The 57,523-nt window shown below is 70.2% G+C and carries 49 protein-coding genes (1 of these 49 cut by a window edge); 12 read left to right on the forward strand and 37 right to left on the reverse strand.

Features of this window, described 5'->3' with window-relative positions; genetic code table 11:
• The first annotated feature begins 204 nt into the window (after positions 1–204).
• Entirely contained in the window at positions 205–633 is a 429-nt protein-coding gene (locus PKF00_RS09585) for a DUF3592 domain-containing protein (RefSeq protein WP_271217053.1), read from the forward strand.
• Between the two features lie 516 nt (positions 634–1,149).
• Here the strand turns inward: PKF00_RS09585 and PKF00_RS09590 are convergent.
• Positions 1,150–2,775: an AMP-binding protein gene (locus PKF00_RS09590; protein WP_271217054.1), complete on the reverse strand. Its 1,626-nt coding sequence runs from the start codon at positions 2,773–2,775 to the stop codon at positions 1,150–1,152.
• A 162-nt stretch (positions 2,776–2,937) separates the two neighbouring features.
• Here PKF00_RS09590 and PKF00_RS09595 point away from each other — a divergent pair, with 162 nt between their 5' ends.
• On the forward strand, positions 2,938–3,705 hold the full coding sequence (locus PKF00_RS09595) for an SDR family oxidoreductase (protein ID WP_271217055.1): 768 nt from the start codon (positions 2,938–2,940) through the stop codon (positions 3,703–3,705).
• Positions 3,706–3,829: 124 nt separating this feature from the next.
• On the opposite strand, the gene PKF00_RS09600 is transcribed toward PKF00_RS09595, so the two are convergent.
• The 14 genes from PKF00_RS09600 to PKF00_RS09665 all read right to left on the reverse strand — a co-directional run bounded on the left by PKF00_RS09600 (position 3,830) and on the right by PKF00_RS09665 (position 19,222).
• Positions 3,830–4,666, reverse strand: coding sequence for a MaoC/PaaZ C-terminal domain-containing protein (locus PKF00_RS09600; protein WP_271217056.1), 837 nt, complete (start codon positions 4,664–4,666; stop codon positions 3,830–3,832).
• Positions 4,663–5,853 carry a lipid-transfer protein gene (locus PKF00_RS09605; RefSeq protein WP_271217057.1) on the reverse strand — a complete coding sequence of 397 codons (1,191 nt, stop codon included), beginning with the start codon at positions 5,851–5,853 and terminating at the stop codon, positions 4,663–4,665. Before PKF00_RS09605 ends, PKF00_RS09600 begins: the two co-directional genes overlap by 4 nt.
• Positions 5,850–6,365, reverse strand: a complete 516-nt coding sequence (locus tag PKF00_RS09610; RefSeq protein ID WP_271217058.1) for a MaoC family dehydratase — start codon at positions 6,363–6,365, stop codon at positions 5,850–5,852. The genes PKF00_RS09605 and PKF00_RS09610 overlap by 4 nt, the downstream gene beginning before the upstream one ends.
• Entirely contained in the window at positions 6,362–7,468 is a 1,107-nt protein-coding gene (locus PKF00_RS09615) for an acyl-CoA dehydrogenase family protein (RefSeq protein WP_271217059.1), read from the reverse strand. Before PKF00_RS09615 ends, PKF00_RS09610 begins: the two co-directional genes overlap by 4 nt.
• Positions 7,468–8,442 (reverse strand): bifunctional MaoC family dehydratase N-terminal/OB-fold nucleic acid binding domain-containing protein, encoded by a 975-nt coding sequence (locus PKF00_RS09620; protein WP_271217060.1) that lies wholly within the window; start codon positions 8,440–8,442, stop codon positions 7,468–7,470. Before PKF00_RS09620 ends, PKF00_RS09615 begins: the two co-directional genes overlap by 1 nt.
• Positions 8,439–9,605, reverse strand: a complete 1,167-nt coding sequence (locus PKF00_RS09625) for an acyl-CoA dehydrogenase family protein (RefSeq protein WP_271217061.1) — start codon at positions 9,603–9,605, stop codon at positions 8,439–8,441. Before PKF00_RS09625 ends, PKF00_RS09620 begins: the two co-directional genes overlap by 4 nt.
• Positions 9,606–9,641: 36 nt before the next feature.
• On the reverse strand, positions 9,642–11,297 hold the full coding sequence (gene casI, locus PKF00_RS09630) for a steroid-22-oyl-CoA synthetase (RefSeq protein WP_271217062.1): 1,656 nt from the start codon (positions 11,295–11,297) through the stop codon (positions 9,642–9,644).
• A 10-nt stretch (positions 11,298–11,307) separates the two neighbouring features.
• Positions 11,308–12,543 carry an NADH:flavin oxidoreductase gene (locus PKF00_RS09635; protein WP_271217063.1) on the reverse strand — a complete coding sequence of 412 codons (1,236 nt, stop codon included), beginning with the start codon at positions 12,541–12,543 and terminating at the stop codon, positions 11,308–11,310.
• Positions 12,544–12,643: 100 nt separating this feature from the next.
• On the reverse strand, positions 12,644–13,000 hold the full coding sequence (locus PKF00_RS09640; protein WP_271217064.1) for a hypothetical protein: 357 nt from the start codon (positions 12,998–13,000) through the stop codon (positions 12,644–12,646).
• 3 nt (positions 13,001–13,003) lie between these two features.
• A complete protein-coding gene (locus tag PKF00_RS09645) occupies positions 13,004–13,780 on the reverse strand; it encodes an ABC transporter ATP-binding protein (protein ID WP_271217065.1) in 777 nt (258 codons plus the stop codon).
• The gene (locus PKF00_RS09650; protein WP_271217066.1) at positions 13,777–14,508 is read right to left on the reverse strand and encodes an ABC transporter ATP-binding protein; all 732 of its coding nucleotides are present in this window, start codon (positions 14,506–14,508) and stop codon (positions 13,777–13,779) included. The genes PKF00_RS09645 and PKF00_RS09650 overlap by 4 nt, the downstream gene beginning before the upstream one ends.
• A complete protein-coding gene (locus PKF00_RS09655) occupies positions 14,495–16,789 on the reverse strand; it encodes a branched-chain amino acid ABC transporter permease (RefSeq protein WP_271217067.1) in 2,295 nt (764 codons plus the stop codon). The genes PKF00_RS09650 and PKF00_RS09655 overlap by 14 nt, the downstream gene beginning before the upstream one ends.
• A gap of 81 nt (positions 16,790–16,870) precedes the next feature.
• A complete protein-coding gene (locus tag PKF00_RS09660; RefSeq protein WP_271217068.1) occupies positions 16,871–18,301 on the reverse strand; it encodes an ABC transporter substrate-binding protein in 1,431 nt (476 codons plus the stop codon).
• 159 nt (positions 18,302–18,460) lie between these two features.
• On the reverse strand, positions 18,461–19,222 hold the full coding sequence (locus PKF00_RS09665) for an SDR family NAD(P)-dependent oxidoreductase (RefSeq protein ID WP_271217069.1): 762 nt from the start codon (positions 19,220–19,222) through the stop codon (positions 18,461–18,463).
• A 251-nt stretch (positions 19,223–19,473) separates the two neighbouring features.
• Here PKF00_RS09665 and casG point away from each other — a divergent pair, with 251 nt between their 5' ends.
• The gene (gene casG / locus PKF00_RS09670) at positions 19,474–21,150 is read left to right on the forward strand and encodes a steroid-24-oyl-CoA synthetase (protein ID WP_486389270.1); all 1,677 of its coding nucleotides are present in this window, start codon (positions 19,474–19,476) and stop codon (positions 21,148–21,150) included.
• 76 nt (positions 21,151–21,226) lie between these two features.
• Here the strand turns inward: casG and PKF00_RS09675 are convergent, their stop codons facing one another.
• From PKF00_RS09675 to PKF00_RS09705, 7 genes are all read right to left on the reverse strand, one after another.
• On the reverse strand, positions 21,227–21,886 hold the full coding sequence (locus PKF00_RS09675; RefSeq protein ID WP_271217071.1) for a PaaI family thioesterase: 660 nt from the start codon (positions 21,884–21,886) through the stop codon (positions 21,227–21,229).
• Between the two features lie 86 nt (positions 21,887–21,972).
• Positions 21,973–22,839, reverse strand: coding sequence for a MaoC/PaaZ C-terminal domain-containing protein (locus PKF00_RS09680; RefSeq protein WP_271217072.1), 867 nt, complete (start codon positions 22,837–22,839; stop codon positions 21,973–21,975).
• A gap of 4 nt (positions 22,840–22,843) precedes the next feature.
• Positions 22,844–24,055, reverse strand: coding sequence for a lipid-transfer protein (locus PKF00_RS09685; protein WP_271217073.1), 1,212 nt, complete (start codon positions 24,053–24,055; stop codon positions 22,844–22,846).
• A 33-nt stretch (positions 24,056–24,088) separates the two neighbouring features.
• A complete protein-coding gene (locus tag PKF00_RS09690) occupies positions 24,089–26,299 on the reverse strand; it encodes an acyl-CoA dehydrogenase family protein (protein ID WP_271217074.1) in 2,211 nt (736 codons plus the stop codon).
• A 7-nt stretch (positions 26,300–26,306) separates the two neighbouring features.
• Complete coding sequence (locus PKF00_RS09695; protein WP_271217075.1) at positions 26,307–27,467, reverse strand: steroid 3-ketoacyl-CoA thiolase; 1,161 nt, start codon at positions 27,465–27,467, stop codon at positions 26,307–26,309.
• A gap of 22 nt (positions 27,468–27,489) precedes the next feature.
• A complete protein-coding gene (locus PKF00_RS09700; RefSeq protein ID WP_271217076.1) occupies positions 27,490–29,157 on the reverse strand; it encodes an acyl-CoA synthetase in 1,668 nt (555 codons plus the stop codon).
• A gap of 39 nt (positions 29,158–29,196) precedes the next feature.
• Positions 29,197–30,354, reverse strand: coding sequence for a CaiB/BaiF CoA transferase family protein (locus PKF00_RS09705; protein ID WP_271217077.1), 1,158 nt, complete (start codon positions 30,352–30,354; stop codon positions 29,197–29,199).
• Between the two features lie 101 nt (positions 30,355–30,455).
• Here PKF00_RS09705 and PKF00_RS09710 point away from each other — a divergent pair, with 101 nt between their 5' ends.
• Positions 30,456–31,388: a 3-oxoacyl-ACP reductase gene (locus tag PKF00_RS09710; RefSeq protein WP_271217078.1), complete on the forward strand. Its 933-nt coding sequence runs from the start codon at positions 30,456–30,458 to the stop codon at positions 31,386–31,388.
• 269 nt (positions 31,389–31,657) lie between these two features.
• Here the strand turns inward: PKF00_RS09710 and PKF00_RS09715 are convergent, their stop codons facing one another.
• From PKF00_RS09715 to PKF00_RS09725, 3 genes are all read right to left on the reverse strand, one after another.
• Positions 31,658–32,431 carry an SDR family oxidoreductase gene (locus PKF00_RS09715; RefSeq protein WP_271217079.1) on the reverse strand — a complete coding sequence of 258 codons (774 nt, stop codon included), beginning with the start codon at positions 32,429–32,431 and terminating at the stop codon, positions 31,658–31,660.
• Positions 32,432–32,453: 22 nt separating this feature from the next.
• Complete coding sequence (locus PKF00_RS09720; RefSeq protein WP_271217080.1) at positions 32,454–33,209, reverse strand: SDR family NAD(P)-dependent oxidoreductase; 756 nt, start codon at positions 33,207–33,209, stop codon at positions 32,454–32,456.
• Between the two features lie 136 nt (positions 33,210–33,345).
• On the reverse strand, positions 33,346–33,963 hold the full coding sequence (locus tag PKF00_RS09725) for a TetR/AcrR family transcriptional regulator (protein ID WP_271217081.1): 618 nt from the start codon (positions 33,961–33,963) through the stop codon (positions 33,346–33,348).
• A gap of 158 nt (positions 33,964–34,121) precedes the next feature.
• On the opposite strand from PKF00_RS09725, the gene PKF00_RS09730 reads away from it, so the two are divergent.
• The gene (locus tag PKF00_RS09730; protein WP_271217082.1) at positions 34,122–35,660 is read left to right on the forward strand and encodes an FAD-dependent oxidoreductase; all 1,539 of its coding nucleotides are present in this window, start codon (positions 34,122–34,124) and stop codon (positions 35,658–35,660) included.
• A gap of 253 nt (positions 35,661–35,913) precedes the next feature.
• On the opposite strand, the gene hsaA is transcribed toward PKF00_RS09730, so the two are convergent.
• Positions 35,914–37,080 carry a 3-hydroxy-9,10-secoandrosta-1,3,5(10)-triene-9,17-dione monooxygenase oxygenase subunit gene (gene hsaA, locus PKF00_RS09735; RefSeq protein ID WP_271217083.1) on the reverse strand — a complete coding sequence of 389 codons (1,167 nt, stop codon included), beginning with the start codon at positions 37,078–37,080 and terminating at the stop codon, positions 35,914–35,916.
• Positions 37,081–37,254: 174 nt separating this feature from the next.
• Here hsaA and PKF00_RS09740 point away from each other — a divergent pair, with 174 nt between their 5' ends.
• The 4 genes from PKF00_RS09740 (at position 37,255) to PKF00_RS09755 (ending at position 40,087) form a co-directional block, all read left to right on the forward strand.
• The gene (locus PKF00_RS09740) at positions 37,255–38,430 is read left to right on the forward strand and encodes a 3-ketosteroid-9-alpha-monooxygenase, oxygenase component (protein ID WP_271217084.1); all 1,176 of its coding nucleotides are present in this window, start codon (positions 37,255–37,257) and stop codon (positions 38,428–38,430) included.
• Positions 38,427–38,837 (forward strand): nuclear transport factor 2 family protein, encoded by a 411-nt coding sequence (locus tag PKF00_RS09745; protein ID WP_271217085.1) that lies wholly within the window; start codon positions 38,427–38,429, stop codon positions 38,835–38,837. Before PKF00_RS09740 ends, PKF00_RS09745 begins: the two co-directional genes overlap by 4 nt.
• A 112-nt stretch (positions 38,838–38,949) precedes the next feature.
• Positions 38,950–39,222, forward strand: coding sequence for a ferredoxin (locus PKF00_RS09750; protein ID WP_271217086.1), 273 nt, complete (start codon positions 38,950–38,952; stop codon positions 39,220–39,222).
• Between the two features lie 73 nt (positions 39,223–39,295).
• Complete coding sequence (locus PKF00_RS09755; protein WP_271217087.1) at positions 39,296–40,087, forward strand: SDR family NAD(P)-dependent oxidoreductase; 792 nt, start codon at positions 39,296–39,298, stop codon at positions 40,085–40,087.
• 374 nt (positions 40,088–40,461) lie between these two features.
• Here PKF00_RS09755 and PKF00_RS09760 read toward each other — a convergent pair whose 3' ends face one another.
• Positions 40,462–43,047 (reverse strand): helix-turn-helix transcriptional regulator, encoded by a 2,586-nt coding sequence (locus tag PKF00_RS09760; RefSeq protein WP_271217088.1) that lies wholly within the window; start codon positions 43,045–43,047, stop codon positions 40,462–40,464.
• Between the two features lie 103 nt (positions 43,048–43,150).
• Positions 43,151–44,116 (reverse strand): ParB/RepB/Spo0J family partition protein, encoded by a 966-nt coding sequence (locus tag PKF00_RS09765; RefSeq protein WP_271217089.1) that lies wholly within the window; start codon positions 44,114–44,116, stop codon positions 43,151–43,153.
• A gap of 946 nt (positions 44,117–45,062) precedes the next feature.
• On the opposite strand from PKF00_RS09765, the gene PKF00_RS09770 reads away from it, so the two are divergent.
• The 3 genes from PKF00_RS09770 (at position 45,063) to vanY-N (ending at position 47,658) form a co-directional block, all read left to right on the forward strand.
• Complete coding sequence (locus tag PKF00_RS09770) at positions 45,063–46,154, forward strand: prephenate dehydrogenase (RefSeq protein ID WP_271217090.1); 1,092 nt, start codon at positions 45,063–45,065, stop codon at positions 46,152–46,154.
• 45 nt (positions 46,155–46,199) lie between these two features.
• Positions 46,200–46,853, forward strand: a complete 654-nt coding sequence (locus PKF00_RS09775; protein WP_271217091.1) for a response regulator transcription factor — start codon at positions 46,200–46,202, stop codon at positions 46,851–46,853.
• Positions 46,854–46,947: 94 nt separating this feature from the next.
• Positions 46,948–47,658 (forward strand): D,D-peptidase/D,D-carboxypeptidase VanY-N, encoded by a 711-nt coding sequence (vanY-N, locus tag PKF00_RS09780; protein WP_271217092.1) that lies wholly within the window; start codon positions 46,948–46,950, stop codon positions 47,656–47,658.
• A 15-nt stretch (positions 47,659–47,673) separates the two neighbouring features.
• Here the strand turns inward: vanY-N and PKF00_RS09785 are convergent, their stop codons facing one another.
• The 9 genes from PKF00_RS09785 to PKF00_RS09825 all read right to left on the reverse strand — a co-directional run.
• On the reverse strand, positions 47,674–48,633 hold the full coding sequence (locus PKF00_RS09785; protein ID WP_271217093.1) for an acyltransferase domain-containing protein: 960 nt from the start codon (positions 48,631–48,633) through the stop codon (positions 47,674–47,676).
• Positions 48,634–48,635: 2 nt separating this feature from the next.
• Complete coding sequence (locus tag PKF00_RS09790; RefSeq protein WP_271217094.1) at positions 48,636–49,862, reverse strand: glycosyltransferase; 1,227 nt, start codon at positions 49,860–49,862, stop codon at positions 48,636–48,638.
• A 118-nt stretch (positions 49,863–49,980) separates the two neighbouring features.
• Positions 49,981–51,453, reverse strand: coding sequence for a tryptophan 7-halogenase (locus PKF00_RS09795; protein WP_271217095.1), 1,473 nt, complete (start codon positions 51,451–51,453; stop codon positions 49,981–49,983).
• A 24-nt stretch (positions 51,454–51,477) separates the two neighbouring features.
• Positions 51,478–52,704, reverse strand: a complete 1,227-nt coding sequence (locus tag PKF00_RS09800) for a cytochrome P450 (RefSeq protein WP_271217096.1) — start codon at positions 52,702–52,704, stop codon at positions 51,478–51,480.
• 184 nt (positions 52,705–52,888) lie between these two features.
• Positions 52,889–54,085, reverse strand: a complete 1,197-nt coding sequence (locus tag PKF00_RS09805; protein ID WP_271217097.1) for a cytochrome P450 — start codon at positions 54,083–54,085, stop codon at positions 52,889–52,891.
• Positions 54,075–55,229: a cytochrome P450 gene (locus PKF00_RS09810; RefSeq protein ID WP_271217098.1), complete on the reverse strand. Its 1,155-nt coding sequence runs from the start codon at positions 55,227–55,229 to the stop codon at positions 54,075–54,077. The genes PKF00_RS09805 and PKF00_RS09810 overlap by 11 nt, the downstream gene beginning before the upstream one ends.
• 21 nt (positions 55,230–55,250) lie before the next feature.
• Positions 55,251–56,432 carry a cytochrome P450 gene (locus PKF00_RS09815; RefSeq protein WP_271217099.1) on the reverse strand — a complete coding sequence of 394 codons (1,182 nt, stop codon included), beginning with the start codon at positions 56,430–56,432 and terminating at the stop codon, positions 55,251–55,253.
• Between the two features lie 95 nt (positions 56,433–56,527).
• Positions 56,528–56,737, reverse strand: a complete 210-nt coding sequence (locus PKF00_RS09820; RefSeq protein WP_271217100.1) for an MbtH family protein — start codon at positions 56,735–56,737, stop codon at positions 56,528–56,530.
• Positions 56,737–57,523: the end of a non-ribosomal peptide synthetase gene (locus PKF00_RS09825; RefSeq protein ID WP_271217101.1), read on the reverse strand. It continues 4,826 nt past the right edge of the window; the window shows 787 of its 5,613 coding nt (coding positions 4,827–5,613); its start codon lies beyond the right edge, outside the window — the gene reads right to left on this strand; the stop codon is at positions 56,737–56,739. Before PKF00_RS09825 ends, PKF00_RS09820 begins: the two co-directional genes overlap by 1 nt.

Raw genomic sequence — 57,523 nt, forward strand, 5'->3', positions numbered from 1 at the left:
CGGAGAAGCGTGATGCGCGGGGACAGGAGAGCGCCGGTGCGGTTCGTGTCGGGGAATCGCAAGGACCGCAAGGCGTCCGGCAAGCTGCCGCGCTCCCGTTGCTCCTTCTGATGACTTCCGATGACGCGGTCACCGGCAGGTGATCGACCGGGTCGGGCTTCGGCGGTGCAGGCCCTCGAACGAGACGAGAAGGAGACAGCGGACATGAGCACTGCGCCATTGTTCGGAGTCATGTTCGGAGCGGTGTTCGGAGCGGTGTTCATCGGGGTCGGCATCCGTGCCATCACCGTCGGGCAGCGGCTGCGGCGGCACGGGGTGCGGGTGCCGGGCGTCGTCGTGGGACTGCGCTGGTCCGGGTCCGGCGTCGACACCGGCGTGTACTGCCCCACACTGCGGTTCCAGACGGTGCAGGGCTCCGTGGTGGAGACCGAGTCGGATCTGGGCTCGAACCCGTCGCCGGTCCGTCCGGGCCAGCAGGTCATGGTGGTCTACGACCCTGAGCGACCCCAGCGCGCCCGTCTGGACGGGGCGAGCGGCAGGGGTGTGCTTCTCGGCGTGCTGTTCATGACCGTCGGGGCGATCGTCCTGGTGCTCTCCCTGCTCTTCGTCTTCGCGATCAGCTCCTGGTTGTGAGGACGGAAGCGGACACCGCCGGCATCCGTTCGGGCCGATGAGTTTCGCGGCATGGCGCCTCCATATCTGTAGACGGCCTGGAACGACGCGGGTCGCGCAGGTCGCATCCACGGAGATCAGGAGGTGTCGTTCAGATGGGCGAGATGCGTGTAGTCCGGTACTGACCGTGTGCGACCGTCAGGGACTCGCTCACCCGGAAAAGGCGCTGACGTCGTTGTCGGGGTAGACGTCCACGGCGGTCCCCCCTTTGCGTTCGACCAGAGCTCGGCAGTCGACTTCCTGGCGGGCGACACCTAACCCTGCGCCCTCGCGGTCCTGGCTGATCCGGCAGTAGGTCGCTGCTCGTCGTATGGGTCACGTGGATGCACGTTGGCAGGACCCGGCGCGCAGTGCCCCTTTCAAGGGAAACGTGGGTGTTTCAGGGCTGGATGGCGCGGTGCGGGGGGTGGCGGTCGAACCGGGAGAAGGGCGTGGGAATCCGCGCGCTCCGGGGCCGGACCGCGCGGGAGCAGCCCGTCAGGTCTTGGGGAGCTGGGTTTTCTGGATTTTGCCGCTGGCGTTGCGCGGGAAGTCGTCCAGGATGACGACCTCGCGCGGCACCTTGAAGTTCGCCAGCCTGCCCCGGCAGTACTCGACGAGCGTCTGCGCCGTGAGAGCGGCTCCGGGGCGTGCGACCACGTAGGCCCGGCCGACCTCGCCGAGCCGCTCGTCGGGGATGCCGACGACGGCCGCCTCGGAGACGCCCTCGTGCTGGGCCAGCACCTGCTCGATCTCCGCCGGGTAGACGTTGAACCCGCCGACCACGAACATGTCCTTCGAGCGCCCCGTGATGGTCAGGTTGCCCCGGTCGTCGAGACGGCCGAGGTCCCCGGTCAGCAGCCACCCGTCCCTGACCGCCTCGGCCGTCGCCCGCTCGTCGTCGAGGTAGCCCAGCATCACGTTGTAGCCCCGGACGAGGATCTCGCCGATCTCTCCCGCGGGCACCGGTTCGCCGTGGCCGTCGGCCACCTTCACCTCGACTCCTTCGATGGGCCGCCCCGAGGTGGCCGCCACGGTCACGTCGTCGTCCTCGACGGAGCACGCGGTCACCGTGCCGCACGACTCGGTGAGCCCGTACGCCGTGACCACCTGTGGGAACAGTTCGGCGCGCATCCGCCGTACCAGGGCGATCGGCACGATCGAGGAGCCCGTCACAGCCAGGCGGAGCGACGACAGGTCGAACCTCGGACTCCGGGGCGCGTCGAGCATCGAGGTGTAGACGGTCGGCGCGCCCGGCAGGACGGTGATCCGCTCGGCCTCGACCAGCCGCATCGTCTCCTCCACCTCGAACACCGGCTGGAGCACCATCGTGGCCCCCCGCATCAGGCAGGCCAGGACCCCGGCCTTGTAGCCGAAACAGTGGAAGAGCGGGTTGACGATGAGGTAGCGGTCCCCCGCGGCGACCCCGGTCCGGCCGCACCACGCCTCGTAGGTCCGGACGTTCTGCTCGTGCGTGCACATGGCCCCCTTGGGCCTGCCCGTCGTACCGGAGGTGAACAGGATGTCCGCCACGTCCTGCGGGGTCACGGATGCCGTGCGCGCGAGCGCCTCCTCCTCGGAGACGAGGGCCCCCCGGCTCAGGAACTCCGCCCAGCCCGTCGCCCCCGGCCTGTCTCCGGCGTCGAACGTGACCACGGTCTCGAGATCGGGCAGGCCCGGCACGCTCCCCGCGTCGGCGGCCGCCCCGCCCTCCTCACCGTCGCCGCCACTGTCACCAGGGCTGTCGCCGACGCCGAGCATGGCCAGGTAGCCGTTGCCGAGAAAACCGTCCTCGACGAAGAGCATCCGGGCTCCGCTCCGGGCGAGCAGCCACCGCGCCTCGTCACCCTTGTAGCGGGTGTTGACCGGCACCAGCACCGCCCCGGCGCAGAGCGCGCCCAGCGCGGTCACCATCCAGCGCAGGCTGTTGGGCGCCCAGACGGCGATCCGCTCTCCCCTGCCGACACCCGACGCGACGAAGGCCCTCGCCGCCGCGCGCACCCGCTCCTCAAGCTCGGAGTAGGTCAACCGGACCTGACCGTCCACGACGGCCTCGACGTGCGGAAAGTCACGGGCGGCGCGTTCCAGGACACCGGGAATCGTCAACGCGTGGTTCTTGCTCATGAACTCTCCTGCTTCGGTACGGACCGGTTCCGGTGCCGCCCATGGTGCCGCCGGAGCCGAGGGCTCGTGGGGGACGGTCCCGGTGGCTGGTACCTGCGGCACAGTCCGCGCCGAGCGGCCGTATTCTCCGTGCACCGAATTGGGCGTCTATGGAGGAACGCGATGAAAGTGACGACGGACTTCGGCGGCCGGGCGGTGCTGGTCACCGGAGGGACCAAGGGCATCGGGTTCGTGATCGCCCAGACGTTCCTGGCCGCGGGCGCCGAGGTGGTCGTCGGCGGACGCGCCGAGCCCGCCGTCCTGCCGACCGCGGGCGGCAGGAGCGCCTACTTCATCCCCGCCGACATCCGGGACGCCACAGCGGCCGCGGGCCTGGTGAGCAGCGCGGTCGAACGCATGGGAAGGCTTGACGTCCTCGTCAACAACGCGGGCGGCTCGCCGGACGCGGACGCGGCGACGGTCTCCCCCCGGTTCGTCGAGAAGATCGTGGACCTGAACCTGCTCGCGCCGTTCTACGTGGCGCAACCGGCCAACAAGGTCATGCAGGGACAGGAGACCGGAGGCTCGATCATCAACATCGGCAGCGTCTCCGCCCACGACCCGCAGCCGGGCACCGCGGCCTACTCCGCGGCCAAGGCCGGGCTGCTGACGCTCACCCGGGCGCTGGCCCTCGAGTGGTCCCCCAGGGTGCGGGTCAACCACATCACGACCGGCCTCATCAGGACCGAGGCCGCGGCCTCGGTGTACGGCGAGGACGAGGGCGCCGCGGTCGCGAAGGTGATCCCGATGGGACGGATGGCGGTGCCCGCCGACGTCGCGAACACCTGCCTCTATCTGGCGAGCGACCTGTCGTCCTATGTCACCGGTGCGGACATCGCCGTCCACGGCGGAGGCGAGTTCCCCGCCCGCTACCTGGCCACGCGGGGCTGACCCGGACCGTCACCCGCGCCTACGCCGTCGGGCAGTCCGGTCACGGCATCAGCCCGACCGGCTCGGCCGGGACCGGATTCCAGGGCCACAGCCCTGTAAGCCGGTCCCGGCCTCGCCACAGCGGCTACGGCGCGGCGGCGAACCTGACCCGGCCGCCGGAGATCACCGTGCCACCCGCCGGGGCACCCGGGTCACCGTCCGAGCCGCCCTCGGAGGCCACCTCGAACAGCGTCGCGTCCCCTTCGGTCCAGCCTCGCACGCCGAGCCGGTCCCCGGGGAAGACCGGGGAGGCGAACCTGCCCTCCAGCTCGGCCAGGTCCGCCGGGTGCGCACCGGCGGTGGCCGCCAGCGGCAGGGTCACCGCGGCCAGCGTGCACAGGCCGTGCATGAACGGCCGGGGCATCCCCGCCGCCTTGGCCGCCTCCGGGTCGATGTGCATGTGGTGCCGGTCGCCGAGCAGGCGGTAGAGCGCGGCCTGGTCAGGCGAGGTGTCCAGCCGCAACTCGCGGTCCGCAGGGGTCTCGGGACGCTTCGGGCTCGACGGTCCCCTCTCCCCTCCGAAGCCGCCGCGGCCGGGCGCGAACAGCGACCAGGTCGCCACGAAGTAGTCACTCTCCACCTCGACCTCGAAGATCGCGGCGGCGCCCTTGTCCCACACCTGCGCCACCCGGGCGGCCATCGTGAGTTCCCCGGCCCTCGGCAGCGGCCTGAGCACCCGCAGCCGCTGGGAGCCGTGCACCGCCGTCCTGGTGTCGAAGGCGCCCAGCGAGCCGAGGGCGTCGGGAGCCCACTGCGCCTGGGTCAGCGCGAACGTCGGCAGCACCCGCAGGCGCTCCTCGAAGACCAGGTCCAGGTCCGTGGCCGCCGCGCCGACCGCGAGCGCGTAGAGGATCGCGTCGCGCTCGTCGTAGGCCACGGTCCGTTCGCCGAGGCGGTGTCCCCGCCAGTCTCCGGTGTTCACCGGTCGGCTCCGAGCACCAGGCCGCTGGTCGGCACGCCCGTGCCCGCGGTGACGATCACGTTGTCGACCCCTTCCGGTTGGTTGACCGAGGTGCCGCGGACCAGGCGCACGGCCTCGGCGACACCGTTCATGCCGTGCAGGTAGGCCTCGCCGAGCTGGCCGCCGTGGGTGTTGCAGGGCAGTCGCCCGCCGACCTCGAGGTTTCCGTCCGCGACGAAGTCCTTGGCCTCTCCCCTGGCGCAGAAACCGAGCTCCTCCAGTTGCGGGAGCACCAGCGGGGTGAAGTGGTCGTAGAGGATCGCCGCGTCGACGTCGTCGGGGCTCAGGCCGCTCTGCGCGTACAGCTGGCGACCGACCAGTCCCATCTCCGGAATGCCGGAGATCTGGGGCCGGTAGTAGCTGGTCATCATGTGCTGGTCCTTGCCCGACCCCTGAGCCGCGGCCCTGATGACGGCGGGCGCGTGCGGCAGGTCGCGGGCCCGCTCAGCCGAGACGACGACGATCGCCTGACCGCCGTCGGTCTCCTGGCAGCAGTCCAGCAGGTGCAGCGGCTCGGCGATCCAGCGGGAGGCCTGGTGCTCCGCCAGGTCGATGGGCCGCCCGTAGAACCAGGCGGCCGGGTTGACGGCGGCGTGCTTGCGGTCGACGACGGCGACCCGGCCGAAGTCCTCGCTGGTCGCGCCGTACTCGTGCATGTAGCGGCGGGCGAACATCGCCACCCACTGGGCGGGGGTCGACAGGCCGAACGGGGTCATCCAGGAGTAGGCCGCGCGGTCGGCGGTGGTGTCCATCGCCCGGTCCGCCTGGCCGAGCCCGTAGCGCTCACCGGAGCGCTCGTTGAAGGCGCGGTAGCAGACGACGACGTCGGCGACCCCGGTGGCGACCGCCATCGCGGCCTGCTGGATCGTGCCGCAGGCGGCCCCGCCGCCGTAACCGATCCGCGAGAAGAACTTCAGCTCGCCGATGCCGGTGTTGCGGGCGACGTGGATCTCGGAGTTGGTCTCGGCGGTGAACGTCACCAGCCCGTCGACGTCGGACGGCTTCAGCCCGGCGTCGGCGACGGCGGCGAGCACCGCCTCGCAGGCCAGCTGGAGCTCGCTGCGCCCGGAGTTCTTGGAGAACTCGGTGGCGCCGATGCCCGCGATCGCGGCGGCGCCGGACAGCGGGCCGGGTGCGGTGCGGCTCATGCGTCGCCGCCCTTCGGCAGTCTCACGACGACGGTGCCGGTCACGTGGGGGCCGAGGCTGTTCGTGCCGCGTACGGAGATCTCGACCTGGTTGTCCTTGTCGTCCTTGGCGGAGACGGTCCCGGTCAGCACCATGGTGTCGCCGGGATGGTTGGGGGCGCCGAGCCGGATCCTGATCGCCTTGACGACGGCGGCGGGTCCCGCCCAGCCGGTGACGAACCGGTCGACCAGTCCGTTGCTGGTCAGGATGTTCATGAAGATGTCCTTGGACCCGCGCTGGAGGGCCAGCTCGGGGTCGTGGTGCACGTCCTGGTAGTCGCGGCTGGCGATCGCGGTCGCGACGATCATGGTCCGGGTCAGCGGGATCGACAGTTCGGGGAGCGTGTCGCCGACCGCGATCCCGGCGTAGTCCCTGGCGCCGTTCACAATGCCGTTCACAGTGCCGCCCGCGACGTCGCCCGCGGTGACCGGTGCGCCGTTCACTCCGTCGTCCCCTGCGCTCCGCGCGTTCATGAGGCCACCGGCGCGGCCGCCAGCACGTCACCGAGGCGGGCGAGGTCGGCGCTCGCGCCGCCCAGGGTCGTCGAGATCTGCCTACCCCACAGGAAGTGCCGGTGCACCGGGTAGTCGGTGTCGACGCCGATGCCGCCGTGCACGTGCACGGTCCGGTGGACGACGTTCAGCCCGGCCTCGCCCGCCCACCACTTGGCCACCAGCACGGCCGCGGCCGCCTCGCCCTCCTCGATCGCCGACACGGCCTGCCACAGGCAGACCCGCATGGCGTCGATCTCGATGTAGCAGTCGGCGAGCTGGTGCTGCACCGCCTGGAAGGTGGCGAGCGGACGGCCGAACTGCACGCGCTCGCCGAGATAGGTCGCGGCGTGCCGTACCGCCCCCTGGGCGACGCCGAGCTGGAGGGCGGCCAAGGCGACGGAGGCGAGCTCGACGGTCCGGCCGAGGGCGCCGTCTCCCGGCGTGCCGACCGCCCGCGCGGGCGCGCCCGCGAGGGTGAGGGTGCCGCTGAGGTCGTGGGTGGTGGTCTCCGCCCGCTGCCAGGTGAGACCCTCGGCGTCCGCGGCGACCAGGAACAGGCCTGCGCCGGCCTCGGCGCGGGCCGCGACCAGCACGTGATCCGCCCCGAACGGGGAGGGGACGACGGCCTTCACGCCCGTGAGACGCCAGCCGTCGCCGTCCGGCTCCGCGACGCACTCCGGCTCGCCCGGGTCGTGCGGGCCGAACTCCTCCAGGGCCACGGTCAGCCGCGACGAGCCGTCCACCGCGCCGGGAAGCAGGTCTCGACGCTGCTCGGGGGTGCCGTGCCCGGCGACGGCGAGCGCCGCGACGGTGGCCGCCCACACCGGGACCGGGGCCACGAAGCGGCCCTGCTCCTCCAGCAGGACGCACAGCGCGCCCAGCCCGAGCCCGGCGCCTCCCGCCTCCTCGGGCAGCACGATGCCGAGCAGGCCCGTCTTCGCGAGTTCGGTCCACAGCTCCTCGTCGACGCGCGTCTGCGAGGTCTCGACGGCGCGGAGCCGCTCGGCCGTGGCCCGGTCGGCGAAGATCTCGGCCGCCAGGCCGCGGACCGCTTCGAGCTCTTCGTCAAGGGTGAAATCCATCAGTGGTCCTCCTGCGCGACCGGCCGGAACACCGGAAGTGACAGGCCGGGGTCGGCGTCCACCCAGTCGAGCGTGACCGGCATGTCGATCTCGACCTCCTCCGGGGTGACGCCGACCAGGTTGGTGATGAGCCGGGTGCCCTCGGCGAGTTCGACGACCGCGACGATCAGCGGGAAGTCGAACGCCGGGTGGCGGGGGTGGTGGTTGACCACGAAGCTGTGGACGTGCCCGCGTCCCGACGCCTCGACGGTGTCCCAGTCGAAGGAGTTGCACTCGGGGCAGCAGGGCCCCGTCGGGTGCCTGAGCGCCTTGCACGAGACGCACCGCTGGATCACCAACCGGTGCTCGAGCGCGGCCTCGAACCAGAAGGCGTTGTCCCTGTTGATCGCGGGCCTGGGCCGCAGCGCCCTGGCCTGCTCCGCCTCTCCCGGTTCCGGCGCGGCTCCCTCGGCGGGCTTCGTCGCGGGCCGGAAGCGCAGGGTGCGCCAGCGCTGGGTGGCGACGATCTCGCCGTCCTGGTCCCGGTAGGTCTTCAGCGTGGTCACGAAGCGCCCGGCCCCCAGGCCGGTGTTCTTCTCCGGGGAGATCGACTCGACGACCTCCCGCATGCTGACGTGGTCGCCGGGCACGAGCTCCCGGTGGAACTCCAGCTCGGAGTCGGTGGCGACCACCGAGGTGTAGCCGCCCTCGGCGAGCAGGGAGACCAGCTCGCCGAAGCCGCCCGCGTCCGTCGGCGTCATCGTCGCGGCGTAGCCGCGCATCGTCCAGGCCTGGATCATCGAGGCGGGCGCCACGACCCCGGCCCTGCCCGTGGCGCGGGCCGCCTCGTCGTCGAGGTAGATCGGGTTGCCGTCCTCCATCGCCTCGACCCAGTGCCGGATCATCGGCCGGTTGACCGGGTCCTGGCCCGGCTTCGCCGGGACGAGCTCGCGCCCCACGAAGGACCGCAGCCGTTCCTCGTAGCTCTCGCTCATGCGCCGCGTCCCAGCCGGGGAAGGCCGAGTCCCTGGGTGGCGACCATGTCCCTGAGGATCTCGTTGACGCCGCCGCCGAAGGTGTTCACGATGCCCTGCCTGGACAGCTGCTCGATCTGCCCGGCGAGCGCGGCTCCCGGCGACTCGGGCCGGATGCGGCCCGCGGCCCCGAGGATGCCGGACAGGGTCCGCTGCACGTCGATGTGGGTCTCGGTGCCGTAGACCTTGGCCGCTCCCGCGTCCGCGCCCGACAGCGTCTCCCTGGCGACCGCGCTGGTCATCTTCCAGTTCATCAGGTGCATCGCCTCGAGCTTGGCGTAGGTGCGCGCGAAGTCCCTGCGGACCCACGGCAGTTCGAGGACGCCGTTGTCCCTGGCCCACTCCAGGACGTCCTCCCACAGCCGGATCATCCGGCCGCCGAGCGCGGCCAGGCCGATCCGCTCGTGGTTGAGCTGGGTGGTGATCAGGCTCCAGCCGCCGTCCACCTCGCCGACGACGTTGCCCGCGGGCACCCGCAGGCCGCTGTAGTAGGTGGCGGTCACGAGCAGGCCGCCGACGGTCTGGATGGGGCTCCAGGAGAAGCCGGGGTCGTCCGTGGGGACGATCACGATCGAGATGCCCCTGTGCTTGGGGGCCTCGGGGTTGGTGCGGCAGGCGAGCCAGACGTAGTCGGCGGTGTTCGCGCCGCTGGTGAAGATCTTGCTGCCGTCGACGACGAACTCGTCGCCGTCCCTGACCGCGCGGGTCTTCAGGGACGCCAGGTCGGTGCCCGCGTCGGGCTCGGTGTAGCCGATCGCGAAGACGATGTCGCCGGACAGGATGCCGGGCAGGAAACGCTGCTTCTGTTCCGGCGAGCCGTAGCGCATCAGCGTGGGGCCGACCGTGTTGACGGTGACGAAGGGGAACGGCAGACCGGCCCGCTGGACCTCGTCGAAGAACACGTACTGCTCCTCGATGGAGCGGCCCTGCCCGCCGTACTCGGTCGGCCAGCCGACGCCGAGCCAACCGTCGGCGCCCAGGCGCTTGACCACCTCGCGGAAGCGCTCTCCGCCGACGCCGGCCTCCCCGACGCGGCGGCGCTCGTCCTCGGGCAAGAGGTTCGCGAAGTAGTTCCGCAGCTCCTCGCGTAGCCGCCGTTGCGCGGCGGTCTCGCGCAGATCCATGTGCGCTGTCCTCCTCGGGTTGCTTGTCTGTGGTGACTACGGCAGGAAACGCAGGCGTCCGTTGGCGAGGAACTCCTCGCGGAGGGCGGCCTTGTCCTCGTCGGTCATCAGGGTGTAGTCGGGCTCGCCCCTGCCGACCCAGCGGTAGACCTGGTCGTCGGTCCGCCAGCCGTCGAGCTGCATCTCCTTCTTGCGCAGCTTGTTCGAGCCGGTCGTGGGCAGGGCGTGGGAGACCCGCACGTAGCGGGGCGCGCCCTTGGTGCCGAGGTCGCTCTGCCCGGACAGGAAGGCGGGCAGGGCGAGGTCCTCGAAGGTCGTGCCCTTGGGGATCTCGACGGCCGCCATCACCTGGTCTCCCGACCGGGCGTCCGGCACGCCGAACACGCCCGCGGCGAGGATGTCCGGGTGCCTGCGCAGGATGCGCTCGGTCAGGAGGGCGGAGGTGTTCTCCCCGTCGACCCTGATCCAGTCCCCCGACCTGCCCGCGAAGTAGATGTATCCGTCCTCGTCGACGTAGCCCAGGTCGCCGGTCCAGTACCAGCCGTGGCGGACCCGCTCGGCGTTGGCGGCCTCGTTGTTGTAGTAGCCCTCGAACTTCGCGGCGCCCTCGGTGTCGACGATCTCCCCGATGGACTCCTCCGCGTTGGTCACCCGGCCGTGCTCGTCGAGCACCGCGGCGGGGCGGAACCGGAGGGTCTCGGGGTTGACGATCCTGACGCCCTCGTGGGCGGGACGGCCGAGCGCGGACAGCGGCCCCTCGGGGGTCAGCTTGATCATGCCCGCGCCCTCGCTCGAACCGTAGCTCTCGATGAGCGTGCAGCCGAAGCGGCGCAGGAACTCGGAGCGGTCCTCGGGCGAGGCCTCGGTGCCGAAGGCGTGGGTGAGAAGGTTGTCCGCGTCGTCCGGCCGTTCGGGGGTCGCCAGGACGTAGGCGATGGCCTTGCCGACGTAGGTGAAGAACGTCGCCCCGAAGAAGCGCACGTCGGGCAGGAAGCCCGAGGCGGAGAACTTGGGCACGAGGGTGACGGTCGCGCCCGCCGCCAGCGAGGGGGCCCACAGGGCCATCAGCGCGTTGCCGTGGAAGAGCGGCATGCAGCAGTAGGTGACGTCGTCACGCTTGACGTCGTACTTCGCGCAGTTGGCGTAGCCCAGCCTGGTGAGCCTGCCCTGCGAGCAGCGCGCCGCCTTCGAGGCGCCGGTGGTGCCCGAGGTGAACAGCAGCAGCATCTGCGTGGCCGCGGTGATCGAGGGATCCCTGACCGGCTCGCAGGCGTGCGAGGCGACCCGCCCGGCGTAGCCCTCGTCGTCGACGAGCAGGAAGCGGTCGCGGTCCACGCCGATGTCCAGGCCGTCCAGCAGTTCCAGGCCCGCCTGGTCGGTGACGACCAGCTGGCAGTCGGTGTGCCTGACCTCCTGCTCCAGGTAGGCGCCGCGCCGCGTCGAGTTGATGCCGACGATCGACGCGCCGCTGAGCGCCGCCGCGCCGAGCCAGAAGACGTACTCGGGCGTGTTGTCGAGCAGGACCCCGATGTGGAAGGGGCCGTCGGTCCGCAGCGACCTGGCCAGGGACGCCCGCGCCGCGCTCTCCCGGACCACCTCGTCCCAGGTCCAGGTCCGTTCGCGGGTGCGCAGGCCCGCCCGATCGTCGCCGACCCGGTCGAGCAGCAGGTCGGCGATCGTCTCAAGTTCCACGTTCGCTCCTTCAGGAGGTGGCCGTGGCGTCCCGGCGCGTGTCGCGCGGGCTCGTGGGGGTGACGAGCACGCAACGGGTGCCGCCGTAGATCGCCGTCATGCACTTGTTGCAGTGGATGCACAGGGACCGGGCGTCCTCGCCCGCCGTGATCCGGTTGATGAGGTCGGGCTCGCGCAGCAGCGCGCGGGCCATCGCGACGAACTGGAAGCCCTCACGCATGGCCAGGTCCATGACGTGCTTGCCGGTGATCCCGCCCAGCAGGACGAGCGGCATGTTCACGGCGGCGCGGATCTGCCGGGCGTCGTCGAGCAGGTAGGCGTCCTTGTAGGGGTAGGCGCGCAGCTTGTACTTGCCGAACAGCTGGACGCCGAGCTTCACCGGCTGGGGCATGATCGCCGCGAACTCCCGCAGGGGCGCGTCGCCCTTGAACAGGTACATGGGGTTGAGCAGCGAGCTGCCCGCGGTGAGCTCCAGGGCGTCCAGGGAGCCGTCCTGCTCGATCCACTGGGCGACCTGGATCGCCTCGTCGAGCCAGAAGCCGCCGGGCACGCCGTCGTCCATGTTCAGCTTCGCGAGAATCGCGATCTCGCCGCCGACGGCGTCGCGGACCGCGCGGGCGATGTCCCTGGCGAGGCGCGCGCGGTTCTCCAGGCGGCCGCCGTACTCGTCGGTGCGGTGGTTGAGCTTCGGGCTCAGGAACGAGCTGGCGAGGTAGTTGTGGCCGAGGTGGATCTCGACGGCGTCGAAGCCGGTCTCGACGGCCATCCTGGCCGCGTCCGCGTGGCCTTTGACGACCCTGGCGAGGTCGTCGCGGGTCGCGGTCCTGGTGAGGCTCGTGGTCGTGAGGTGGAAGTGCCTGCCCGGGGCCAGCGCGGGGGCGCCGTTGCTCTTGGGGTTGGCGACCGGGCCCGCGTGGCCGATCTGCGCGGAGACCGCCGCGCCCTCCGCGTGGACGGCGTCGGTCAGCTTGCGCAGGCCCGGGACCGCCTCCGGACGCCACAGGATCTGCTTGCGGTCGGTGCGTCCCTCCGGGGCGACCGCGCAGTAGGCGACCGTCGTCATCCCGACTCCGCCCGCCGCGTGGCGGACGTGGAAGTCGATGAGTTCGTCGGTCACCAGGCTGTCTCTGCTCAGTCCCTCGTAGGTGGCCGCCTTGATGATGCGGTTGCGCAAGGTGACCGGGCCGAGCTTGGCCGGGGCGAGCACGTCCGGAACGTCATCGCCCCGGGGGGTTGTCTGAGTCAAGGGGATCCTCCGTCCGCACACCAGGTCAGGTGGCGAATGTGACGTTAGTGAGCGAAGGTTCCCGACATTTCGTCAATCCCGCTGACCGGGAGGCAGGCCGTCAGATCTGCCGGTTCTCCAGCGCCGCGGTGATCTGGTCCACCTGCGACTGGCCCTCCAGCAGCTGACGGAGCAGCCACAGCCGCAGCACCCTCGCCACCGCGCCCGCCAGGTAGAGGGCGGCGCCCAGCACCGTGAGGGCGACGAAGGCCGTCGCCAGGACCTGGAAGGAGCCGACGTTGCGGAGGTCGTCCTGGGACAGCGAGTTGACGTAGGAGACGAAGCCTCCCGCCACCCCGACGACCATCAGCACCACGCCCAGGATCCGGCTCCTGCCGTCGCCCGCCGACTGGTCGGTCTTCAGCTTCATCCCCGCCACGTCCGTCTTGAACTGTTCCCGTCGTTCCTCGGTGAGCATTCTTCAGCCTCCTAGATAGCTGCTTGACAGTTGTTCCTCGATCTCGTCGGGCCTGCCGACGGAGACGACGCGGCCGTGCAGCATCAGCGCGGCGGTGTCGGCGATGGGGAGCACCGCGCGCGCGAACTGCTCGGCGACCAGGATGGACAGGCCCTCGGCGACGAGCTGCGCGACGGTGTCGTACATCTGGGTCACGATCATGGGAGCCAGCCCCATGGACAGCTCGTCGAGCAGCAGGACCGCAGGGTTGGACCCCAGGGCGCGTGAGAGCGCCAGCATCTGCTGCTCGCCTCCCGACATCGAGCCCGCGAGCTGGTTGCGCCGCTTGCCGAGGATCGGGAAGCGGGAGTAGGCCGCCTCCTCCATCTCCTCCATGCGCGCCCCCGTGCCGGTGGCGACCCACAGGTTCTCCCGCACCGAGAGGTTGGCGAAGATGCCCCGTCCCTCGGGAATGGAGCACACTCCCAGGCGCGCCGCGTCCTGCGCCGAGATGCCGTTCACCCTGCGCCCGGCGAACCTGAGGTCGCCGCCGGTGAGGGGCAGCAGGCCCGCGCAGACCTTCATGGTGGTCGACTTCCCACCGCCGTTCGGGCCGAGGAGCGCGAGCACCGAGCCCGCCTCGACCTTCAGGTCCACGCCGTGCAGCACCTCGATCGGCCCGTACGCCGCGCGGGCGGCCACCAGCTCCAGCAGGGGCTCGGGTCCGCCGGCGTCCGCCGTCCCCGGGGAGAGCCCGGACGTCGCGTCCATCTCGTGGCCTCCTGCGGCCTGTCCGGTCATGCGGTGACCTCCGTACCGATGTAGGCGGCGATGACCTCCGGCGACTCCTGGATCTCCTTCGGGGTTCCCGAGGCGATGACCGCGCCGTAGTCGAGCACGTGGATCGTGGCGCAGAGCTTCATCACCAGCGGGAGGTCGTGCTCGACCAGGCAGATCGCCAGCCCCTCCTCCGCGAGGCCGGTCAGCATCCTGGCGAACGCCTCGGTCTCCTGCTCGGTCTGGCCCGAGGCGGGCTCGTCCAGCAGGAGCACGCGCGGCGAGGTCATCAGCGCCCTGGCGACCTCGACGACGCGGGCCCGGCCCGTCGGGATGTCGGAGACGTCGAGGTCGGCGATGTCGCCCAGGCCCGTCCGCTCGAGCACCCGGTCGGTCTCCTTGTCGACGTCGACGCGGCTGCCCGTGTTGGCCCGCAGGATGTCGCCGGCGACTCTGATGTTGTCCCGCACCGACAGCGACAGGAAGAGCTCCAGCCGCTGGAAGGTCCTGGCCATGCCCCTGCGCGCGCGTTTGGCCGGGGGCAGGCGGGTGACGTCGACGCCGTCGAGGAGGACTCTCCCCTCCGCGGGTCGCTGCAGGCCGGTGACGGTGTTGAACAGCGTCGTCTTGCCCGCGCCGTTCGGGCCGATGAGGCCGGTGATCCGTCCCTCGTCCACGCCGACGCTGACGTTGTCGACGGCGGTGTTGCCGCCGAAGCGGACGGTGATGCCCTGTGTCTCAAGCAACGACATGGACGTTTCCCTCCTCGGCCCCGCTCCGGACGGGGCGGCGCCCGCCTGGCGTGGGTCCCCGGTCGTGGCCGGACAGGCCGAGCTCGCGGTCGAGCTCGCGTCGCAGTTCCTCGGTGTACGGCTCGTCGACGCCGACCAGCTCGGGCGGCGTCCTGTGAGGAGCCGGGCGCCCCTCGTCCGGCGCGACCCGCGCCATGACCATCCGCCCGAAGACCGGCAGCATCATGACCAGGCACGCGGTGAGGATCGCGAACCACCAGTTGTCCATGATCCCGGCCAGCGTGAGGCCGTACAGCGCGGCCTCGAGCACGGCGCCGCCGACCAGCACGGGCCTGGCGTCGCGCAGGCTCCGGTAGCTCTCGACGACGTCGTGGACGGTGCCGCTGGGGCTCTTGCCGACCCCGATGCCGAGCAGGGCCGTGCTGACGACCGACAGGCTGCCGATGGCCTGGTAGACCGGGGCCAGGTCGGGGTTGGCCGCGGCGAGGTCGTTGAAGGTCGCGACGATGATCACGAATCCGACGCCGGACATCAGGCCGCCGAAGAGGGCGCCGCTGACGTAGCCGATCCCGGCCGCGACGGTGAGCATCAGCAGGGCGAGGCCGGCCATGACGTTGAAGTTCTCCGACGCGACCGAGCCGATGGCGCTCGACATCAGGACGCTGCCGAGACCGGCGATGGCGGCCGAGATCATGAAGACGCTGAGCTTCAGCTTGACCAGGTTCTGACCGAGCATCGCCGAGGCCGCGGGGCTGTCCTTCATCGCGGCCAGGCGCCTGCCGTACCCGCTGTTGCGCAGCGCGATGAGGCCGACGCCGATCAGGGCGAACAGCACGGTCGCGGTCATCAGGAACGTGTCGCCGTCCCGCAGGTCGAGGGGACCGATCCGCAGCGGCGGTATGATCAGCGAGCCGTTGGGGAACAGCGAGAACGTGACGCCGAAGACCGTGTGCTCGGTGGTGTCGCGCAGCACCATGTTCGACAGGAAGACGCCGAAGGCCAGGGTGGCGAGGGCCAGGTAGAGCCCGCGCAGCCTGAGCGCGGGCAGCGCGACCAGGCCGCCGACGACGGCGGTCACCAGGACGGCGAGCAGGACGCCCCACACGTCGAGGCGGGCGGCCAGCCCGGTGCCGACGACGCCGAAGTGGAAGACGACGATCGTGGCGACCGCGCCGAACGACAGCGGCGCGAGGTTCAGCTCCCCGGCGTACCCGGTGAGCACGGTGAGCGACAGGGCGATGATCGCGAACGTCATTCCCAGGGCGAACGTGCTGACCGAGGTCTCGACCATGAGGAGCTTGAGCAGGTAGACGACGGCCACGAGGGCCACGCCCCAGACCGCCGCCCTGCGCACCGTGGGGACGCGGTAGCGCTCGCGGGTCCGGATCGCGGCGCCCCGCAGGCGCTCCTGCGGAAGCACGATGAGCACGACGAAAAGGATGATCATCGGTAGCGAGATCCGGAAGTTGCTGGTCCAGGTCCACGCGGACGGGAAGTACGCCATGACGTAGGTCGCCGTCATGCCCAGCACGATCGCGCCGGCGAAGGTGCGCGGGATGCTGCGCAGACGCCCGAACATCGCCGCCGCGAACGCGTCGATGACCAGCAGCGTCAGCGCGTTCGCCTGGAGGGCGCCGCCGCCGATCGGGGTGATCAGGATGCCCGCCAGCACGGCGAGGGTCGAGCCCATCATCCAGGACAGGGCGGCGACGCGCTCGGGGTTGTGGCCGTTGAGCCTGAGCAGGTCGGGGTCGTCGACCGCGCCCCTCATGACCACGCCGACCCGGCTGCGGGTGAACAGCAGGCGCAGGCCGATGGCGATGGCCGCCGCCACCACCAGGCAGATGATCTCGTGAACCCGGATGACCACGCCGGAGAACTCGACCTTCGCGTTCGAGCCGAAGAACATCTCGACGATCCTGGCCTCCTCCGGATGCCAGATCCACTGGGACAGGTACACCATCCCGAGCAGGACCGCGACGGTGACGACGATCTTGGTCACGTCCGCGGTGTCGCGCAGCCCCTTCATGATCAGGGCGTGCAGCAGGCCGCCCATGGCGGGCCCGACGACGCCGAGCACGACGACGAGCGCCAGCCAGACGGGCCAGCCCCAGCCGTAGGCGAGCTGCCAGTACAGGAAGGCGCCCAGCATGGCCTGCGCGCCGTGGGCGAAGTTGAAGATTCCCGAGGTGTTGTAGGTCAGCACCAGCCCGGAGGCGGCGATGGCGTACACCGCCCCCAGGACCAGCCCGAGGATCGTGAAGGTCAGGAACGTCGTCATCGATTCCCCCTTGGTGAGTTCGGGAGTGGTCAGGGGGCGCCGCCCGCGGAAACGGTCCGCGGGCGGCGCCCCCGCCGAGGGTCAGACCGTCGGCTTGATCACGTCGGGGGTCAGGAAGGTGGTGGCGACCCGGTCCTCGTTGAGCTTGGTGCCCCAGGTGGCCGGGTCAGTCTTGAGGATGTTCTCCTTGTTGCAGTCGTACTCGCCGATGTTCTCCGGGTAGAACTGCGCGAACTTCGGGCCCGTGAGCTTCAGCATGAGCGAGCAGGAGGAGGGCATGTTGGCGCCCGGGTCGGTCGGGGCGTGCAGGCCGCCTCCGGTCCACTCGTGCACCTGGGAGAGCTTGTTGATCACGCACTGACGGGTCAGCTCGGAGCCGCAGGCCTGCGCGGCCTGCGCCCACAGCAGGAACCCGGAGGTCGCCTGCATGCCGAGCAGCGCGACCTTGCCGTGCTCGGCGTTGACCAGGTCGAGGTACTTCTTGACCGCGGGCACCTTGTCGGCGTTCTCGAACGGCTGGAAGATCGTTCCAACGTGGATCTTGTCGCCCACGCCCTGGGTGTTCCACTTGGAGACGGCCGTGCTGTACCAGGTCGCCTCGAACACCAGCGTCGGCTTGCTTCCCACCCGGTCCAGCGCCTCGAGCAGGCTGAAGGACGCGGGGTCGGGCGTCTTGGAGGTCCACAGCGCCTCGACGCCGCAGGACTTGAACTTCTCCGCGAACGGGACGTAGCTCGCGTCACCGTCGTTGTTGAGCATCACGCCGCAGTTCATCGGCGTGATGCCGATCTTCTTCATCGCGGCCGCGATCTTGTTGCTTCCCGTCTTGACCGCGGGCGAGGTCGAGACGATGAGGTCGACCTTCTTGCCGAACTCGGGGAACAGCTTGGCGGCCAGGCGCAGGGCGGAGCTGTTGTACTGGTCGACCGGGTAGGGGACGGCCTCGTACTTCATCGGGCCCATCGCGGCGTTCGGCCCGACGGTGAAGCCCGCGACCGTGGGCAGCTTGCAGCCGACGCGGAACTGCTCGGCCGCCTCGTCCATGGCGAAGCCCTGGCCGACGAGCATGAAGTCCTGCTTGCAGGCCTTCTGCATGACGGTCGCGGCCTGCATGTAGGCGGCGTCGTACTGGTTGCCCTTGATCTGGCGGCCGTTGATGCCGCCCTGGCCGTTACACCACTTGATCATGGTGCTGATGGCGTCGCCCATCTCCTTGGACAGGCCGGGCGCGGCGGGGAAGCCGCGGTCGTCGCCGAAGCCGATGGTGATCTGGGTGTCGGTGACGCCCTGCTCTGTCGCACCCTTGGCGTCGCCCTTGCCGCACGGCGACTTCAGCGTCCCGAACGTCTCCTCGCCGCCGGACGCCGCCGCGTCACCGGAGGCCGGCGCCGTCGTGCCGTTCGTACCGGCCGACACGTCGACCGACCCTCCGCGCTCGCTCGCACAGGCGGTGGCGAGCATCGCGAGGACGACAGTACCCGCCGCGAAGCGGGCGATCCTGTTGCCTGTCATCCGGTCGTTCTCCTTTCACTGACCGCCAGGCGGCGGCAGGGTCTTTGGGGGGTGGGGCCGGCTCGCAAGCGAGGCGCCGTCAGGAACGCAGGGCCGGGGCCCCGTCAGAGACAGGGGCCGGGGCCTGACGCGAGGCGCCGCTCCCGGGCGTCCCGGGTGTCATCCGAAGTAGGCCTGACCGCCGTCGAGCGGCAGGGTCGCGCCGGTGAGGTACCGCATGCCGGGACCGACGAGCGCGACCACGGCCTGCCCGATGTCCTGCTCGCAGTCACCGACGTAGCCGAGCGGGATCTGCCTGCAGAACTCCTCGGCCTCCGCGGGCTTGGCCTCCATCCACCGCTTGAGCCCGGGTGAGAGCGCGTGCGGGGCGATGGAGTTGGCGCGGATGCCGTCCGCGCCCCATTCCGCGGCGGCCGTCCTGGTCAGCGACCGCAGAGCCTGCTTGGCCGCGGCGTACGCGCCGTAGGTCGCCGGATCCCAGCGGACCATGGCCGAGCTGACGAGGTTGACGATGTTGCCGCCGCCGCGCCGCTTCATGTGCGGGTGGCAGGCGGTCATGAAGGCGAAGGCGGCGAAGGGGGCGGTCAGGAATCCCTTCTGGAAGTCGGCGTCGCTCATCGACAGCAGCGGGCCGTAGGAGCCCGCGTAGGCGTTGTTGACGAGAATGTCGACCCCGCCGAAACGGGAGACCACCTCGGTGACGACGGCCCGGACGGCCTCGGTGTCGCTCACCTCGCACAGAAAGGCCTCGGCCTCGGCCCCGCGCTCGCGGAGCAGGTCGCAGGTCGTCTCCAGCTTCGCCATGGTCCGGCCGAGGACCGCGACGGACGCGCCCTCCCCGGCCAGGGCGAGCGCGATGCCCTGGCCCACGCCCTGGCCCGCACCGGTCACGATCGCGACTTTTCCCTTGAGGCTGCCCATCACTCTCCCGTTTCGCCGTGGCCTGATTGACGGCAATAGTGATGTGACCCGGCCCACTCCAAACGGGAAGTCCCGCTCACCGGGAACAAGTGCTCCCGGTGAGGAAGATCGCCATGACAGCGCGGTCCCGGTCAGTGGGAAGACCTGTTCAGCGCCACACACGACGACCAGAATGGGCGGTCAGGCAGACGCACGCCGTGTGACGCCCTCGTCGCACGGCGGGACGAGCGTGGTGGGACGAAAGAGAATCGATGGCCACATCCACAGATCCGAGAACGGCAGCGATGGAGATCATGACTCGCCTGACCGGCCCCGGCGGTGAGTTCGAACTGGCCGAGGAGGAGGTCCTCGGCTCGCGGATGCAGGTCTTCAGAAACCGCCCACGGAACCTCGGCGAGATGCTCGCCGCATCGGTCGGGTTCGGCGACGACGACTACATCGTGACCGCGAACGAGCGGCTGAGCTTCACCGGCCACGCGGCCCAGGTGGCGTCGCTGGCGAAGGCGCTCCGCGAGGAGTACGGCGTGCGCAGGGGCGACCGCGTCGCCATCGACGCCGCGAACTCCCCCGGCTGGATCGTCTCCTTCTGGGCGACCGTCGCCGTCGACGCGATCGCGGTCGGCTACAACGCGTGGTGGTCGCGCCGCGAGATCGAGTACGCCCTGGGGCACACCACTCCGAAGGTCGTCATCGCGGACGCCAAGCGTGCCGCGCTGATCGGGGAGACAGGTGAGAACGGCCCGGTCGTCCTGACCCTGGAGGAGGACGTCCCGCGGCTGAGCCGCCTGCACCCGGACGCCGCCCTGCCCGTTTCCGAGGCCGCCGAGGACGACCCCGCGGTCATCCTCTACACCAGCGGGACGTCGGGCCGCCCCAAGGGAGCGGTGCACTCGCACCGGAACCTGACCTCGGTCGTCCAGTACCACCGGATGAACGACGCCCTGGCCCGCGAGTTCGGCGACCCGACCGACCCGGCGAGCAGGCGTTACCTGCTGGCGCTGCCGCTGTTCCACATCGCGAGCCTGCACAACCTGGCGGTGCCCCGCCTGGCGAACGGCAGCGCGGTGGTCATGCACCAGGGCGCCTTCGACGTCGACAGGGTGCTGCGGCTGATCGAGAAGGAGCGCGTCACCAACTGGGGAGCCGTGCCGACCATGGCCAACCGGCTGATCGAGCACGGTGACCTGTCGAAGTACGACCTCTCCTCGCTGCGCGCCTTCTCCCTGGCGTCCGCGCCCTCCTCCCCCGCGTTCAAGGAACGGCTGCGCAAGGCGCTGCCGATCGCCGAGCAGGCCCTGGTCGACAGCTACGGCCTGACCGAGTCGTCGACCGCCATAGCCGCGGCGACGCCGCAGGACCTCGCGGAGTCCCCGGGAACGCTGGGCCGTCCCATCACGACCGTGCGGCTGGAGATCCGCGACTTCGAGGGCAACGCGCTCCCCGAGGGCGAGGAGGGCGAGATCTGCGTCCGCAGCCCGTTCAACATGCTCGGCTACTGGCAGGACCCCGAGGCGACCGCGCGGGCGATCGACGAGGACCGGTGGCTGCACACCGGCGACATCGGCATGGTCGAGCAGGGACGGGTGCGCCTGACCACCAGGCGCTCCGACCTGATCCTGCGCGGCGGCGAGAACGTCTACCCCGCCGAGATCGAGAACGTGCTGGCGGAGTACCCCGGCGTCCAGGAGTGCATCGTGATCGGCGTGCCGCACTCCGACCTGGGCCAGGAGATCATGGCGGTCGTCGTCACCGACGGCAGGCCCGTCAGCGAGGAGGATCTCAGGGCGTACACCCAGCAGGAGCTGGCCTACTTCAAGGTCCCGTCCCGGTGGCGGATCACCCAGGAGAGCCTGCCCAGGAACGCCACAGGGAAGGTGATCCGTCGCGAGGTAGAGCTCTCCGTGGACGACACCCCCGGCGCTCACTGAGCCGGAAAAGCGAGAACCCCGCCCGAGGGCGGGGTTCTCTCGTATGTGGACCGTCCGGCCGCCGGCCGTCAGACCGTCAGCGGGGGCGCGGCAGGTGCTTGGCGATGAACAGCCCTTCCGCGCTGACGCACACCTTCCCGCCCGCCGAGATCGTCCCCGTGGTGCGGATCTTGCGCCCGTCGACGGAGACCTGCCTGCCCGTCACGGTCAGCGGCTCGAACAGCGGGGTCGGCCGGTGGTAGCGCAGCGTCAGCTCCGCGGTCATCCCGGAGACGCCCGCCCAGTGGTTGGCGACGCCGAGCGTGTGGTCGAGCAGCAGCGCGGAGACGCCGCCGTGCACGCATCCGGGCGGCCCCTGGTACGGCATGCCCAGCACGACGACCCCCTCGATCGAGCCGTCGTCCCTGCCCGCGAGCGGAAGCGGCGGCGCGATCGCGTTCTCCGGGCCCGTGACCGGGTCGTGCCTGGTCACGCCCTCGCCCTTCCACATGTCGACCATCCGCTCCTCGACGGCGGGAGCGTGCTGGTCCAGGTGGTCGGCGACGGCGTTCAGCTGCTCGGCGATCCTGGCCATCTCGGCCGAGGAGCCGTCACCGGCGTGCAGCAGCGACGCGATCACCCGGCGGGCCGCGGCGACCGCCGCGTCCACGCCCTTGTTGTTCGCGGTGGCCGTCAGCGCGACCGGCCGCTCGGTCTGGCCTGCCTGGTCGGTCTGTCCGTTCTCGTGCGTGGTCATGTCGCCGCTCTCCTCGCCACCACCGGTCGGATATGTCGGATGTGTGGTCATGTCACCAGTTTCGCCGCCGCCGGTGGGACGCGCGGTCATGGCGCGACCGTGGCCGTGGCGTGGGTCAGCACGGGGGCGCCGTCCTGTTCCGGGCAGGTGGACAGCAGCGTCAGCAGGTCTCCCTCGCGCCACACCGTGGTCCTGATGGTCTGGCCGGGCTGCAGCGACCCGGCGAACCGTACGGAAAGGCCGGTCAGCCTCGCCACGTCGCCGTCGAGGACCCCGTCCACGATCGCCTTCGCGACGATGCCGTACGACGCGAGGCCGTGCAGGATCGGACGGTCGAACCCCGCCGCCCTCGCGAACTCGGGGTCGGCGTGCAGCGGGTTGAGGTCTCCGTTGAGCCGGTACAGCAGCGCCTGCCGGGCGTCGGTCGGGGAGTCGAGCACGAGGTCGGGCTCCCGCCCGGGGGCCGACCACGAGGAGTCGGGCCCCGGCTCGCCGCCGAAACCGCCCTCGCCGCGCGCCCAGATCTGCATGGTCGCGGTCCACAGCGGGTCGCCGTCGGCGTCCGCGGCCGACTGCTCCATGACGATCATCGCGGCCTTGCCCTTGTCCCAGACGTCCGCCACGCGCGAGCTGACGACGGCGGTCCCCGAGGCGGGCAGCGGCCTGTGCACCGTCAGCCCCTGGCCCGCGTGCAGGATCCTGCGCAGGTCGATGTCGATGCCGGGCATGGACATCGCCGTGGGCGGCCCGTCGCCCGCCGACAGGCCCTGGCCCGCGACCATCGCGAAGGTCGGCAGCACCCGCAGCCCGCGCTCGTAGGTGTAGGACAGCTCGGGGTCGGCGCCCGTGCCCGCTCCCAGGCTCAGGTGGTACAGCAACACGTCCCGCCGGGTCCAGGCGATCTCGGACACCGAGGGGCCGGCTCCGAGAGCCTTCCGAAGGTCGATCGGCATCTTCTCAGCCCTCCTGGTCCAGGGTGCCCGCGCCGTACAGGGTCACCACGCAGGCGCCGCCGAGACCGAGGTTGTGCTGCAGGCCGACCTTCGCGCCGTCGACCTGGCGCGCGCCCGCCTCGCCGCGCAGCTGCCAGGTCAGCTCGGCGCACTGGGCCAGGCCCGTCGCCCCCAGCGGGTGTCCCTTGGAGATCAGGCCGCCCGAGGGGTTGACGACCCACCTGCCGCCGTACGTCGTGGCGCCCGACTCGACGAGCTTGCCGCCCTCGCCCTCCGCGCACATGCCCAGGCCCTCGTAGGTGAGGATCTCGTTGATCGAGAAGCAGTCGTGCAGCTCGATCACGTCGACGTCCCCGACCGTGAGACCCGCGGCGGCGAAGACCCGCTCCGCCGCCGCGCGGGTCATCGGCGCGCCCACCACGTCGATGTCGGACCCGGTCTCGAACGCCTCACCGGTGTCGGTGACGAGCGTCTGGGCCAGGATCTCGACCGCCCTGTCCTGCAGGCCGTGCTCGCGGACGAACCGCTCGCTGACGACGACGGCCGCGCCCGCCCCGTCGGAGGTCGGCGAGCACTGCGACCGGGTGAGCGGCTCGTGGATCGGCTTGTCGCCCATGACCTGCTCGAGGGTGTACTCGTCGCGGAACTGCGCGTAGGGGTTGTTCACCGAGTGCCGGTGGTTCTTCACCGCGACGGCCGCGATCTGCTCGGCGGTCGTGCCGTACCTCTCCATGTGCTCGCGGGCGGCGTTGCCGAAGAACTGGGCGGTCATCGGGGAGTTCGCCCAGCCCCGATTGGCCATCAGCACCTTCAGGTGCCGGTCGAGCGGGGTCACCTTGGGCATCCCGCCCGCCCCCGGCGACAGCGCGCCCCTGGTCATCTTCTCGAAGCCGACCGCGAGGGCCACGTCGGCCAGGCCCGACTGGACCCACTCCCTGGCCAGCATCAGCGCCGTGGAGCCGGTCGCGCAGTTGTTGTTGACGTTGACGACCGGGATGCCGGTCAGGCCGACGTCGTACAGGGCCCGCTGGCCTGCGGCCGACTGCTCGAACACGTAGCCGACGGCGGCGCGCTGCACGGCGGAGTACTCGATCCCGGCGTCGGCCAGCGCGTTGCCGACGGCCTCGACGACCATGTCCGGATACTCCCAGTCACGGGTCTCGATCTTCTCGAACTTGGTCATGCCGACGCCGATGACGAACGTCCTGCTGCTCATGAGATCTTCTTTCTGATGACGGGGCAGGGGCCGTCAGGCCTTGGCGGGGACGGGCTCGGGGTCGCGGGGCAGGCCGAGCAGACGCTCGCCGATGATGTTGAGCTGCACGTCGGTGGTGCCTCCGGCGATCGACATGGACCGGGAGCTGAGGAACATCCAGGTGGCGTTGTCGCGTCCGCCGCCCTCCCCGGTCAGAGCCTCCGCGCCCGCCCAGTCCATCGCGGTCTCCCAGACCTGCTGGATGTGCTCGACGCCGATCAGCTTGGCGATGCTGGACTCCGCGCCCGGCTGCTGCCCGGTCAGGGACCTGATCGTGGTGCGCAGGCCGAACAGCCCGCCGGACTGGGCGTCGCACAGGATGCCGCCGAGCGTGCTCAGCCGCTCGTCGTCGGTGTCCTCGGGCGAGGCCTTGGCGAGGTCGAGCAGCGCCTCTCCGCCGCTGCCGAGCGAGGAGTCGTGCGAGAGCGAGACGCGCTCGTTGGCCAGCGTGGTGCGGGCGAGCTTCCAGCCGTCGCCGGGCCCGGCGACGAGCATCTCGTCGGGGATGAAGACGTCGTCGAAGAACACCTCGTTGAACAGGTTCTCGCCGGTCAGCTCGCGCAGCGGCCTGATGTCGATGCCGGGGCTGGACATGTCGAGCAGGAAGTAGGACAGGCCCTTGTGCTTGGGGGCGGAGACGTCGGTGCGGGCCAGCAGGATTCCCCACTGCGCCTCGCGGGCCATGGAGGTCCAGACCTTCTGCCCGGTGACCTTCCAGCCGCCGTCGACCTTCTCCGCACGGGTGGACAGGCCGGCCAGGTCGGATCCCGCGCCCGGCTCGCTGAACAGCTGGCACCACACGATGTCGCCGCGCAGCGACGCCGGCAGGAACCGCTCGAGCTGCTCGGGGCTGCCGTGGGTGATCAGGGTCGGCACGACCCAGTTGCCGATGATCATGTCGACGGCGCGGAGCCGGGCCGCGCGCATCTCCTCGGCGATCACCAGCTGGGAGACTGCGTCGGCGCCCTTGCCCCAGGGGGCGGGCAGGTGCGGAGCGGTGTAGCCGTGCTCGGCGAGGTAGGTCAGGCGCTCGGCGCCCTCCAGGCCCTTGGCGGGCTCCAGCTCGGCCCGTACCTCGGCGCGGATCCGCTCGGCCTCCGCGGGCAGCTCGACGCCGAGCCTGCGGCGGGCGCCGTCCAGGGTGAGACGGGCCACCCTGCGCCGCCACGAGGCGGTCGAGCCCAGCAGGATCCGCAGCGTCTGGGACCTGCGCAGGTAGAGGCTGGCGTCGTGCTCCCAGGTGAAACCGATGCCGCCGAGGGTCTGAACGCAGTCCTTCGCGGTGGCGAAGGCCGCCTCGACGCTGGTCGCCCCCGCGACGGCCGCGGCCAGCGACGCCTCCCGGGGGTCCTCGACGGCTCCGGCGTCGCCGGCGCGGGCGGCGTCCCAGGCGCAGACGCGGGCCTGCTCGGCACGGGCCAGCATGCGGGCGCAGCGGTGCTTGACACCCTGGAACTGGCCGACCGGGCGGCCGAACTGCTCGCGCACCCTGGCGTAGTCGGCGGCGGTCGTGGTCGCCCAGTCCGCCAGGCCGGACGCCTCGGCGGCGAACAGCGTGGCGGCCAGGTCGAGCACGTCGTGCCCGCCGAGGCCGGTCAGCACGTCGCCGGGGGCGACGGCGACGCCGGCCGCGCGGACCCGGGACAGCCTGCGGGTCAGGTCGTGGCTGGTCAGGTCGACCGTCTCGACCGAGGCCCTGGGCAGCACCACCCATGCCGTGCTCCCGCCGTCCCTGACGGGCAGGACGAACACGTCGGCGACGTGACCGCCGAGCACCGGCTCGGACACACCCGAGACCGTGATCTCACCGGCGTCACCGTGGGTGAGCTCCAGGTCTCCCGGCTTCAGACCGACCGCGCCGATCTTCGCCCCCTCCGCGAGCTCGGCCAGCAGCGGCTCGTGCCCCGCGCGGTGCAGGACAGCGCTCGCCAGCACCGTCGGCAGGAACGGCCCCGGCGCCATGGCGCGGCCGAGCTCCTCGACCACGACGGCGAGCTCGAGCAACCCGTAGCCCACGCCGCCCGACTCCTCCGGCAGGTGCAGGCCGAACAGCCCCTGCTCGGCGAGGGCGGGCCAGAACGACGGCAGCTCCTCCCGCTTGGCGTCCACGGCCTTGCGGACCACCTCGGGCGTCACATGGCGGGTGACGAGGGCGCGCACGGAGTCACGCAGGTCGCGGTGCTCCTGGGTCAGTCCAATGGTCATGGTCGTCTCAGATCCGTTCGATGATGGTGGCCGTGGAGTGGGCGCCGCCCGCGCACATGGTGACCAGGGCGGTCGAGCCGCCGGTCCGCTCCAGCTCGTGCAGCGCCTGGGTGATCAGACGGGCGCCGGTCGAGCCGACCGCGTGTCCGAGGGCGATCGCCCCTCCGTTGACGTTGACCTTGTCCATGTCGGCCTTGTGCACCTGTGCCCACGACAGCACCACGGACGCGAAGGCCTCGTTGATCTCGACGAGGTCGATGTCGGACAGCGACATGCCGGCCGTACGGAGCACGTGCTCGGTGGCCTGCACCGGCCCGTCGAGGTGGTAGTAGGGGTCGGAGCCGACCATGCCGGAGGCGACGATGCGCGCGCGGGGACGCAGCCCGAGCCGGGCGGCCCGCTCCGCGCTCATCAGCAGCACGGCCGCCGCCCCGTCGCTGATCTGCGAGGCGTTGCCCGCGGTGTGGACGCCGTCCGGGATCACCGGGTTCAGCTTCGCCAGGGCTTCGAGGGTCGTCTCACGCAGCCCCTGGTCGCGGGTGACGGTCGCGGTCTCGCCCGTCGGCCCCTCGGGGCCGATCACGGGCGCCTCGACCGGGAGGACCTGGCTGTCGAAACGGCCCTCGGCCCAGGCCCTCGCGGCGCGCCGCTGCGAGGTGAGGCCGAAGGCGTCGGCGTCCGCGCGGGTGATGCCGCGCCTGCTCGCGATCCGCTCGGCGGCGGTGAACTGGTCGGGCATGTCCAGCGACCAGCTGTCGGGGAAGGGGCTGCCGGTCTCCGGGGTGAGCGCCTGGCCGAGGAAGACCCTGCTCATCGACTCGACGCCGCAGCCGATCCCGATGTCGACCGCGCCGGAGGCGATCAGGCCCGCGACCAGGTGAACCGCCTGCTGGGAGGACCCACAGGCGCAGTCGATCGTGGTGCACGCCGTGGTGTACGGCAGGCCGGTGTGCAGCCACGCCTGCCGGGTGACGTTGTTCGACTGCTCCCCCGCCTGGGTGACGCAGCCGCCGATCACCTGGCCGACGTCCCTGGGGTCGACGCCCGCGCGCTCGAGCAGGCCCTTCTGCGCGACGCCGAGCAGCTCGGCGGGGTGCAGACCGGACAGCACGCCCCTGCGCCTGCCGACCGGCGTGCGCACAGCCTCGACGATGACGGCCTCAGCCATGACTTCTCCTCGTGTCCTTGTGTTAGTTGGTCTCGCCGGACAGCACGCGCTTGGCCCAGCGGTAGTCCGCCTTGCCGCTGGGCGAGCGCACGATGCTCTGCACGACGGTGAGCAGGGCCGGAACCTTGTATCCGGCGACCTGCGTGCGGCAGTGCGTTCTGAGCTCCTCCGTGTCGGGTGCGGCGACGCCCGCGCGCACCTCGACCACGGCTCCCACCCGCTCGCCGAACCGCGCGTCCGGCACGCCCGCGACGAGCGCGTCCATCACCGCGGGGTGCGACTTGAGCGCCTGTTCGACCTCTTCGGGGAAGACCTTCTCGCCGCCGGTGTTGATGCAGCCGGAGCCGCGTCCCAGCAGCACGGTGCTGCCGTCCGCCTCGACCCTGGCCATGTCGCCGAGCACGGCCCAGCGGACCCCGTCGATGACGGGGAACGTCTTGGCCGTCTTCTCCGGGTCGTTGTAGTAGCCGAGCGGGACGTGACCGGTCCTGGCGATGAACCCGATCTCGGGTGAGCCGGGGGCGAGCGGCCGGAGGCGTTCGTCGACGACGACGACCTTCGGGGTGGGGGCGAGGCGCATGAGCCCGTCCTCACCGACCCTGAGGCTGCCGTCGACGCCGGACTCCGACGCGCCGAAGCCGTCGTTGACGTAGATGCCGGGAAGCAGTTCGACCGCCTCCTGCCGCACGCTGCGCGACAGGAGCGCGCCGCCGGAGCCCAGCACCTTCCACGCGCTGAGGTCGTAGTCGGAGCCGTGCGCCCTGACCGCGTCGAGAAGCGGGCGCGCGATCGCGTCGCCGACGACGGTGACGATGGAGGTGGCCTCCCGCTCGACCAGGCGCAACACCTCGACGGGGTCGAAACGGCGCGTCAGGACGACCAGCGACCCGCTGAACAGGGCGGTGAGCAGGGTGTAGCTCGCCGCGCCGTGCATGAGCGGAGCGGTGACCAGGTAGATCGGGCCCGTATCCGTGCCCGCGGCGGCGGCCCGCGCCAGCGCCTCCGCGCTCTGATGCGGGGCGCCGAAGGGGTTCCCGCCGGACAGCGCCGCGAAGTAGAAGTCCTCGTGCCGCCAGACCACTCCCTTGGGCATCCCCGTGGTGCCGCCGGTGTAGAGCACGTAGTGGTCGTCCGCGGTGCGCGTGTTCATTGCGGGACCGGAATCGGGCTCGGGCGCCCGCATGGCCGAGCCGTACGTCGTCCAGGTCGCCGAGGCGCCCGAGCCGTGGTCCGTCTTGGCCGCCGGGGCGTCCCCTTCGGCCGTCCCGCCGGGCTGCTGAGCGGAGGAGGCCGTCTCCTCCAGGACGATGACGTGCCGCAACGTGGGGCATTCGCCAGCGACCCTGGCAACGGCGGGGGCGAACTCCTCGTCGACGACCAGGGCCACCAGTTCCGCGTCGTTGTACAGGTAGTGCAGCTCGCGGTCGGTGTAACGGTAGTTGACATTGATCGGCACCGCCCTGATCTTCAGGCAGGCCAGGAGCGTTTCGACGAACTCGACGCTGTTGAGCATGTGCACGCCCACGTGCTCGCCCGGCCCGACTCCCGCCGCCTTCAGGTGGTGAGCCAGGGCGTCGGCGCGCCTGTCGAGCTCGGAGAAGCTCAACCGACGGTCACCGCAGACGACGGCGGGCCGGTCCGGGATCGCGGCGGCCACGGCCTCATACAGAGTTGCCAGGTTCAACGTCATGGCGGGAGGCTAGAATTAATTCTTCTTTTTCACAATGGCCTAGTCCCGCTGAGTGATCCCGGCATCGCCGAGCCGGGTGATCTCCGCCTCGTCGAGACCGATCCAGGCGAGCACCTCACGGGTGTGCTCGCCGATCACCGGAGGCGAGGACCGGATCTCGGCGGGCGTGCGCGAGAAACGCGGCGCGGGAGCGGGCTGCACGACGCCGTCCCGCGAGACGAACGTCGCGCGGGCGACGTTGTGCGGGTGCGCGGGCGCCTCCGCCAGGGAGAGCACCGGCGCGACGCACGCGTCCGTTCCGGTGAACACCTCCTGCCAGTGGTCGCGCGTGTTCTCCGCGAACGCCCCGGCGAGCCGTTCGCGCAGCGCGGGCCAGGTCGAGGGGTCGTACTGGGCGCCGGGGTCGAGGTCGGCGATCCCCAGGAGCCCCAGGAGCCGTCCGAAGAACTGCGGCTCGATCGGGCCGACCGAGACGTGGCCGCCGTCCGAGGTGGCGTACACGTCGTAGAAGGGCGCCCCGGTGTCGAGCAGGTTCGTGCCGCGCTCCGACCACCGCCCCATGGCCTGGGCTCCGTAGAACGGCGCCATCAGCAGGGCGGAGCCGTCGACCATGGCGGCGTCGACGACCTGGCCCGCGCCGTCCCGCCCGGCCGCGAGCAGGCCCGCGAGCACGCCGCACGCCAGCAGCATGGCGCCGCCGCCGTAGTCGCCGACCAGGTTCAACGGCGGCACCGGGGCCTGCCCCGCGCGACCGATCGCCGACAGCGCGCCGGACAGCGAGATGTAGTTGATGTCGTGCCCCGCGCTGTGGGCCAGCGGCCCGTCCTGCCCCCACCCGGTCATCCGCCCGTAGACCAGGCGGCCGTTGCGGGCCAGGCACTCCTGCGGGCCGAGCCCGAGCCGCTCCATGACGCCCGGCCGGTAGCCCTCGATCAGCGCGTCGGCCCTCTCGACGAGCCTGAGCACCAGCTCGACGCCCTCCGGCGACTTCAGGTCGATCGTGACGGACCTGCGCCCCCTGGACGTCACGTCGGCGGAGTCGGCCTCCACGGCCCCGTCGGCGCCCGGCGACGAGGCCGCTCTCGGCCTGTCGACGCGGATCACGTCGGCGCCGAGGTCGGCGAGCAGCATCCCGGCGAACGGCCCCGGACCGATGCCGGCCATCTCCACGACGGTGAAACCCGTTAGCGGACCCATCTCTCCTACCCCCACTCAGCGGGACTGACCTCTTGGCCAAAACTAGAATACATACTAGTTTTTTACTCCTATCGATCGGCGCGCACAACGGGAGCGGGAACATGGGTTCGAACATCAGCCTGGAGGGCCGGACGGCGATCGTCACCGGCGCGGGCGCGGGACTTGGCCGCAGTGAGGCGCTGGCGCTCGCGGAGCGCGGCGCGAACGTCGTCGTCAACGACATGGGACAGGCCGCGGACGAGGTCGTCGCCGAGATCAAGGAACTCGGCGGCCAGGCCGTCGCGGTGACCGGCGACGTCGGCGAGTGGTCCATGGGCGAGCGACTTGTCCAGGCCGCGGTCGAGACCTTCGGCGGCCTGGACATCCTGGTGAACAACGCGGGCGTGCTCCGCGACAAGATGCTGTTCAACCTGACAGAGTCCGACTGGGACACCGTCATCCACGTCCACCTGAAGGGCCACGCCGCGGTGTCCCGCGCGGCGGCCGTGCACTGGCGTGCGGCGAGCAAGGCCGCGGGCGGCCCCGTCTACGGCCGGGTCATCAACACCTCCTCCGAGGCGTTCCTGTTCGGCGCCCCCGGCCAGCCGAACTACTCGGCCGCCAAGGCGGGCATCACCGCGCTGACCCTGTCGACCGCCCAGGGCCTGTCGAGGTACGGCGTGCGCGCGAACGCGATCTGCCCCCGGGCCCGCACCGGCATGACGGCGCACGTGTTCGGCGGCGGCGAGGGCGACGGCGGGCTGGACATCCTGGCCCCCGAGCGCGTCGGGACGTTCGTCAGCTACCTGGCCTCCCCCGCCTCCGAGGAGATCAACGGCCAGGTGTTCGTCGTCTACGGCGACATGGTCGCGCTCATGGCGGCCCCGACCGTCGAGCAGAAGTTCACCGCGGCTGACAACGTCTTCTCCGTCGAGGAGTTCGACGCGCAGCTCACGCCGTACTTCACCGGCCGCAGCCCGTACCAGACCTACGCCGCCTACAGCGTCGCCCAGCTCGACACCACGGGAGTCGAGAACGCCGCCGCGTCCAAGTGACACGCCACCGGTGAGACCCACGAAAGAGAGGCCGTCCGCTGGACGGCCTCTCTTTTCTCTCGTCTCACGGCGGCCGGAAAGGAACAGACCGCTTCGACGTGGACACGCCGATGACCGCTCCTCGCGCCCAAGCCTCCTGTACGACCGGGAATGGTTTTGGCTTGGGCGCGCCGGTGTCTGGACTGAGGAGCGAAGGAGCGAAGCGGATGAGCGACGAGGGAAGACGCCGGCCCGGTAGCGCCCAAGCCCTGCGACGCCGCCAGGCGTCGCTAATAAACAGGGCCCCGCAGGACGGTCTCGGCGCCGCCGTCGACGTAGATGACCTGGCCGGTCATGTGGGAGTTGGCCGGGGCGACCAGCCAGCGCAGCGCCTCGGCGATCACCTCGGCGCTCGCGTAGCCGTTCAGGGGCATGGGGACGGCCTTGTCCATGACCTGCCGCATGGCCTCGTCCTCGAACAGGGGCGCGGACATCGGCGTGAGCACGACCCCCGGCGCGATCGCGTTGAGCGGGATCCCGTTGCCCGCCCACTCGGGCGTGATCGAGACGCGGCGCAGCCAGCGGGCCAGCGCGGTCTTCGACGACGGGTACAGCCTGCGTCCCTCCCCCCGCTCGACGGCCGCGTCCGACAGGGCCAGCGCCGTCCGCTCGTCGTCGTCGAGGCAGGCCTCGACGACGTTGTCGTCCGCGGGCTGAATGCCAGCGATGGAGCCGACCACGGCGGCTCGCGGCCGCTCCGCGGCGGCGAGCGCCGGGCGCAGCCCGTCGAGCAGGGCGGTCACCCCGAAGAAGTTCACCCGGACGGTCAGCGGGGTCGGCCCCGAGACGCCCGCGCAGGCGACGACGCCGTCGAGCACGCCGCCGGACAGCTCCAGCACGGAGGCGACCGCGTGCGCGCGCCCCTCCGGCGTCGCGAGGTCGGCGTTCACCTCGGCGTCCCTGAGGTCGACGCCGATCACCTCGTCCCCCTGCTCGCGCAGCAGGCGCGCGAGTGCCTGCCCGATGCCCGAGGCGGTTCCGCTCACCGCTATGCGACGTGTCATGTCGTTGCTCCTGGTAGTCGTGTCAGGTGTGGGATCCGCCGTCGACACGGATCTCCGCTCCGGTGAGATACCCGCCGTCGCGCGAGGCCGCGAACGCGATCACCCCGGCGATCTGCTCGGGGCTCGCCGCGCCGAGCGGCGAGCGGATCCGTCCGTAGTAGGAGAGGTCGAGATCCCGGGGAAGCACGTCGGGGTTGCTCGTCAGCGGGGTCCTGACCGTTCCCGGGGAGACGGGCACGACCCGGATGCCGCGCCCGACGACCTCGGCGGCCAGGCTGAGCGAGAACGCCAGCACCGCGCCCTTCGAGGCGGAGTAGGCCGTCATGTACGGGTTGCCGTGCGCGGCCGCGGACGAGGCGACGTTGACGATCACCCCGGTCCCGTCGGGCAGGTGGCGCAGCGCCTCCCTGCAGAACAGCGCCGTGCCGACGAGGTTGACGGAGAAGAGCCGCTGCAGGTCCTCGACGGTCAGCGTGTCGATCGGCGTGGCCTTGTGGACGCCCGCGACGTTGACGAGGACGTCGATGCCGCCGAGCTCGGCCGCGGCGGCCCGCACCGCCTCGACGACGGCGGGCTCGTCGGAGACGTCGGCGGCGTGCGTGACGATCCCGCCGGGTCCCGTCGCCGATCCCGCCGTCTCGGCGAGGCCGTCCTTCGCCAGGTCGACGGCGAAGACCGTCGCGCCCTCGGAGACGAGTCTGAGCGCGGTCGCGCGCCCGATGCCCGAGCCCGCGCCGGTGAGCAGGACCTTCACTCCGTCGAAGCGGTTCAGTGCCATGTGCGTCGGGTCCTCCGCGTCTTCTGCCGGTCCCGCGCGCCACGCCGGGAAGGCGTCGGCGCCGGGGTGACGCGACGGTATCCGTACGCCTCACGGCGCGCGGGGAGGGATCCCGGTCAGCGGGAGCCCGGGAGGATCAGCTCCCGGACGCGTTCGAGCGCGGGGCCAGCAGGAGTCTGCAGGCGAGACGGATGTCGGCCTCCGCGTCGGGCATGGAGAGCCTTCCGTTGAGGCTGGCCTGCAGCCCGCCGTACCAGCACTGCACCAGGAGCCGGATCAGGGTGATGTCCTGGACCGTCGGGTTGTCGATCCCGAGGGTCTTGAGAATGATCGCGCGGAAGGCGCTGTCGATCCTGCCCGCGTCGGTGATCGTGGCGGCGTTGGCCGAACTCGACGACTGCATCATCGCGATCGCCAGCGCGGGCCTGCTCAGCAGTTGCCTGGAGGCGCTGACCAGCACCTCGTAGACCGCGTCCTCCGGGCTCGTGCCCTCCTTGGGGCGGGGGGCGAGCTCGTTGAAACGATCTATCTGCTCGGCCAGGACCGCGGTGAACAGGTGGGTCTTGGAGGGGAAGTAACGGTACAGCGTGCCGATCGCGACACCCGCGGCTCTGGCCACCTCGTGCATCTGGACGCGTTCGAGCCCCTTCTCCGCGGCGATTCTCGCCGCGGCCCTGAGGATGCGCACATGCCGGGCGCGCTGCTCGGGCGAGCTCGGCTCGGCCGGCGGTCTGACCTCGGCGATTCTCGGCACGGTCTCCCCTGGAGAGTGGGTTCGATGTCGACAAAACAATACACAGGGGTAGGCGCGAACAAGTGAATTACGGATACCGGTGAGTGGGACGGGACAGCCACCGCCGGCGTGGGCTGCGGTTGCCTGAGGCGGGCCGCGACTGCACAGGAGGACAGGGCATGACGAGCGCCGGGCTGTGGGACGACGAGTACGACGTGGTGGTTGTGGGATCCGGGGCCGGGGCCATGACCGGCGCGTTCGCGGCGGCCTCGGACGGCCTGCGCACCCTCGTGCTGGAGAAGACGCCGCTGCTCGGCGGCACCTCCGCCTACTCCGGATCGGCCGCCTGGCTGCCCGGCAGCCAGGTGCAGGAACGGGCGGGGATCGGGGACTCCACGGAATCGGCCCGCACCTATCTCAGGGCGCTGCTCGGAGAGGACACGGCGCGACGGCGTGAGGCCTTCCTGACGACCGCCCCCGAGGTCGTCGAGTTCCTTGAGCGCGACCCGGCGATCGAGTTCGAGTGGCGGGCCTTCCCCGACTACTTCGACGCCCCCGGGCGGATGGACGCCGGGCGCTCCTTCGTTCCGCTCGACCTTCCCGCGGACCGGCTCGGCGACCTGCTGCCCCTGGTGCGTCCCTCCGTCGACCGCGACCGGGCGGGGCAGCCCCATCCCGAGGGTCCCCTGACCGCGGGACGGGCGCTGATCGGACGGCTGCTGCTCGCGCTGACCGGCACGGGAAACGGTTTCGTCCGCACCGGCGCCCGCATGACCGGACTCGTCATCGAGGACGGACGGGTGACCGGCGTCGAGGCGGAGACCTCGCAGGGCCCGGTGCGGATCCGCGCGGCTCGAGGCGTGCTCATGGCCGCGGGCGGCTTCGAGGGCAACGGTCCCATGCGTGAGCGGAACGGCGTCCCCGGGGCGGCGGCCTGGACGATGGCGCCCCGCGGCACGAACACCGGGGAGCCGATCGAGGCCGCCGTCGCGATCGGCGCCGCGACCGACCTGATGGACCAGGCGTGGTGGTGCCCCGGCGTCGAGCAGCCGGACGGGGCCGCCGCCTTCACCCTGGGCTTCAGGGGCGGCATCATGGTCGACGCCTCCGGCAGGCGCTTCGCCAACGAGTCCCTCCCCTACGACAGGATGGGCCGCGAGATGGCCGCGGCGGCGGACCGCGTTCCCGCCCATCTCGTCTTCGACTCCCGCTTCGGCGGCGGCCTTCCCGCCATCTCGCTGCCCGGCCGCCCGGCGGAGGAGCACCTGGCCTCGGGCACCTGGGTCAGGGCCGAGACCGTCGAGGAGCTGGCCGAGCTGCTCGGCGTGCCGAAGGAGACCCTGACCGCGACGGTGGAGCGGTTCAACGGCTTCGCCGCCCTCGGCGTCGACGAGGACTTCCACCGGGGTGAGGACCCCTACGACCTGTTCTTCGCCGACCGCTCCCACGGCGGCCCCAACCCGTGCCTGGTCCCGCTCGACAGGGCGCCGTACTACGCCGCACGCGTCGTGCTGAGCGACCTGGGCACCAAGGGCGGTCTGCGGACCGACGAGGACGGCAGGGTCCTCGACGGCCAGGACGCGCCCATCCCCGGCCTGTACGCGGCGGGCAACACCAGCGCGTCGTTCGCGGGCCGTCACTATCCGGGCCCCGGCGTCCCGATCGGCTCGGCGATGGTCTTCTCCTACCGCGCGGTACGGGACATGGCCGCGCGATGAGGTGCGCCGCCCGGTGGAGCGGGGCCCGGCCCGGCGCGTGTTGGCGCTGGCGGCACTGGCCATACGCCGGGTGTCGGCCGTAGGCTCGGGCGATCAGGCGCTCCGGCGACCTCACCGACTTCGCGCTCCGGTGGCCGCGCGGGCCCCGGCCGGTGGCCCCGGCCCGTGATGCCCCCCGATCCCGGGCCGGGCCTCTCGGGCCAGGCAGGACCGGATCCCGGGGGCAGCCCGGCCCGGGTCCGGTCCGGTGGGATCAGATGAGGTTGTCCTCGACGGTCAGGCCGAACTCGCCCTTGCCGTACATCGCCAGGGCCCGCTCCACGTCGTTGGCCACGTGCACGCTGCCCGCGTGGGCGTCGCGCCACGCGCGCTCGATGGGGTTGCCGCGCCTGAGCGAGTTCCCTCCAGCGATCTTGAAGAGGATGTCGATCGCCTCGATCGCCCGCTCGGTGCCGCGGACCTGGTCCCTGCGGGTGCGCAACCTCAGCTCCATCGGGATCTCCTCGCCCTTGACGGCGTGCTCGTAGACCTCGCGCACGTTGCGGTCGTTCTGCAGGATCGCGGCGTCGATCTCGGAGGCCGCCCTGGCCACCGCGACCTGGGCGAACTGGTCCTCGGCGAACCTGCCGCCGCCCAGACTGAGCCGCACCCTGTCGCGCATCGCGGTGATGTAGGAGCGGTAGCAGCCCGCGACCGTTCCGATCACCGGCGCGGTGATCGCGGAGGTGAAGACCGACGCGAACGGCATCCGGTGCAACGGCCCCGTGTTGACCTTCTGCCCGGGGCCGCGCAGCTGCGCCTGCTCGTAGTTGCGCATCGTCCGGTAGCCGGGGACGAAGGCCCGCTCGACGATGACGTCGTTGCTCGCGGTGCCGCGCAGACCGATCACGTCCCAGACGTCCTCGATCCTGTAGTCGGTCTGGGGGACCAGCACGGTCATGAAGTCCACCGGCCTGCCCTCGGCGCCCACGACCAGGCCTCCGACCAGGACCCATGACGCGTGCTCGCATCCGGAGGAGAAGCTCCACCGCCCGGACAGCTCGTAGCCGCCCTCGACCGGGGTCAGCCGTCCCACGGGCGCGTAGGAGGAGGAGACCAGGGTGTCCGGGTTCTCGCGCCAGACCTCGTCCTGCGCGACCTCGGCGAACAGGCCCAGCTGCCACGGGTGCACGCCGAGGACGCCGGTCACCCAGCCCGTCGAGCCGCAGACGCCGGAGATCTCCCGGACGACCTCGAAGAAGGCGACCGGGTCGCTCTCCGCGCCGCCGTACCTCTTGGGCTGCAGCATCCGGAAGACGCCCGCGCGGGTGAGCTCTCTGATCGTCTCTTCGGGAACGCGCCGGTTCTCGTCGGTCGACCGGGCCCGTTCGGCGATGTTCGGCAGCAGTGTGCGAACCGATTCCAGCACCTCGTTGCTCATGGTTTGCGTTCTCCGTGTCGCGCTCGTCCATCAGGTACAGAGCACGATGGTGCGTCGCGTCGACGGGGAGTTGTCCGAAACATCCCGACCAATGGGACTCCAGGTTCGGTCACGGGTCTCACCGACCTACCTTTCAGGTCGAGAGAACCCACGTTCCGAAGGGATGGCGTCAACGTGACGGCAGTCGAATCCGAGCACGACGGAGTCCGTGGCATCGAGGCCGAAGCCGCCCCCACCCGTTTCGCCAGGGGCTGGCACTGTCTGGGGTTGTCCGAACGGTTCAAGGACGGCAAGCCCCACTCCATCAAGGCGTTCGGCCAGAAGCTTGTGGTCTTCCAGAGCGGCGACGGCAAGCTCAACGTGCTCGACGCCTACTGCAGGCACATGGGTGGCGACCTGTCGCAGGGAACCGTCAAGGGCGACGAGATCGCGTGCCCGTTCCACGACTGGCGCTGGGGCGGCGACGGCCGCTGCAAGCAGATCCCGTACTCCCGGCGTGTTCCGCTGCGCGCCCGCACCGCCGCGTGGACCACCCTGGACCAGGACGGCATGCTGTTCATCTGGAACGACCCCGAGGGCAACCCGCCCCCCGCCGACGTCACGATCCCCCGCATCGAGGGCGCCACCCGCGACGACTGGACCGACTGGGTCTGGAGCGAGATCACGGTCGACGCCAACTGCCGCGAGGTCGTCGACAACGTGGTGGACATGGCGCACTTCTTCTACGTCCACTTCTCGTTCCCGACGTTCTTCAAGAACGTCTTCGAGGGCCACGTCGCCACGCAGTACCAGAAGGGCAAGGGCCGCGAGGACGTCCGCCCGCCCGCCAAGGACGGCGAGCCGAAGATGCTCGGCAACACCTCCGTCGCGTCCTACCACGGTCCGTCGTTCATGATCGACGATCTGACCTACCACTATGACGTGATGGACATCGACTCCGTCCTGATCAACTGCCACTACCCGATCGACGAGAACTCGTTCGTGCTGCAGTACGGCGTGATCGTGCAGCGCAGCGACAAGCTGCAGGGCGACGCCGCCGAGCAGACGGCCGCGAAGATGGCGGAGTTCATCGCCAAGGGCTTCGAGCAGGACGTGCAGATCTGGAAGAACAAGACGCGCATCGACAACCCGCTGCTGTGCGAGGAGGACGGGCCCGTCTACCAGCTGCGGCGCTGGTACGAGCAGTTCTACGTGGACGTCGCCGACGTCAGGCCGGAGATGGTCGAGCGCTTCGAGTACGAGCTGGACACCACCCGTCCGATCGAGGCGTGGAAGCGGGAGGTCGAGGACAACCTCGCCCGCGCCAAGGCCGTGGGCGGGGTGCCGAGCCTCGACGGCGGCGCGGCGTGACGGACGACCGCCACCAGATCATCGAGCAGCTCAACCGGCTCGCGGAGGCGCTCGACCAGCGGGACTGGGCGCAGATCGGCGACGTCTTCACCGCCGACGCGACCGCCTACCGCAGGCACGGCACGGAGGCGATCCTCGCCACCGTCCGGGATCACCTGGGCGGCTGCGGACCCTCCCAGCACCTGCTGGGCAACCACCGCGTCGAGGTCGACGGCGACGCCGCCCGCTCCCTCACCTACGCCAGGGTCTACCACCGGGGCGCGGGCGAGCGTGAGGACGCCTTCTTCGAGTGCATCGGCGAGTACGACGACCACTGGGTCCGCGACGGCGGCGTCTGGAGGATCTCCTCGCGCGCCTTCACCATGAGCATCCAGATCGGCGACTTCGGCGTGCTGCAACCGGGGTGACGCCCCCGCAGCACCTGCGGTTCCCGATCCGGACAACCCGAGGAGGACAGATGCACCGAGCAGGAAGCCGGGAAGAGGCCCGCCCGCGGCGCCGTGACGGGAACCGGTCGCGGTGACGGCGCGACAGGACAACCGGCTGACCGACGGGGCGCCGATGCTGCCGGTGCGCTGCCTGCAGTGCGGCGCGGGCGTGCAGGCGCGCAAGGCCAGCTGGCAGCAGACCAGCGTCCAGTGGAGCGTGGAGGCCGCCGGCGCCTGCCTGGAGCGGCGGGCCTCCGCCCCCCGTGGCGGCCCGAACGGCGAAGCCTTCCTCGCCTGTGAGGCGCTGCGGGAATCGATCAGGCAGGCGGCGTTGGACGGCATGATCCCCGTGCCGGACAACTGACCGGCACAGCCGCACCGACCCGCACCATCAGACGCGTCGGAGGCATCCGACGCATCGGACGAAGAGAACATTCATGATCGACAAGAACGTGTACGGCCCGTGGGCGGTGATCGCGGGCGGCTCCGAGGGAGTCGGCGCGTCGTTCGCCGACCAGCTCGCCGACGCCGGGGTCAACCTGGTGCTCGTCGCCCGCAAGCCGGGCCCGCTCGAGGAGACCGCGGAGCGGATCAGGGCGAAGGGCGTCGAGGTGCGCACCATCGAGCTCGACCTGCTCGACCCCGGCGCGCTCAAGGGCATCCGCTCGGTGACCGACGGGCTCGAGGTGGGCCTGCTGATCTTCAACGCGGGAGCCAACAGCTACGGCAACGAGTTCGTGACCGCCGACCTGGACCGGGTGCGGGGGGTCATCGACCTCAACATCACCGCCCAGCTCGCGCTGTCGCACCACTTCGGCGCGCTGATGAAGGAGCGCGGCCGAGGCGGGATCATGCTGGTCGGCTCGCTCGCGGGCTACATGGGCCAGGCGCACATGAGCATCTACGCCGCCGCCAAGGCGTTCAGCCGGGTCTTCGCCGAGGGCCTGTGGCTGGAGCTGCGTGAGTACGGCGTGCACGTGCTCGAACTGGTCCTCGGCGTCACCCGCACCCCGGCCATGGAGCGGGCGGGCCTGCGGATGGACCTGCCGGGACTCAACGTCGCCGAGCCCGACGACGTGGCCCGCGAAGGGCTTGAGCACCTCGCGGACGGCCCGGTCTGGGTCGCGGGCGGCAACCAGCCGACCGCCGAGAAGCGCAGCGGCTTCCCCCGCGACGAGCTGGTCAGCGGCGCCCACGAGGCGACGAAACGCCTGCTCGGCCGGACCTGAGCCATCCCCCTCTCAGGAAGACCCTCGGAAAGCCCAGGCGGAGGAGACGGGAAGCCCTCCTCCGTCTCGGCAACAGCGCCGGCCTCAGGCGAAAGATCTCAACGCTCCTGAGACGCCGGAGTTGCCACGCAGCATGATCAGACGAGTGTGAGGCGAGCCGGTACGCACCACATCGACCTGGTGAAGTCCGTCCGTGGCTTCCCGTGAATTTTTTGCCCGCCCCACCGACGCTGCCGGCGCCTTCTCTGCGACCTTCGCAGAACCGACGAGCGAACTGAGCAGTGACCTCGGCATGGGCCAGGACATGGGCCGACAGCCGGGCCGCACGAGGCGGCGCGCCGAACGGCCCGGACTCGCGTCATAGACTCACCGCCTCACGCCGTGCGGCTGGCTGTGGTCGTCGCCTCCTCCGCGATGTCGGCGGCGAAGAGGTCGCTCAGGTCACCGCGAGTCTGTATGTTCAGCTTCCGGTAGATCCTGGTGAGGTGCTGTTCGACTGTGCTCCGCGTGATGTAGAGCACCTTGGCGATCTCACGATTCGTGTGCCCGCGGGCGGCGAGGACAGCGACTCGCCGTTCGGCGCCGCTCAACGGTGCGGCCTCAGCATGATCGTGCTCAGCGGCGAGCCTCCTCATCAAGGGCTTCGCGTTGCATTCGCGGGCCAACTCCTGTGCCCGGACCCAGTAGGCCCGGGCCTCGTGCTTGCCGCCCTTCAGCTGGTAGCTCCCGGCGAGATCGGAGAGAGCAAGGGCCAGCTCGTAGCGATCCTGGGCGGTCTCGAGCGCGTCCACGGACTCCATCAGCAACCGCTGGCGCTGACAGGGCTTGCTCAGCTGAGCGAGCAGACGGAGGGCGATCCCGTACGTTCGCAGGTCACCGGGGGCGGTGTTGACGATCTGGGCCGTGACCAGATCGGCCGCCCTGCGACGCCAGCCCAGTTGCAGACACGCTCGTGCCGCGCCGAGGCGCCAAGGGAAGACGTAGGACAGGCTGCATCCCCATCGCTGGATCGCCTGCCCGCACGCCTGGAAGCCGGCGAAAGCGGCGCGAGGCTGATCCGTGACCAGGTGGTAATGCGCCCTCGCAAGCTCGTAGCCGATCCCGAAGGCGGTCTCCGCCGTCTCGCGGGGCATCGGCACTTCCAAGGTCGCCTTCGCGTCATCGAGGTGGCCCATCGCGGTCTGGGCATGGAGCAGAGTGCTGAGTGGCGCACCGATCGCGACGCCCCAGCCGCTTGGCTGCAGGATGGTCAGCGCCTCCTGCGCATGCGCCTCGGCCCCCGCGAGGTCGCCCTTGCGCCACGCCGCCTCTGCCCGGATGGCGGAGATGATCGCCCTCCAGGTGGGCGCCTTCGTCACCCTCGGCTCCTTGAGGAGCGTCTCGCAGGAGGCCGCCACGTCCAGCACTCCCCCTGACAGCAGAGCCATCAGGGCCGAGATGGTCCTGTCCATCGCTTCGTCCGTCGGCTCCGCTTGATGCAGAATGCGTCGCGCGTCCTCGATCGTGTGGCCCATCGAGCCGCGGGCGGAGCAGGGTAATCTGTCGAGAAGTGCCGGGTGGACATGGCACATCCCGATCAAGGATGCGTCGGCGTCCCTGTCGGCGACGGTCGACCTCAGCCGGTCGATCAGCTCCCCCGCGTCCGCGAACCGGCCGTACCAGAGGAACTGGCGGAACAGCTCCACCCCGTGAGAGCCACGTAACGCGCCCGAGCGCGCGGCGTCGAGCAGATCGGGCAGGTGACGTGCCGCCACGGCCGGGTCGACGCGCCACTCCGCCGCGGCGAGCATCACCTTCACGTCCAGCCGGCCGGGTTTTCCCCAGCCGGACGCCAGGGCGAGCCGCAAGCACTTCATGACAGCGACGAAATCACCCTCGCGGAACGCCTGCCTTCCCGCGTCGACGAGGACGTCGTAAGCCCACTCCTCACCCGACCAGCCCGCCTCCAGCAAGTGCGTGGCCACGGCCGCCAAGGGGCCTCCCCGCCGATAGACGATCTCCGCGGCCCGCCGGAGGATGTCCATCCTGCCGTACGAGGTCATGCGCCCGAGTACGGCCAGGCGCCCCGACTCATGGCGGAAGCGCCCCCCGGCCAGGAGCCCGGCGCGCGCCAGCATCCCCATCGATCGCATCGCGGCAGGAGGAGCGATGCCCACGAGTTCGTCCACCGCGTCCGGCGTGGCGTGCTCGCCGAGGACGGCCACCGCCTCCGCGACGCGGACGGCCTCCGGCTCGAAGCCGTGAACGCAGGTGGCCACCGCGCTCATGAAGGAGTCGCCGACCACGAGTCCGGGCGCGCCGGCTTCCTGATCCTCGATCAGCGCCCGGACCAGCAGCGGGCTGCCGCCGCTGAAGCGGTAGAGGTCGTCGGCGATCTGGTCGGCCGTCTCCGCCCCGAGATGCTCGGCGGCGAACCGCCTGACCGCCGGACGGGGCAGGAGCGGCAGCTCAACCAGCTGAACGCCGGGCAGTCGCAGCAAGGTCCCGGCGACATCGAGGAGCCGGGCCGGCGGCCGGTCCAGGCAGATCGTGACGGCGATCATCATCCTGGTGTTCGCCAGCTGGGGCGCCATGGCCAGGATGGCCAGCAAGGACGGATCATCGGCGAGATCCACGTCGTCGATCGCCAGGAGGACCGGGTTCGCCTCGGCCATCTGGAACAGGGAGACACAGACCTCCTCGACCGCGTCGCCGTCTCTGTGAGCGGTCAGCCGCTCCGCTGCCCCCCGGCCCAGGATCTGGTCGGCGACTCCCCAATCCAGCGATCGCTCCGCCGGCGTGCATCTGGCTCTGACCAGCCGGCCCCCCGCCGCGATGGACCGCATGCCCAACTCGTGGAGGACGGCGGTCTTGCCGCCGACCACAGGCCCCGTGATGACGGCCATTCCACCGCGGCCGGCCGCAGTGGAATCGAGCAACTCAGTCAGACTCTTTAGTTCACGATCTCGCCCGAACAGCACTCTTGCTCGTCCCCCAAGCGGTTCGTCAACGCAGTTTGCCGTGTGCCTTATCCGGTCTTATCTCGTTGCTCTCCATATGGCCCCCCGGTCAATTCGCCCGCGATCACCCGGCGGCCAGATCGGTCGCGCGCCCCTCCAGGCGATCCGCGAAAGCCGCCCAGATCTGGGCATGGTCCCTGGCGCATCTAGCAACAACGGCGTCCCAATGCGGCGGAACTCCGCGCAAGATCCTTTCCCATTCCTGACCGTCGATTGAGTGCAAGGATAACATTCGCAACAGGATTCGGCCGGTTTCGGTCAGACGCAGCGCGGGATCGGCCTTGAGCCGTTCCAGCACGGCCTGGCGATCCCGGCCCCCGGCGTGGCCGAAGTCCTGTTCCGGCCGGCGCAGTGACTCCGGCTTGGTCCGTAACCTCCTGCTTCCGTCCGGGATCGGGCTCTCACCCTGCTCCAGCCGGCCTCTCACATCCCTGACCGTCTCCGGAGAAATGCCGACCTGTTTGGCGACCTGGCGGAGCGAAAGGTCCGGATGGCTGCGGATGAGCTCGGCGGCGAGTCTCCTCCCCTCCGAACTGTCGACCGGACGGATGCGCCCGTCCCGCCCGATCCTGGCCTCGTCCCCGTCCTGTCCTCTGCGTTTACGCAGGTCGGCCACCGTACTGGCGGATATGCCGGTCGCCGAGGCCACCCGCCGATCCGACCATTGCGGATGTGTCCCGATGATCCGGACGGCCGCACGCTTGCGGTCGGCCAGTGAGAGCGGCAGCCCATGCCGCACGTTCGCCTCGACGGCCAGCACGAAGGCGTCGGATTCGGTGCCGTCGATCAGCCTTACCGCGATTTTCGTCTCGCCCCTGACTCGCGCCACTTTCAATCGGTGCAGGCCATCGATCACCCGCATCGTTGGTCGGTGAACGAGAATGGGCGGAAGCTCCCCTTGCGCCGACAACAGGGTCTCGACATGCTCTGGGTCCTCACCTGAGGTTCGTGGTGAGTACACAGAAGACAGCCGGGACAACTCGATTTCGACGACAGGGAGAGCGACTATGTCGACTCCCGTCGGGTCCACCTAGCCTCCGATTCGATTAGCGTCATATCGGATTCGGGGGCGTTCAGAAATCAACCCAGCCGCGTACGTCTTGCGCACTTTCGACGATCCCCCGTCGCACCTGCAGCGTCTGGTCCTGGGCAAGCACGGACTTTCCAGCGAGAGCCACATAGGCCCATCGGCCAAGTCCACTGTCGAGAGAATGCAACGCATCCTCTGTTCTTCGGCAACTCCACGCGGCATAGAAATGGACGCTGTCGCCGCGAATCCGTAGCCGTGTACCTCATCGAATTGCGAAACGCTTCCCGTTAGCATTCCGATCACTCCGACTTTCGGTTTAGGCCTTCCTCCGGAAGGTTAAAGGAGCTCTACACGTCGTACCACCCCCTATCCTGGACATCGACCCCCCTAGTTTCGGATAAGCGCGACCCGAGGACGGCAGCTCAGTCGCGGATCCGGGAGTATCCCCATGATGGCTCGGCGCAAAATCGAGCGGTCACCGGCGCGTCAATTCATGTTTATTGGTCTGCCCTGCCGCCGCGGGCCCGGCAGGGCTCCGGCGTTCTCACGGTTTCGTGCGTGACGCCGGTTCCCAGGCGAGGTGATCCCGGTCAAGAGGCCGGTAGCCGGCCGTGACCATGCTGGTCCGCCCAAGGAGTTCCGGCAGGCCGACGGTGAGGTGCCGCCGGATGGCCGGGTCCCGGCACAACGCACGCCGGTTCCTCCTGGCGATCCGGAGGAGCGGGCGCGCCTTCGCCCCGCATGCGGGCGGCTGTCCTTTCAAAGGACATACGTGAATCCAGAAAGAAGCCCGGCTCCCCTGACCTGCCGAGTAAGGGAATAGATTGGCGCATCAATGGCGCCGGCGGGCCACGGAAGTCGCTCGGCGATCCGTCATGTCGAAATGGCGCGGTGCCCAGGCTCCGCCGATGGACACCGCCCAGTGCGCGGGCATAAGAAAGTAGCCGTGACCCTGGAGAAGACGCTCATCGTCGGCACGGGTCTGATCGGCACCTCGGCCGCGCTCGCCCTTCGCGAGAAGGGGGTGGCGGTCTACCTCTCCGACGTCGACGCACATGCCGTACGGACGGCGCGAGCGCTCGGCGCGGGCCAGGAGTGGACCGGTCAGAGCGTGGACCTGGCGTTGATCGCCGTGCCCCCGCCCATCGTGGGGCAGCAACTGGCCGATCTGCAGAAGCGGGAGGCCGCGCGGGCGTACACCGATGTGACCAGCGTCAAAGTTGGTCCGATCGCCGACGCGGAGCGGCTCGGCTGCGACCTGACCTCCTATGTCCCTGGACACCCGCTCGCCGGCCGGGAGCGGTCCGGCCCGGCCGCCGCACGCGCCGATCTGTTCCTCGGGCGCCCCTGGGCGCTCTGCCCCCACCCCGAGACCGGCGCGGATGCCGTACGGCTGGCCAGGGAGCTGGTCTCGATGTGCGGCGCGGAGGCCGTCACCGTGAGCGCGGGCGAGCACGACGCGGCGGTGGCGCTGGTGTCGCACGCCCCGCACGTGGCCGCGTCCGCGGTGGCGGCGTGCCTGAAGGACGGCGACGACGTCGCACTGGGGCTGGCGGGACAGGGGCTGCGCGATGTGACGCGCATCGCCGCAGGGGATCCCCGGCTGTGGCGGACGATCCTTTCCCGGAACGCCCTGCCGGTGGCCGGGGTGCTGGAGCGGATCGCGGCCGATCTCGCCGCGGCGGCCTCGGCGCTGCGGTCCGGCGATCTCGATGACGTGACGGATCTGCTGCGGCGTGGCGTGGACGGCCACGGCCGGATCCCCGACAAGCACGGCGGCCCGGCGCGCGAATATACGGTGATCCAGGTGGTCCTGCAGGACCGGCCGGGAGAGCTGGCAAGGCTCTTCAACGCGGCGGGTCTCGCGGACGTCAACATCGAGGACGTCCGCCTGGAGCACTCGGCCGGCCTGCCGGTCGGTGTGGTCGAGGTCTCCGTGCGTCCGGAGGACACCGGCCGGCTCGCCAAGGCACTCCGTTTCCACGGCTGGCACGTCCCTCCGGTGCCCGGCGGGAACTCGGGGGTCGACCAGGCGTGAGATATGGTGTCAGGACTGAGATCCCCCGATCGAGACGGCGGCACGATGCGCGTTCTGGTGGTGGAGGACCAAGTCGACCTGGCCGAGTCGGTGGCGCGGGTGCTGCGTCGCGAAGGCATGGCCGTCGATGTCAGTCACGATGGCGATGACGCCCAAGAGCGCGTCTCCGTGATCGACTACGACGTTGTGGTGCTCGATCGGGATATTCCCGGCGTCCACGGCGACGACCTCTGCGCTCAGATCGCCGCGGACGGTCGCAGGACCCGCCTGCTGATGCTCACCGCTTCCGGGACGACCGCTGACCGGGTGGCGGGCCTGAGCCTGGGCGCCGACGACTATCTGCCGAAGCCGTTCGCCTACGCCGAGCTGGTGGCGCGCATCCGCGCTCTGGGCAGGCGCGCGCATCCTCCTGCGCCGCCGATCCTGGTCCACGGCGATCTGCGGCTCGATCCGGCGCAGCGGGTGGCGATCAGGGGCGGCATGCGGCTACCGTTGACCACCAAGGAGCTGGCCGTCCTGGAGCACCTGCTGACCGCGCGCGGCCGGGTGGTGTCGGCCGAGGAGCTGCTCGAACGGGTTTGGGACGAGCAAGCCGACCCGTTCACCACGACCGTGAAGGCGACGATCAACCGGCTCCGGTCGAAGCTCGGCCAGCCGCCGGTGATCGAAACCGTCCCGCGCGAGGGATATCGCATCTGATGGACGCGGTCACAAGGCGGTCACACGTTCTCTGACGCTCGTGTCACCTTCCGCTCTGTAGAACTGGTGTCAAATCACCACTTCGAGGAGCAGCATGAGGAGAAGACGACGGCCGCCGACCACCCATGCCGCGGTCGTCCAGGCCGACGCGGGTCCGAACGGATCCGCCGAGACCGGCAATGCCGTCACGCGCGACGACAGCCGCGGCGATGACAAGAACATCTCCGAGAGCGGCAACGAACCACGCACTCTCCCACCTCGGGCCCGAGACGGGGTGTACGCCGCGGTCACGCGGCTGCTCGCCGTGCTCCTGCTGCCCGCGGCATTCTTACGCTGGCCAGGCCGCGCCCGCGAACTGGCCTGCGGCTGGGCCTTGAGCATGCGATTCCCGGCCGAGGACCTCACCGGGCTCAACGACAGCGCCAGGGCGGCGTTCACCGCGGCGCGGACCGAGGCGCTGTGGCGTCACAGCCAGCTCATCGGTCTCACTTCGGGATACCGCGATCCCATCGTCCAGCAACGGATGTTCGACGAGGAGGTGCGCCGCTCCGGGTCCGTGGCCTCGGCACGGATGTTCGTGGCGCCACCGGCGGAATCCAACCACGTCAAGGGCATAGCGCTGGACGTACGGCCCCACGAGGGCGCGCGCTGGCTTGAGGTGCACGGCGCCCGCTACGACCTCTACCGCATCTACGACAACGAGTGGTGGCACTTCGAGTACCACCCCGAGCACGGTGGCACGCCACCACGACGGCTGCCCCACCCCGGCGCGGGCCTGGTGAGCCAGAACGGGGACCAGGCCTAGCCTGGGCCGACCGCACTAGGGCAGCTCGACGCGGCCGCTGCGCTGGTGCCAGTGACGCCCCGCCTTCAGATGCGTGACCACCGCCCTCTCCAGCGCCGAGCGCTGAGGAAGCTCCTCCAGCGGCTGGCCGTTGTAGCGGAAGACAAACTCCAGGATCGCGTCGTCCCCGTCCTCCGGTTCGGAGTCGATGAGCGTCCAGTCGCGTCTGACCTGCAGGATATGGGAGTCCTCGGCGAGATACTCGGCCAGCTGCGGATCGAGCAACCACGATGTGCCCGTCGCCACCCTGGCGCCGTGCTCGGGAAAATGCCGATCGAAGAACGGGCGGGCACGACGCAACGAGTCGTTATAGATGTCAGGTATCAACGGTCCGCCCACTTCGGGGACGTGCATACCGAGGACGGGCGTGCCGTCCCTCGCGACGACCAGGCTGAATTGGAGACGGCCGAGCCGGTAGACCAAGCCGCGCACGAGGAAAGTGAGCCACCACGGCATGTGCGTGCCGCCCTCGCCGTACTTGCGGCGATGGATCGCGACCGATTCCCCCAGCTGCGTCAGGGTCTCCCAGGTGGTCGCCTCGGGGATGTCCCGTGTCGCGTGGAAGCGGCGCAGCGCCGGAATCGTCGCGAGGAAGACGTACACGTGGAAGTAGCGTGCGGCGGCCCCGGTCTCGTACGGCAGGGTCGGCCCGCCCCGTACCTTCACCTTGGGATCGCCCATGTGACGGACGATCTCGTGGTGGGCGCGCTCGAGCAGCCACCACAGGGCCGGGTCGCGATCCGGATCGGGGGTGGCCGCCACGATCTCCTCGACGTCGGGATCCGGCACCTCCAGTCGCCGCAAGAGATCACGCACCTCATCGCCCCGCGGCAGCCGTATCGGCTCGGGAGGCGGTCCGAGCTCATCGATCCGGGAGAGCCACGCCCTGGTGTTCTCCCCCAGCCGCAGCTCCCTGCGCACGCTCTCGGAATCCATCGTCACTCCGTTCTGTTCCGCCCGGCGTCCCGGACCGCGTCGAGCAGCAGTTTCGCGGCCACGGTCGCCCCGTCGGCGCGGATCTTCCGGGCCACGTCGATCGCCCGCGCGCGGGTCTCGGGAGCCAGAGCCGTGGTGAGCGCGGCTGACAGGGCCTCCACGGTCGGAGCCCGTCCGTCGTGTGCCACCCCGATGCCCAGCTCGGCCACCCGACCGGCGTAGTACGGCTGGTCGGTCATTTGGGGCACCACGACCTGGGGGGTGCCTGCCCGGGTGACCGCGGTCGTTATGCCCGCGCTGCCGGCGTGGACGACGGCGGCCACTCGGCCGAACAGCACCTGGTGGTTCACTTCGCCGACGGTGAGGCAGTCGCTCCGGTCGTCGGGCGGGACCAGACCGGCCCAGCCACGGGAGACGATCACCCGGTGGCCATGGGCCCGGATCGCCTCGACGGCCGCTCTCGCGGCGTCAGCGGGTGCGGGCCCGCTGCCGAACTCCACGTGCACCGGCGGTGGGCCGACCTCCAGGAACGCCTCCAGCTCGGCAGGAAGGGACCGTTCGTCGGGCATGATCCACGCACCGGTCTGCACGACGTCGAGGTCCGTCCGCTGCAGCGGGGCCAGGACCGGGTCCGCAGCCAGCAAGGGGCGATCGGTGTAGCCGTAGGCGAAGACGTCCTCCACCGGTGGCAGGCCGATCGAGGCCCGTTGGCTGTTGAGCGCATCGCCGAACCGCTTGTAGGCGCCCTGGTTGTTCCGGTCCCACAGCACCCGGTTGTCGGTCCCGTCCTGCGCGGGCCGCTCACCGAGGGGCGGCGGTGGCGGGTAGTACGGCGACGGCACATAGATGGGGCAGTAGAAGACGTAGACGTAAGGGATGCCCAGCTTCTCGGCCACCGACCGGACGCCGACCGCCGCCGACAGCACGCCGCTCACCACCACCACGTCACACCCCTCGGCGGCCGACGGGACCTGGTCGAGCTGCGCGGCGATCGCCTCGGCGTCGAGCCGGGGCACGTCCTTGGGTGAGGGCGGCCTCTTCCCGTGCATCATCGCGCGCATCGATGTGCCGACCGGCACCAGCGGCACCTCGACCTCGGCCAGTCGCTCCGCGCAGTCCGGCGGTGCGCACATCCGTATCTCCGCGCCGAGCGCCCGCAGCCGCACCGCCAGCCCCAGGAGCGGTTCGACGTCACCGCGTGATCCAGACGTCGACAACAACACGCGCATTTCGTATCCCTGTTCCGTGGATTCTGAGGAGCCACCAGGCGACCGGGAGCCCATCCGGGCAGTCACCGGACGCGTCGTGAAATCTGACGTCGCGCGAATCGACCGGAAGGCGAGAGCCTTACGCGGGATGGTAGGGGAGCCATCTCATTCCGTCGGGTGAGGTCACCAGCCCGCCGGGGAACAGTGGCAGCTCGGGTTCGGCGTCTTCACCGAGCACCGCCCTCATCTGCTCCTGCCCGCCCTCCTGCATCACCTGTTTGACCACCTGTGACTTGAACAGCGGCACCATGTTGGCATCGTCGCCGTCGGCCATCTCGTCGATGGCCGCAGCGAACTCGGCGCTGCGCTCGGCGATCCGGCCTGAGGTCGCCAGCACCGCCTCACCGGAGGACAGACCGCCCACCAGGTCCACGAACGACTCCAGCTCGGAGTACTCCTCGTTGTTGGTGACCTTCTTGGCGTGCCAGAAATACGATTCCTCGTTCACGTTCATCTGGTAGAACGCCAGAAGGAATTCGTAATACACGCTGTACTCGCGGCGATATCGTGTCTCGAACTCGATGAGGGCGGTCTTCTCGTCCACGTCACCGGCCAGGATGCTGTTGATCGACCGGGCCGCCAGCAGGCCGCTGTAGGTGGCCAGATGCACCCCGGAGGAGAACACCGGATCCACAAAGCACGCGGCATCGCCCACCAGGATCATCCCGGGCCGCCAGAACTTCGTCTGGTGGTAGGAATAGTCCTTGCGGACCCGCAGCTGCCCGTACTTGCCGGTCGTCACCCGGCGCGCCGGCGCAAGGTAGTCCGAGATCAGCGGACACTCGGCGATCAAGGCGGCCAGCGCCTTCTCCCGATCTCCCTGGATCTTCTCCGCCATCTCCCGGCGCACCACCGCGCCCACGCTGGTCAGCGTGTCGCTCAGCGGGATGTACCAGAACCAGCCGCTGTCGAAGGCGACGCTCAGGATGTTGCCCGAATACGGAGCCGCCAGCCGCTTGCCGCCCTCGAAGTAGCCGAAGAGCGCCAGGCTGCGGAAGAACTCCGAATAGTTCCGGGTGCCGCCGACGCTGGAGTACAACCGGCTCTTGTTGCCCGACGCGTCGATCACGAAACGTGCGGACACCGCATGCTCGCCACCGTCAGGGTCGACGTAACGCAGGCCGGTGACGCGTTCACCGTCTTCGATCACCTCGGTGACCGAACATCCCTCCCGCACCACCACGCCTTTGCGTTTGGCGTTGTTGAGCAGGATCTCATCGAACCGTGCCCGCTCCACCTGGTAGGCGAAAGTCGTCGGACCCGTGATCCGCGGAGAGACGGAGAACGAGAAGGTCCACGGCTCCGGCCGCGCCCCCCACCGGAACGTGCCTCCTCGCTTCACGGGGAACCCCGCCGCCGCAAGCTCGTCGGTCACCCCGAGCATCCGGCACACCCCGTGCACGGTCGAGGGCAGCAACGACTCACCGATCTGGTACCGCGGGAAGACCTCCTTCTCCAGCAGCAGCACCCGATGGCCCTGCATGGCCACCAGTGACGCCACGGTCGAACCGCCCGGGCCGCCCCCGGCGACCACCACATCGAACTCTTCCACCGTCTTCTCCTTCGTTGTCGCTCGCTACCAGGTGACCGGCAACTGGTCCGGGCAATCGATGAACGCGTTGCGGAACCTCACTTCCTCGGCGGACACCGCCAGGCGCAGCCCGGGAAGTCGACGCCACAAGGTCTGATAGGCCATGCGCAGCAGCGTCCGTGCTATCGCCGCGCCTATGCAGTAGTGGATGCCGTGCCCGAACCCGACGTGCGAGCCACCATCACGGCTCACGTCGAGGACGTTGGCATTCGGCGTCAGCTCCTCATCCCGGTTCGCCATCAGGATCGAGCACAGGACGTAATCTCCTGCCTTGATCCGATGTCCGTCGACGACCACGTCGCGGACGGCCAGCCGTGGGTTCGGCTGCTGCACGGGCGACAGAAAACGCAGCAGTTCACTGACCACGCGATCGGCTTCCTCGCGTCCGGCGAAGAGCGACTGCCGCTGGCCGGGATGATCCAGAAGCGCGAGAACCCCGAAGCCGATCATTCCCGCGACGGTTTCGACACCACCGAGGATCAGCGCCGTGAGCACGCCCTTCAGCTCGTCGTCCGTGACCTCTTCTCCGTGCTCTCGCACAAGCATGCCGATGAATCCCTCGTCGGGGTCCTTCCGCTGCCGGGTGATGAGGCCGTTCAGATACCGGTCGAACGCCGCGCTGTCGGCCGCCCGGGCCTTGAATCCGCGGCTGAGATCAACGTTCTGCCTGACACGTCGGATGAACTCGATGCGATCGTCGCGCGGGATGCCGAGCAGCTCGCACAGAACTCCCGCGCCGACCGGATCGGCGAACAGCGCCTGGACGTCCGCGGGCGGTCCCTCGGCCTCCATCTCGTCGATGCGCTCATCGATGAGGTCCTGCATGGCGGGCTCCAGCCGGCGGATCCGGCGGGCCGTGAACTCCGGAGTCAGCATCCCTCGCAGACGCGTGTGCTCGGGCGGGTCATAAACCGACAGCTGACCGACGAGATTCGGCGGAATGGGCTCCGCGGCGATCGACTGCGCCGAACTCCACCGGGGGCGCGTCGTGAAGTTCTCGTGGTCACCGAGTATTTTGCGCACGACGTCGTATCCCATGGCCTGCCAGACATACTCCACGCGCAGTTGAGTAGCCGCGTTCCCGCCTATTCGGACCAGCGGGCCGCGCGCCCTGAGCGCGAACATGTCCTCATGCGGATCACAGTGCGTTCTCATCATGTAGTTCGCTGTCGGCTGCACGACCGGCGCGCCTTCATCGATACCGTCATCCATACCCGAGTCGAAACTCCATTCGCTGTCGACCCGAACGCTCGGATGATCCGATCCTTGCCGCGGTCAGAAAATATTTCCAGCGTCTCGTAATGGACGATAGGAGCCGGAAATCGCAGCATCGGACAGTGGAAAGGACCAACGCGTTCGGGGGCCCTTCATACGCCTCACCAGGTGTCAGGCGCGATTACCAGGCGACCATCAGACTGGTCAGTCCGTACGCGGGGGTGGTCAGCCGGAAGCTGGGTTCCTGGCCGGGATCCGCAAGCCTCAGCGTGGGAAAACGATGCCACAGGGCGGTATAGACCGTTCGCAGTTCGAGGCGGGCCAGGGCGGCTCCCAGGCAATGATGGATGCCGTGTCCGAACGCGACATGGGGGACGGGCTCGCGCCGGACGTCGAGGCGGTTCGCATCCGGCAGCAGGGCGGGGTCACGGTTGGCCACGGGGAGAGAGCAGGAGACCGTCTCTCCCGCCTTGATCACCTGGTCCCCGATGGTGACGTCCTCCATGGCGACTCGGGGTGTCGGGGCGTAGGGGACGGTCAGATACCGGATCAGCTCGTCAACCGCCCGATCCACCGACTGGTCGTCGCCGCTCAGCGCGGCGATCTGCTCGGGGTGTCTGAGCAGCGCCAGCACGCCCAGCCCGATCATGCCGGAGATGTTGTCGTCGCCGGCCAGCATCACCTGAACGCAGAAGCCCCTCAGCTCCTCGTCCGTGGCCGTGTCACCGTATTCGGCGAGGACGGCTCCGAGGAGCCCCTCGCCAGGGTCCTTCCGTTCCCTGGCGATCATGGCCAGCAGGTAGCGGGAGAACGCCGCGCCGGCGGCGGCCCGCCTCTTCTGGCTTCGCGAGGCGTCGAGATGCCCGTGGCACAACTGCAAGAACATGGCGCGGTCGTCTCGTGGCACCCCGATCAGCTCGCACAGCACGGCCCCGGGCACCTCGTCGGCGACGAGTTCGACTAGGTCCGCAGGGGGACCCGCCCGTTCCAGGGCGTCGAGACGTTCGGTCACGATCTGTTCGATGTACGGCTTCAGCCGCCGTATCCGGCGCAGTGTGAATCCCGGCGTCAGCTTCTGCCGGAGCCGCGTGTGCTCAGGCGGGTCGTAGTCCATCAGGTTCCCGACCAGCTCACGCGGCCGGAACATACCCTTGCCGCCAATCTCGTCCCGCTGGTTCCAGCGGCGCCGTGTGCTGAACCGCTTGTGATCGCCGAGCACCTGCCGCACGACGGCGTACCCCGTGGCCAGCCAGGTGGCCTCCGCGTCCGCGCCTGATCCGATGGTGATCCTCGACAACGTTCCGGCGGCGCGCAGTTCGTCCGCCGGGTCCAAGCCCTGCCGCCGAGTGTGGACGGGCCGCGAGTCGTCACCACTCAACGGGAAGCTCCTCTACGGCGAAGGGGGCCGGCTTCCCCGGCTTGAACCGCAGGTCCTCCTCCGGGACCGCCAGCCGGAGCGACGGAAACCGGCGGACCACCGCCGGCAACGCCACCCGCATCTGGAGCCTGGCCAGCGGCGCCCCCAAGCAGTAGTGGACGCCGTGCCCGAACGCGATGTGCTCGCGGTTCTCCCGGGTGATGTCGAACCGGTCCCCCCGCACACGATTGCCCGCCAGAATCGAACAGGTCAGGACATCACCGGCATGGATGTCACGTCCGGCCAGGCACATGTCGACAAGCGCGGTCCGGGGAGAGGGAGTCTCGACGATCGACCCGTAGCGGAACACTTCCTCGGTCGCACTGTCCACGAGCTCCGGACGCTCGCGGAGCAGCGCCATCTGGGCGGGATGGGTCGCGAGGAGCAGCACCGCGATCGCCAGCTGCGAGGCCATCTGCTCGACCGCCCCGATCATGATCCCCTCGACGAGCCCCGCCAGCTCCTCGTCGCTGACATCGCCTCCGTGCTCGCGCACGATGCCACCGAACATTCCCTTGCCGGGATCGCGGCGTTCGCGAGCCGCCAGTTTTCTGGTGTAGTCGACGATGCCCAGACCCGACAGGTTCCGCTGCCTGGGGACTCGGCTCTCCCTGCTGTCCCGGAACATTCTCGACAACTCAGCTTGATCGTCACGAGGGACGCCAAGGAAATCGCAGGCGATCAGCGCCGGGATGGGCCATGCGGCGTTCCGGACGAAGTCGGCCGGCGACCCCATGCTCTCCAGGTCGTCCAAGCAGTCTTCGACGATCTCCTCGGTGCGGGGCCGGAGGCTTTCGATCCGCCGGGCGGTGTTCGCCCTGGTCACGGTCTTGCGCAACCGGGTGTGATCAGGCGGATCGTACGACTGCAGGATCCCCGGCAACCAGGCCCGATCCGCCTCGTCATCGACCGGGCGCATTGAGCTGAACCGGTCGGCATCGGCGAGAATCTCCCTGACTTCGTCATATCCGGTGACGAGCCATTGCCGGTGGCCGTCCAGTCCCGGCTCCGTGTCATGTTCGTGCAGCGGCCCGTTCTCCTGCAGTTCGAAGAGCGCCGGCACGGGATCGAGCCTCAGCCGCTGATGTGGCAGCGGAACAACCATGATTCTCCTCAGCTTCCGGCATTACCAGTCGAGCAGCAGAGCTTTCACGTCGAACGGCGGCGGCCCCAGCTTGATCTCGTGCTCGGGCTCGGCCAGCCGAAGCGCGGGGAAGCGGTGTGCCAGAGCCGGAATCGCCGACCGGAATACGAGCTCGGCCAGGGGTCTGCCGAGACAATGATGGATGCCGTGCCCGAACGCGACATGCGGCGTTCTCTCGCGGGTGATGTCGAACCGATCGTCCGGGCCGGGGAAGGCTCGCCGGTTCGCTCCCAGCAAAGAGCACGTGACGGTGTCGCCGGCCTTGATGGTGTGATCACCGATGCGCACGTCCTCCAGCGCGATCCGCGGAGTGAGCTTCTCGTCGATGGTGAGATACCGGAGCATCTCCTCCAGCCAGTCGGGGACGACGTCCGACTTCTCCCGAAGCAGCGCGAACTGCTCGGGGGCCTCGACCATCAGCCACGCGCCCGCCGCGAGGAAACGAGCCACCTGATCACCGCCCGCGCCCATGACGAACGCGGCCAGCCCCGTCAGCTCCGCGTCGGTGATCTCGTCCCCGTGTTCGCGCACCACGACACTGAGCATGTCGTCACCGGGATCGCGACGCCTGCGAGCCACGGTCTGGCCCATGTACGTCATGAACTTGTTCCCGGCGGCTCCGCGCCTGCTGGCCGCCCGTCGAGACCGGGTGGCGTGCAGGCTGCGTGACAGCTCCACCTGATCGTCACGCGGAATGCCGAGGAAGTCGCAGGTCGCCGTCGTCGCGATGGACCACCCGAAATGCGGGACGAAGTCCAGCGGGCCACCGATGGACTCGATGGCGTCCAGGCTGTCCTCGACGACCTGATCGACCTGCGGCCGGAACCTCTCCATCCGCCGGACGGTGAACGCGGACGACACCACCCGGCGCAGTCGCGTGTGCTCCGGCGGGTCGTACTGGGTGATGAAGCCGGGAAAGGTGATTCCGGCCGCGGTCCCGCCGTAGAGCAGCCTGGAGCTGAACTTGTCCGAGCCCAGAACCTGCCGGACCTCGTCGAACCCGGTGGCGAGCCACGCGGTCCGTCCTCCGGGGGACTCCTCGGCGCCCAGCTTGGTCATCGGGCCCTCGGCCATGAAGGTCTGGAGCCGTCGTACCGGATCGAATCGGTCCCTCCAGTGCAGTTCCCCGGGCAGGACAACGTTGAGCTCCTCGAACACTTCCACTTCACAGGTCCTTCCGCCTCAACGGTCGTCTCAGGCCGGCCGGACGAGCGCCGAGGCCGTCCAACTGTCCACATCGAGCGGCTGGACGCCCTCGCTCAGGCGCCGGCCTCCGCGATGAGGCTCTTCGGCCGGATGTCCGTCCAGTTCTCCTCGACGTAGGCGAGGCATTCCTGTCGGGTGGCCTCGCCGTGGACGCGGGTCCAGCCGAGCGGCACCTCCGCGAACGAGGGCCAGAGCGAGTGCTGCCCTTCGTCGTTGACGAGCACGAGGAAGGAACCGTCTTCGTTGTCGAACGGGTTGGTCATCATCGCGTCCTTTCACCGTCCGGCCGGGGCCGGAGCTTCTCGGCGACGACGGCCCCGATCCGGGCCATCGCCGCGGGCTGCAGCATCTGCATGTGGTCGATCTCGATCTCGTGAGGCTCTATGGTTCCGGTGGTGAGGGGTTGCCAGCTGGCGATGGCGTCCGCCACGGGCAGATGGGCGGGACGGTTCATCGTGGCGACGAAGAGCAGGATGTCGCAGCCGAAGCTCCGGGAGGTGTGCGACGGCCCGACCCGGGCGAGGTGCTCCATGACCTCGTCCAGGCGCTTGCGGGCGCCGGTCTCCGCGGCTACTCCGGCGGCCAGCTCCGCCTGCTGCTCCTGCTGCCTGTCGAAGTCGGCGGCCTCCTGGTCGGCCTCATCGCCGCGCGGGCGCCGGAGCCTCCCCACGTCGGTGGGATAGGCGTCGAGCAGGGCGAGCAGGCCGACCTCCTCCCCTTGCTCCTCCAGCACCCTGGCCATCTCCTGCGCGATCCGCCCGCCCAGTGACCACCCGAGGAGGTGGTACGGCCCGGACGGCTGCACGGCGCGGATCTGCTCGACGTAGTCGGCCGCCATCTCCTCGACGCCGGCCGCCAGCGGTTCCGTACGGGCCAGGCCGCGCGCCTGCACTCCGTAGACCGGCTGATTCGGTGGCAGGCTCCGCAGCAAGGGCGCGTAGTTCCAGCTCAGCCCCCCGCTCGCATGGACGCAGTACAGCGGCGGACGGTTGCCGCCCGCTCGCAGCGGCAGCAGTACCTCGAAGTCGCCCGTGCCGGTCTTCACCGAG

It is taken from the genome of Streptosporangium carneum (assembly GCF_027922005.1).
Lineage (GTDB): Bacteria > Actinomycetota > Actinomycetes > Streptosporangiales > Streptosporangiaceae > Streptosporangium > Streptosporangium carneum.

Excerpts from the sequence above, each read along its gene's own strand:
- PKF00_RS09715 (WP_271217079.1), bottom strand. The coding sequence starts at position 32,431 with ATGACACGTCGCATAGCGGTGAGCGGAACCGCCTCGGGCATCGGGCAG.
- PKF00_RS09645 (WP_271217065.1), bottom strand. The coding sequence starts at position 13,780 with ATGACCGGACAGGCCGCAGGAGGCCACGAGATGGACGCGACGTCCGGG.
- PKF00_RS09585 (WP_271217053.1), top strand. The coding sequence starts at position 205 with ATGAGCACTGCGCCATTGTTCGGAGTCATGTTCGGAGCGGTGTTCGGA.
- PKF00_RS09810 (WP_271217098.1), bottom strand. The coding sequence starts at position 55,229 with ATGGTTGTTCCGCTGCCACATCAGCGGCTGAGGCTCGATCCCGTGCCG.
- casG (WP_486389270.1), top strand. The coding sequence starts at position 19,474 with ATGGCCACATCCACAGATCCGAGAACGGCAGCGATGGAGATCATGACT.
- PKF00_RS09610 (WP_271217058.1), bottom strand. The coding sequence starts at position 6,365 with ATGAACGCGCGGAGCGCAGGGGACGACGGAGTGAACGGCGCACCGGTC.
- PKF00_RS09665 (WP_271217069.1), bottom strand. The coding sequence starts at position 19,222 with ATGGGCAGCCTCAAGGGAAAAGTCGCGATCGTGACCGGTGCGGGCCAG.
- PKF00_RS09685 (WP_271217073.1), bottom strand. The coding sequence starts at position 24,055 with ATGAGCAGCAGGACGTTCGTCATCGGCGTCGGCATGACCAAGTTCGAG.
- PKF00_RS09820 (WP_271217100.1), bottom strand. The coding sequence starts at position 56,737 with ATGACCAACCCGTTCGACAACGAAGACGGTTCCTTCCTCGTGCTCGTC.
- PKF00_RS09625 (WP_271217061.1), bottom strand. The coding sequence starts at position 9,605 with ATGGATCTGCGCGAGACCGCCGCGCAACGGCGGCTACGCGAGGAGCTG.
- PKF00_RS09590 (WP_271217054.1), bottom strand. The coding sequence starts at position 2,775 with ATGAGCAAGAACCACGCGTTGACGATTCCCGGTGTCCTGGAACGCGCC.
- PKF00_RS09680 (WP_271217072.1), bottom strand. The coding sequence starts at position 22,839 with ATGCCGATCGACCTTCGGAAGGCTCTCGGAGCCGGCCCCTCGGTGTCC.
- hsaA (WP_271217083.1), bottom strand. The coding sequence starts at position 37,080 with ATGAGCAACGAGGTGCTGGAATCGGTTCGCACACTGCTGCCGAACATC.
- PKF00_RS09785 (WP_271217093.1), bottom strand. The coding sequence starts at position 48,633 with ATGGATTCCGAGAGCGTGCGCAGGGAGCTGCGGCTGGGGGAGAACACC.
- PKF00_RS09775 (WP_271217091.1), top strand. The coding sequence starts at position 46,200 with ATGCGCGTTCTGGTGGTGGAGGACCAAGTCGACCTGGCCGAGTCGGTG.
- PKF00_RS09700 (WP_271217076.1), bottom strand. The coding sequence starts at position 29,157 with ATGACGTTGAACCTGGCAACTCTGTATGAGGCCGTGGCCGCCGCGATC.
- PKF00_RS09640 (WP_271217064.1), bottom strand. The coding sequence starts at position 13,000 with ATGCTCACCGAGGAACGACGGGAACAGTTCAAGACGGACGTGGCGGGG.
- PKF00_RS09660 (WP_271217068.1), bottom strand. The coding sequence starts at position 18,301 with ATGACAGGCAACAGGATCGCCCGCTTCGCGGCGGGTACTGTCGTCCTC.
- PKF00_RS09790 (WP_271217094.1), bottom strand. The coding sequence starts at position 49,862 with ATGCGCGTGTTGTTGTCGACGTCTGGATCACGCGGTGACGTCGAACCG.
- PKF00_RS09650 (WP_271217066.1), bottom strand. The coding sequence starts at position 14,508 with ATGTCGTTGCTTGAGACACAGGGCATCACCGTCCGCTTCGGCGGCAAC.
- PKF00_RS09655 (WP_271217067.1), bottom strand. The coding sequence starts at position 16,789 with ATGACGACGTTCCTGACCTTCACGATCCTCGGGCTGGTCCTGGGGGCG.
- PKF00_RS09755 (WP_271217087.1), top strand. The coding sequence starts at position 39,296 with ATGATCGACAAGAACGTGTACGGCCCGTGGGCGGTGATCGCGGGCGGC.
- PKF00_RS09620 (WP_271217060.1), bottom strand. The coding sequence starts at position 8,442 with ATGAGCGAGAGCTACGAGGAACGGCTGCGGTCCTTCGTGGGGCGCGAG.
- PKF00_RS09730 (WP_271217082.1), top strand. The coding sequence starts at position 34,122 with ATGACGAGCGCCGGGCTGTGGGACGACGAGTACGACGTGGTGGTTGTG.
- PKF00_RS09705 (WP_271217077.1), bottom strand. The coding sequence starts at position 30,354 with ATGGGTCCGCTAACGGGTTTCACCGTCGTGGAGATGGCCGGCATCGGT.
- PKF00_RS09690 (WP_271217074.1), bottom strand. The coding sequence starts at position 26,299 with ATGACCATTGGACTGACCCAGGAGCACCGCGACCTGCGTGACTCCGTG.
- PKF00_RS09695 (WP_271217075.1), bottom strand. The coding sequence starts at position 27,467 with ATGGCTGAGGCCGTCATCGTCGAGGCTGTGCGCACGCCGGTCGGCAGG.
- vanY-N (WP_271217092.1), top strand. The coding sequence starts at position 46,948 with ATGAGGAGAAGACGACGGCCGCCGACCACCCATGCCGCGGTCGTCCAG.
- PKF00_RS09720 (WP_271217080.1), bottom strand. The coding sequence starts at position 33,209 with ATGGCACTGAACCGCTTCGACGGAGTGAAGGTCCTGCTCACCGGCGCG.
- PKF00_RS09675 (WP_271217071.1), bottom strand. The coding sequence starts at position 21,886 with ATGACCACGCACGAGAACGGACAGACCGACCAGGCAGGCCAGACCGAG.
- PKF00_RS09595 (WP_271217055.1), top strand. The coding sequence starts at position 2,938 with ATGAAAGTGACGACGGACTTCGGCGGCCGGGCGGTGCTGGTCACCGGA.
- PKF00_RS09605 (WP_271217057.1), bottom strand. The coding sequence starts at position 5,853 with ATGAGCCGCACCGCACCCGGCCCGCTGTCCGGCGCCGCCGCGATCGCG.
- PKF00_RS09800 (WP_271217096.1), bottom strand. The coding sequence starts at position 52,704 with ATGGATGACGGTATCGATGAAGGCGCGCCGGTCGTGCAGCCGACAGCG.
- PKF00_RS09710 (WP_271217078.1), top strand. The coding sequence starts at position 30,456 with ATGGGTTCGAACATCAGCCTGGAGGGCCGGACGGCGATCGTCACCGGC.
- PKF00_RS09615 (WP_271217059.1), bottom strand. The coding sequence starts at position 7,468 with ATGGATTTCACCCTTGACGAAGAGCTCGAAGCGGTCCGCGGCCTGGCG.